We start from the raw sequence: 50,701 nt of genomic DNA on the forward strand, positions 1-50,701 counted from the left end.
CCCTCACCCCAACCCTCTCCCAGGGGGAGAGGGGGAGAATGGCGCTCCCCCAGCTTTCTTCCAGGGGAGAAGGTGGCACTTTATTTCTCCCTCTCCCTTTGGGAGAGGGACGGGGTGAGGGGCGAAAGATGAGGGTTCAGCCCCCCAATCAGACATTAAAGCGGAAGTGCATCACATCACCGTCCTTGACGATGTACTCTTTTCCTTCCACCCGGAGGCGCCCGGCCTCCTTGGCACCCTGCTCACCGTTGTACTGGACAAAGTCATCGTAACTGGTGACTTCTGCACGGATAAAGCCCCGCTCAAAGTCCGTATGAATCACTCCAGCCGCCTGGGGAGCAGTGGCCCCCACTTTCACCGTCCAGGCCCGCACTTCCTTGACCCCGGCGGTAAAATACGTTTGCAGCCCCAGCAATTCATAGCCCGCACGAATAACCCGGTCCAGACCCGGCTCCTCCATACCCAGATCCTGAAGAAACTCATCGCGCTCTTCATCGTCCAGCTCGGCAATCTCGGATTCCAGCTTATTGCAGACGGGCACCACCACCGCCCCCTCACTGGCGGCGATTTCACGCACCTTGTCCAGGTACTCATTCCCCTCAAAACCGTCTTCATCGACATTGGCTATGTACAGGGTGGGCTTGGTGGTGAGCAAGTGAAACATTTTAGCCAGCTTCTGCTCGTCGTCACTCATCTCCAGTGAACGAATGGGCTTGCCTGCCTCCAGGTGGGGGACAATTTTTTCCAGCAGCGCCTTCTGGGCCACCGCTTCCTTGTCTCCTCCCTTGGCGGTACGGGCTACCCTTTGCAGCTGCTTCTCGCAACTCTCCAGGTCCGCGAGCACCAGCTCCATATTGATGATTTCAATATCCGCCTGGGGATCGATCTTGTTGGCCACATGAATGACGTTTTCATTCACAAAGCAGCGAACCACATGAGCAATGGCATCGGTTTCCCGGATATTGGCCAGAAACTTGTTGCCCAGACCTTCCCCTTTGGAAGCCCCTTCCACCAGACCCGCGATATCCACAAACTCCATGGTGGTGGGCAATACCCGCTGCGGATTGACAATAGCAGCCAGTTTGTCCAGCCGGGGGTCAGGCATGGCCACGATACCGGCATTGGGCTCAATGGTGCAGAAGGGGAAGTTTTCCGCATCAATGCCTGCCTTGGTCAAGGCATTAAAGAGAGTGGATTTGCCCACATTGGGCAGGCCGACAATGCCGCATTTGAAACCCATAGTGTTTCTGATTGCTCCTGAAAGAAGTTCATCTGACAAACATCAGATAAAAAGAATGATTGGGGCGGAATTATAAAGACTGGGGGATTTTTTTTCAGGTTTTTTGCATCTGGAGGGGAGCCGGGTGGAACGTCCACCCGGAAAATACTTAATTAACCAAACTTGGGCAACACACCCAGAAGATCAAGGGCAGACAGCAGCATCACGGCAATACCAAAGCCAAACACCAGAATCATCCGGGGCGCACCGCCTGCCACCCGGTAGCCGGTACCATCACCCTTCCTGCGTCCCACCCAGGCCATGACCACCGGCGTCAGAATACAGAACACCACCATCACCATACCGGCAAAACCAATCGCCGTAATAAATCCATCCGGCAGCAACACCCCCAGCAGCGTCGGCGGAATAAAAGTCACTGCCGCGGTTTTCGCCCGCCCCAAAAAGTCATTCCCGAAACCAAACAGGTCGGCAATATAGTCGTAAAGACACAGCGCCACTCCCAGGAAGGAACTGGCTACGGCCATGTTGGAAAACAGCTGCAGAAGGGATGAAGCGTTCACATTCAACCCGTTACCGGAAAGGGCTGCCATGACATTGCCAATATTCCCCCCTGAGGCAATGATGGCTGGAAACTGATCCCGGGACAGGTTGCCAAAAATGCTCAGCTGCCAGAGCACATAAAAAGAGAGAGCCAGAACAGAACCCGCAAACACGGCCATTCTCACCCGCCGCTCATCTTTCCCCAGATAGCGGGTAATACTGGGCACAGAAGTCTGCATACCAAAGCTGACAGCCAGAAAGCCAAGGGCACCCAGCGAGAAGGGAAGCGTCTGTGAAGACTGAAGTGGTGGAAACAGATTGTCGGTGGAAATATTGCCCAGCAATCCGTTGATACTGCCCAGGAAGGTAATCACCATCCCACCGATCAGAACCGTTGTCACCCGGTCCACTGCCCGGGTACCTGCCACTACAACGGTAGCCAGCACCAGAGCAAACACCAGGCTGGCCATGGGCTGTGACAGCGAAACGCCACCCACTGCCGCCAATGAGTAGGAGATGATAGAACTGCCACCGGAAATATAGGCATAGGTCAGGATATAACAGAGAAAAGCCACCGAGGCGCCGTTCACAATGCGACCCAGGCTGCCTATGGTTCCCTGGGCAATGGAGTCAAAACTGGCACCCAGAGGAAAGCGAAGGTTGGCCTCAAGCAGATACAGCGATGCACTGTACATACAAAAACAGGCAAAGAGCATCAACAACAGGGAATAGCCAAACCACATTCCGCTGGTGGCCACCGGCAGGGAAAACATCCCGGCTCCAATTGCGGTTCCGGCGACAATCACCGTCCCCCCTAATACACTTCCTGGTCTGGCCTCTGCTTGAAGGGTTCCAGTACTGGATCCAGAGGCAATTACTGCTTCAGACATTGATTTCCTGTGGGATTTTTTCTATCGGGTCATCAGGCTCTGCTAACAGAACCCGTCACACGGCTCTTCATCGGCACGCGGCACTCCATCACCGGTAAACGGCATCCTGTTCAATCAGGGCCTTATCCGCTTCCGAGAGCCTTTTGAGATAATTGGAACAACGGGTCACTTTGGCGATGCTGACCTCCACCCGGGCGGCTATCTCCCTCTGGGACTCCTCCCCGGCAATCAGCGCCCTCATAATGGCAAGCCTCGATCCTATGGATTCCCGCTCTTCAGGGGTCAGCAAAACATTCATAACGTCCCGAAGAGCGCCCTGATCTTCCTGCTGCTCAAGCAGGGTCAACACCTGTGTCCAGAATTCAGATTCCATGCGTCACGCACAACTTCTCAAACCATGTACTGTCGTAACGGTACAACAGTACATAACAAAGCGGCACCGTGGAAAATACGACCTTTATAAAAATGCAAACGGCGTGACCTGAAAAAAGCAACTACCTTTATTCGAATTCATATTTACCTAGGGGCTGTTGATGTTTTAGCGTTAGCTGGCGCAGCGCGTAGTTATTCTACGTCAAGCCAGTTCAACACAGCCGGAAGGCCGCTTTACGAACCACCCGAAGGGCCAAAGCCAGCGATTCCGAGCCATCGTTGCAGCAGCTTGAAAGACGAGAGTATTCCTGCGCTACTGCGCCTTGGCACGAAACCGCTGGCTTTGGCTGAGCACACGACAAAACATCAACAGCCCCTAGCCATCAGCACTGACTCAGACAAAAGAGGGGATTCCCATGCCTGACAGAAACAGCACCATCGGTATTGTCTGCGGAGGACCGTCCCCGGAAGCCAACGTCTCCCGGCTTTCTGCCGGACGCATTACACCGCCTCTGGAAAAAAACTACCGGAAAGTGGTCATTCTGGAGCTGGACAGAAACCTGCCCGATAACCTGGATCGCCATCAGGTGGACGTCGTCTTTCCAGTGGCTCACGGCCCAATGGGAGAAGACGGAAGCCTCCAGGGCATGCTGGACATTCTGGGCATCCCCTATGTGGGCTCCGGCGTCCTTGGCAGTGCCTGCGCTCTGGACAAAGTGGCCACCAAGCGCATTTTGCAAGCGTCTGGCCTCCCCCTTGCCAGAGACAAAGTGGCCCTCCGCCAGGACCCCATTGAAAAAACAGTGGCTGACTGCATCAGTACGCTGGGCGAGAAAACCATCATAAAACCCGTAGCCCAGGGCTCAGGGATCGGTGTTCAGTTTGCTGAAGGAAAGCAGGAGCTCAAACAGCGCCTGCAGGCAGGTTTTGAAAAAGACGAGCGATTACTGATTGAGGAATTTATTACCGGAAAAGAAATCACCGCCGGTGTTCTGGATCTGGACACCACTGAAGTACTGCCTGTCATTGAAATCACCACACCAGACAATGCCTGGTACGATTATATCCACCGCTATACACCGGGGCTCAGTGAACATACCATTCCAGCCAGAATACCCTCACAACAATACCTGCGGGTACAACAGATTGCCCTGGCCGCCCACCAGCTACTGGGCTGTCGGGATATCAGCCGCTCTGACTTTATTGTTCCGGAACAGGGGGAGCCCGTCTTTTCAGAACTGAACAATCTGCCCGGCATGACCCCCACCAGCCTGTTTCCCGATGGCGCCCGGCACGCAGGTATCGAATTTGAGGAATTAATGTGTCGATTGGTGGACCACGCCCTGAAACGGGGGGAAGCCCTTAAGGAGAAAAAAGCCTACTGGCCGATTCCGGAACTGAACCTGTCGCCAGGTGAAGTATCAGAACCTCCTCTCATGAGCGGAATAGCAGGAGGTTCTGCGGTGTTAGAGTGACAGCGGCCAAGACAGTTTTTTGTTGCGCCAATTTAATTAGGGGCTGTTGATGTTTTAGCGTGAACTCAGTGGTTCGTAAAGCGGCCTAACGCAAGGCGAACTGGCGCAGCGCGTAGTTATTCTACGTCAAGCCAGTTCAACACAGCCGGAAGGCCGCTTTACGAACCACCCGAAGGGCCAAAGCCAGCGATTCCGTGCCATCGTTGCAGCAGCTTGAAAGACGAGAGTATTCCTGCGCTACTGCGCCTTGGCGCGAAAACGCTGGCTTTGGCTGAGCAAACGACAAAACATCAACAGCCCCTAGGTTGCTGCTGAACAAAGTGAAGCGCAACTGGATACAGACGCCGCCCCACACTAGGCAGAAAACGTATGCAGCTCCTGAACCGCTTTTGACCTTGAACCGTTCAGAGCCTCGGGGGTGATACGAATGGCCTCGTCAATAACAGCATCGATCTTCTGACGGTCCGCAACAGAGGGCCGGGTCAACACATAATTAACCACCTCCCTGCTGTTGCCAGGATGACCAATACCCAGCCTCAGGCGGAGAAAGTCCCGCGTATTCCCCAGAGAAGCAATGATATCCCTGAGACCGTTATGACCACCATGACCGCCCCCCTGCTTTAACCGCCCCACTCCGGCAGGCAGGTCAAGTTCATCATGAACCACCAGAATCGACTGGGGTGGGATTTTAAAAAAGGTGGCTATAGCCCCTACAGCCTGCCCACTTCGGTTCATAAAAGTGGCTGGATTCAGCAGGCGAACATCCTCTCCGTTCACACTGATGCGAGCAGTGTGGCCAAAGAACTTTTTTTCCGGCTGCAGAGTTGCCCCATATTGCCTGGCCAGCTGTTCCACAAACCAGAACCCGGCATTATGGCGGGTATCTTCGTACTGGGCACCCGGGTTACCCAGACCCACAACCAGCCGAATTGAGGGTTCTGAAGATTTCGCCATGCTCTGTCACCTTATCATCATTAACGAGGTCAATTGACCAGGACATTTTTTATAAAAATTGATAAAAATGCCTTTTATCAAGACCAATATCCATACACACCTATGACCATAGGCAACTGTTGCGCTTCGCCGGACTCATAAGGCATTCGAGAGGAACACTGCAAGCCTTCAAACTGCGCTACTTTAGCGTAGGTTGCTGCTGAACGAAGTAAAGCGCAACACAAAAGAAAATTACCACCCATTAAAACACAAACACAGCTTTCATCAGAAGACAAAAGCTGTGTTTGTTATAAGGGCCTGCTACCCGAAAACCGGGTAGCGAAGGTGAAGACTTATTCTTCGCCTGCGGCTTCTTCAGAGGACTCGGCAGACTCCTCGTCATCCTGACCACCACGGGTAGTCTGGACGCTGGCAACGTCCTGCTCCTGGTCGAGAGCAACCAGTTCAACACCGGCAGGTACAGCCAGATCGCTCAGGTGAACGTGACCGCCCAGCTCAACGTCTGCCATGTCCACTTCGATGAACTCGGGCAGATCGCCTGGCAGACACTTGACTTCAACTTCAACACGGTTGTGTACGATAGCACCACCGGCTTTTACACCAGCACAGGCGTCTTCGTTGATGAAGTGCAGAGGAACGTGAGTGGTGATGGCGTGAGCCGCGTCAACACGCAGGAAGTCCATATGCATGGCGTACTCTTTGGCAGGGTGACGCTGAAGGTCTTTCAGGATCGCCTGCTGGTCAGCACCGTCAACGGAAATGGTCAGTACCTGGGAGTAGAAAGCTTCTGTTTCCAGAGCCTTACGGATGGCCTTGCCTTCCAGGGTGATCTGAACAGGCTCAGCTTCACCACCGTATACAATGGCAGGCACCAGGTCAGCACGACGCAGGCGGCGGCTCGCACCCTTCCCGATATCCTTACGTGCTTGCGCATTTAAAACAATTGCTTCAGACATGTTTATCTCCAGTCTCTCCATCGCCACCTTGCGACCAGGCACGATGGATCTTTCAAAGGCGCCATATCATACCGATATACCCGCAAAAAGCAAAACCTGTTTACCTTTCTCTGTGTTTCCTTTTCTCCCTCCAGCGCACCACCTTCCCATCCTCTGAAACAGGGCAAAAAGATGCATACCGTTGGTATGGCTAACCAGGCGGTTATCCGGGGGAATTAAAAACAAGTGTTGAAGTCCACTGTATTATTTCCCGGTTACCGGACAAGGAATATGCATTTTATTACCCTCACAGCCGCTCTATCCATCCTGCTAATGACCAGCCTGGCCTCATGGGGCGATCACTGGGATATAGCGGTCATCGGTGATGGCCCTTCCGGGTATTCTGCGGCCATCTATGGAGCAGCCACCACTGAGCGGAGTGTTATTCATTTCACCGGGATGGGGAGTGGTGGCCAGATCAGCTCCACCCCCTACCTGGATAACTGGCCAGGGGAGCCCGACTCCATCAAAGGAGAAGAACTGATCCATCGCATGAGGATTCAGGCCGGCAACCTCAGCAACCTCTTAACAGCACCTCACTGGGTTGAGGCCATAGAAGAGGGGGAAAACGGCTTCACCATCAAAACCAGACACCAATGGTTCACCGCCTCAACGGTCATCCTGGCCCCGGGCGCCAGCCCCCTTATTCCAGAACAACTCAAGGAAGCCTTTCACAACCCCAATAACAGCAATATTCACACATGCACCACCTGCGATGGCTCCCGTTACCGGGGTAAAGAAGTGGCTATATATGGAGGTGGTGACACAGCAGCAGAGCAGGCTCTGAGCATGTCACGCATAGCCAGCAAAGTGCATCTTATTTATCGAAAACCGGTCATGAGAGCGCAGAAAAGCAACCAGAATGCCCTGCTTGAAGCTGACAACATCTTTATTTACCCGGACACAGTCATCAAACACGCAGGCAACCCCCTTTTTTCATTTGACTTTAACAAGGGGATACTTGAACTCAAACTAAGCACAACGGGCCATTTTCAGGAGCATTTTCGGGACAACCTCAGAGTCAACGCTTTGTTCATCGCAACAGGACAAATACCCGGTACAGACTTTCTCCCACCTCACTTCACCAGCAGCAATGGTTACCTGAAAAGAAAGATCACCGAAGGAGAAAGGCCCTACAATTCTCCAGGCCACCCCATCAGGATCCAGAAAATAAACGACACAGCATTTAGTGCAGCCCAGGCAGCTGAGGGAGTCAAAAGTGCTGCAGCGCTGAGAGACAGTTTTTCCCAGACAAAAGCCTCTCCGTCAGTGACAATTATCGGTCACTCTGCAGGCGCTTACACTGCCGCACTTTATGCCGCACGAGATGGCTTCCAGGTCACTTTAATTAACTCTGGCAACCCTGAGTGTGACCAGACCTTCTGGCCCGAACAGTTGTGGGTTCAAAGCAGTAGAATCGAGGAAAAAATGGTTGAGCAGGTCATCAACAACAAGGTCACCATCATCAACACCCGCTCCCACCCTGATTATCGAAAAGAAGACTCCCTCTGGGAGGTTTATCTTGAGGACAGGACCCTTTCAAGCCATGGACTGATTGCGGAAGACGAACAATTATCACCCCATCCAACGGACGAGACCCATTCCAATACAGAAGGCATCTTCATTGCCGGAGATGCGGTTGAGGGGGCCACCCGGCAGGCCATTACCGCCGCAGCTTCAGGAATACTTGCCAGCAAAGCCGCTATTCATTGGCTTGAAAACCACCCTGAGCAATAAAGAGTGCGTTATACAGGGTCATTACGGGCAAAAATACGGGCATCCAGCAATCCAAAACCGTCAAAACAGACTCGAAGGCTGAGCAGCACATTCAACACGGCCGAAACACTCATGCTGGAGACAATACCCAGCATAATCATGATCTGGTAGGCCACAGCTTCCATAGGCTCGGCGCCTCCAAGAATCTGGCCGGTCATCATACCGGGCAGGGAGACAATCCCCAGGGTAGCCAGTGTTGCCACCATTGGCCCCAGGGCAGCCCGGAGCGCTTCCTGTAAAAATGGACTGGCTGCTTCATACAAGCTGGCCCCCAGCAGCAAATCCCCCATAAACTGCTCATGTCGTTCTTCAAGGGAGCTGTAGAAGCGCTCCAGAGCCAGGATATTGCCCGTCAGACAATTCCCCAGCAGCATGCCTGCCAGCGGCACCAGATAGCGCGATCCATACCAGGGCTCCGGCTGTACCAGCAATAACATCGCCGCCAGTGTCAATCCTACCGCCACCAGAAGGCTGAGCTGCCCCACCCACAGCAGCCGCGACACCGACAGCCCTGCTTTTTTCAGCACATGGATATTGGCAACCGTCACCATTACCAGCAGCCAGGCAAGGTTTAACCAGAGACTGTTCTGCTTGAACAGAAACTCAAGATAGAAACCAATCAACCCCAGCTGGAGCGTCATTCTCAACACCCCCACCAGAAGCTCCCTGATGACTCCCTGCAGCTTCAGCTGCCAAAGCAGAATCAAAGGCACCGACAGCACTGCGTAAAAAAGCAACAGCTGCCCCACTGAAAGCATTCCAGAATGATTCATAGAACATTCTCCCTGCCGGCTATGACCCGGACATCCATCTCCCCACCCTGATAGGCAGAGTCACCAATAAGATGATCTTTTTTCACGACTCCCCCCTGAAGACAGATCCCCCTGTGGCAATGACGGATCCATCGTGGGTCATGGGAAGCGGAAATCACCGTAAAATCGCCATTCAGCAGATAGCGAACCACTTTCTGACAGGCAGCATCATCCAGGGCGGAGGTCGGCTCATCGGCCACCAGCACTTTTCTCTCACTCATCAAGGCCCGGACAATGGCCACCCGCTGCCTCTGCCCACCGGAAAGCCGGGCGCAGGGCATAGACAGCACCTTCTCCTCAAGCCCAAACCGGTCAAGCCAGAGACAGGCTTCGCCCTGGTTAAATTGCCCCTGATAACCACCCCAGCCAAAAGGTCTGCGCAGAGATTCCAGGACGGTATCCCGCCCCAGCTCGGGCTGCTGAGGAATGTATGCCATGGTGCTACGAACAGCCTGAATAGTACGCTCATCCACTGACTTTCCCTGCAAAGCATAAGTGCCTTCCAACCAGCGATACCCTCCCAGCAGCAGTTTCAGCAGCGTGCTTTTTCCTCCTCCGGAAGGGCCATAAAACACCACAGCCTCCCCTTCCCGTATCCTCAGGGAAACCTGTGATAGCCACCGATCGGCAACCCCTCCCACCGAAACACCTTCAAGCTGACAGAAAACCTCTGGACGATTCATGGAATACCCACTAACATCGCTTTTAGATATCTATTAACGATATTTCATTTTGCCATGAAAGAAAAGCTCGAAAGAACCCCATGAAAGAGAGAATTCTACGCAAGCTGTTTTTAGGTTTTATTCAGATCCATATTCTCAGACACGCCAGCCAGGAGCCTTTTTTCGGAGCCTGGCTGATTGAACATCTGGGGCAGCATGGCTATAAAGTCAGCCCTGGCATGCTGTACCCTTTGCTACATCGCATGGAGGAAGACGGGTTAATTCTGAAAGAGACCAGGGTGATTGATGGCCGTCAGCGTAAATATTATGGAATCACAGGCCTTGGAAGAGAGGTACTGGCCGAAGCCAATGGAAAAATCACCGAGCTGGCAATGAAAATCAACGACTGAAACCCGCTTTCGCGGCAATGGGAAGGAAGTCAGAACAGACTCCCAAAAAGAAAAAAGCGCCTGCTCCAGGTAAGAAAAGCAGGCGCTGATCAGTAGCTCTTACTGGAACATCGCACTGATGGACTCAGCATTGCTGATCCGGCGAACAGACTCCGCCAGCAGCGGTGACATATCCAGCTGACGAATCTTGCCAAGAGCCTGGGCAGCCGGGCTCAGAGGAATGGTATTGGTCACCACCAGCTCATCCAGCTCAGAGTTGGCAACATTTTCCAAGGCGCGCCCGGAGAGAATCGGGTGTGTGCAATAAGCATAAACTGCCTTGGCACCCTTGCTCTTCAGGGCAGAGGCTGCATGGCACAGGGTACCGGCGGTATCCACCATATCATCCACCAGGATACAGGTGCGTCCAGCCACATCCCCGATAATGTTCATGACCTCACTCTTGTTGGCCTCTGGACGACGCTTGTCGATAATGGCCAGATCAGAGTTCAGTCGCTTGGCAACCGCGCGGGCACGAACAACACCACCGTGATCCGGTGATACCACCATGACGTCGTCATAATCACGACGCTCAATATCGTCAAGCAGAATCGGGGAGCCGTAAACGTTATCCACAGGGATATCAAAGAACCCCTGAATCTGATCCGCATGGAGATCCACCGTCAGCACGCGATCAATACCAACGCTGGCAATCATATCAGCAACGACCTTGGCGCTGATCGCCACACGGCTCGAACGGGGACGACGATCCTGACGGGCATAACCAAAATAGGGAAGAACGGCAGTCACCCGAACCGCGGATGAACGACGCATGGCGTCCGCCATCACCAGCAGTTCCATCAGGTTGTCGTTGGTGGGCGCGCAGGTAGACTGAATGATGAACACATCCCGCCCCCGGACGTTTTCCTGAATTTCTACAGCGCACTCACCGTCACTGAAGCGGCCGACATAAGCCTTGCCAAGTGGGATATGCAGGTGATTGACAACTTTATGAACCAGATCCGGATTAGAGTTGCCGGCAAACACCATCATTTTCGACACGGGAAATTACCTTGCTTGGGAATTGGGCGTAGGTGGATAGATATACTGCTGAGAAGAGGGGATCGAGGCCTGGAATACACAGAGCCAAAAACAACAGGCGTAACAGAAAGCCAGGATTCGGATCGTCCAGAGGCATAAGCCTTAAGCTGGCTGGGGTGGCAGGATTCGAACCTGCGCATGACGGGATCAAAACCCGTTGCCTTACCGCTTGGCGACACCCCAGTAAATTCGTCGTTCAATTCGTGCACAATCCGGGCCGACTTATGATTTTACCATGCAAACTCAGTCTCAAGGGGCCTTTACCTGTCTCAGCCCAGGCCGGGGAACACTGCCCTCCTGACCTTTATAGAACTGTGTTCATGGTTTCTTCCATCAAACCAATCCCACAGACTGTCGCTTGACTGCCACTCAGCACCTGGCTGCCTATGCAGGTAATGGGCATCCAGCGTCCTGTAATGCAGTCATCAGTGGCGAACAATTAACACCCCGTACCACAAAGCTTCTCAGCTTAGGAGACTGCTCTGAGCCACAGAAAGACGTTATCGAAGCTTCTGCTTCCAGCGCCTGTTCATGACTGGCAAACGGAGCAAAAACCGAAGCACCCGAACCACTCATCATGGCCCGACCACTGCTCAAACTGGCGAGATTATCCAACAGAGCAAGGCTTTTATCAACCTCAGGGTACAGTCTGCGAACCAGCGGCTCAAAGTCGTTACCTTGCACCGACAGTATCTGTTGTTGCTGTGCGCGCTCCTGTTGAGGACTGTCCCCCTGCTCAAGAGCGGCGCAAACTTTAATGGGAGGAGAGTTCCTTGTCAAATCCTTGTGCCCATACATGGCCGCTGTATCCACATGGACATCAGGCAGCAGAACCAGGTACCAGCGCTCCTGTGGAGAGACCGGAGTCAGGATCTCCCCAACCCCCTGGGCAAAAGCACTTCGCCCCCGGACAAAAACCGGCACATCAGCCCCCAACTGCAGCCCCAATTCTGCCAGCCTGTCTTCGGAAAACCCCAACCCCCAGAGCGCATTGAGACCCAGCAGAGTGGTCGCAGCATTGGAGCTACCCCCACCCAGCCCGCCCCCCATGGGCAGGCGTTTTTCCAGGCGTATCCTTACCCCCATCCCGGTTCCGGAAGCCTCCTGCAACAGCCGGGCAGCTTTGACAATCAGATTATCCTCATGGGGCACCCCGGGCAGGGTTGAGATCAGGTCGACTCCATTGTGCCCAGTGTCCAGGGAGAACGCCAATTCATCCCCAAAATCCAGAAACTGGAACAGCGTCTGCAGGCTGTGATAACCATCTGCCCGGCGACCAATGATGTGCAGAAAGAGGTTCAGTTTCGCCGGGGCGGGCAGCACCAGTTCAGACAGCATCGGGAGTACTCCTTAACGAGGTTCGGGTTCTGGTTTATTTCAAATACAGGAATGTCAGGGGGTCTGCCAATGGCTGACAATCAGGCTCAGGCGCACCTCTCCGCTGGAGGCGGTCATTCTTGAAGGCAATTGAAACGCTCCGGCAGGCTGGTATTGCTGGTAGGAAACCTCCCACCCGTACTGACGAATGGACTTCGGATACCCCAGATTATTCAGATCCACAGCCGAGCGACTGTCCGGTGCAGGCAACCCTCTCACCCAGTATTTCAGATAGCTGACCGGAAAGTCCCAGCCGGTGAGCTGCCTGACCAGAGCTTCGGGCGTTGCCCCCATATGCTGCTCATCAGACACCAGCACCTGCACTCCATCCGGGCTGCCCGTGATACGAGCCACCGACACCCCGAAAGGGCCATCCAGAAAAATACGGTAACTTTGTCCCTGCTGCTCCCAGTCAATGGACATGGAGCCGGAGCGCTGCGGCACCTTCAACCCCAGACGCCCTTTCATTTCCCAGCTCTTCAACGCCAGCAGCCGGGGCTGATGTTTCTGCCAGAGCGCCTCCCGCTGCCCAATGGGAAGGTCAGGTTCCCCTTCAGGGACGGTGGCGCAACCGGCAAGAGCAAGCAAGACTCCAATCAGCACCAAACGGGTTAACCGAACCATAACACCTCTCACCATTAACCCTCTGAACCCCGTGTTACTTCACCTGACTGACGGCTTCGGGCGGAACACCTGATGTGGGCTTCAAACCCTGCTTTTCAAGCCGGTCCATCGTGTCTTTCAAAATCCGGCTGTCCGGACTCTTCTTCAGGGCCTGCCCCCACAAACTCCTTGCTTCTTCACGGTTGCCCATGACCCAGATCACCTCTCCGAGATGAGCTGCAATTTCCGCATCAGGAAACTTGTCATAGGCCATGCGGAGGTATTTGACCGCTGACTCATAGTTGCCGAGACGATACTGCACCCAACCCATGCTGTCCAGAATGGCCGGGTCTTCCTGATTCAGGCTGTAGGCTTTGAGAATCAGCTTTTCCGCCTCCCGGTACCGGTCTGTCCGGTCGGCCAGGGTATAACCGAGAGCATTCAGTGCAGCGGCATTTTCCGGTTCGATTTCCAGTATCTTGCGCAAGTCCTTCTCAAGGGCCGGCAAGTTGTCCAGCTTTTCCTGGAGCATCGCACGGGAATACAACAGGTTCACAGATTTCGGGCTGGACTTGATGGCCTTATCAAACAGCTCCAGGGCTTTTTTCAACTGCCCATCATTGACCAGCAACTCACCCTCAAGAAGGTAGAGTGATTCAACCCTCGCCGGATTCCGGGTTCTCGCTTCATCAATCAGCACCAGGGCTTCACTCAGCTTCCCCTGACGGACCAGCATCTGGGCAAGGGCCACCTGGGCCGCCATAAACTCCTTTCCCTGACCCACCGCCTGATAATAATCCCGGGCCGCTCCATATTGTTGCTGCTTCTCCTTCAACCGCCCCAGATAATAATTGGCCGTATTCTTTCTCTGCCCAAGGGACAGCAGCTGCCGGAAGTATTGCTCCGCCTCCGGCTCCATTCCGTTTTCCATGGTAATCAGCGCCAGTGACAGGACAATTTCACTGTCATGGGGTGACTGCTCAAGCAAAACCTCAAACTGCTTTCGAGCCTCATCCAGCTTGTTGGCATGCACCAAAACCCGGGCATAGAGCAACCGCAAACGTCCTCTCTCCGGGTGACGGGCCACCGCATCGGAAAGCATCTTCTCAGCTTCCTCCCCCCGCCCCAGCTTGTTCAGGACCCGCCCTTTGACGATCATGGCCTTGACGTCATCACGGTCTTTTCTCAACAGCCGGTTGCTGATATCCAGGGCCTGCTGATCGTCACCGGACAGCCGGTAAAGTATTGCCTTACCCAGAAGCAGCTCACGGTTATCCGGATAGTCTTTCAGAATTTCGTCAAACACACCGATCAACTCTTTCCGGGCTCCGTCTTCCATTTCGCTGGCTCCAGAGGCCAGAAGATCAAAACTGGCCTCCCCCCCCAGCTCAAGCTGCCTGCGCATCTGCGCTGCCGCCCGGGTCAGCTGCCCGCTGTATACCAGCTCCAGAGCCGAAGCCTGAAGAGCAAAAACATTCTCCGGCTCCAGCTCAACCCAGAGCAGGGCCGCATCCAGGGCGGCCTGCCTTGCCCCCACAAACATCCCTATCTGGTAAGCCCTCTGGGCCACCCCGGCATCCCGGGTTTTGTGAGCCTGTTTCAGATAATTTCCCAGGGCCAGATCATACCTCTGACGCTGCCCCCCGATTTCGGCCACCATGAGATCATAAAGGGTATCCGGTTCAAATGAGGCAAATACCTCTTCTTCCCCCGCAGCCTCTGAGGCCGTTTCAACAGCCCCCTCACTGGATATCCTGGGCTGCTGCCCGGCACAGCCATAGAGCAGTACGATGGATACCAGGGCCAGTCGTTTCAGCACAGTGCCCGCAGAGTCAACCCTCAAGCCAGACCGGATAAGGTCTGTCAAGGCAGTAATTCTGGTCATGGATGGTTTGCCTTTCCCCTGAAAAATGAATGTATGCACTCGCCTTCTACTCGTTGATTCAGGTACATCGTGTAAATCACCCGATACTCTTGATCTGTGAGCGATCAGTGCGTGATCACTGAAACTGACTGAAACTATTCGCTCAGCCATCGCTTGAAACTCATCAAAATGTCATTATCCGAGTTTGCAGTTGCAAGCGTTCCATTGCAGAATTGATCGGCCGAAAAGCCCGTCGATCCAGCTTAATGCCAAAAGAACATTCCCTGGAGAGTACTCCCGGAACAACCGGGGAATCACTCTCTCTTAGTACAGATAGTACAGAGGGCAGTACAGATCACAGCTCAGATCGATGGTTTTGAATGATGAATAGTAGCACCATGACAGCAGCAGGGGCCTGATGGGGTATATTACCGCCGGTATCAATCACAGAACAGCACCAATCACCCTGAGGGAACAGGTGGCTTTTTCTGCGGAGCAGTTGCCTGACGCCCTGCAGGATGCCCGGCGCTTTCTGGGTTCCGAAGAGGTGGCCATACTCTCTACCTGCAACCGGACCGAACTGTATTGCAGCAACCACGGAATGAAGATCCGCCCGCCACGGATCATTGACTGGCTGACCCACTATCATCATGCGGACCACCACTTGCTCAGTGAGCACTCCTACATCCATCAGGACAGGGATGCCGTCCAGCACATCATGCGGGTCGCCTGCGGACTGGACTCCCTGGTTCTGGGAGAGCCCCAGATTCTCGGGCAGCTCAAATCAGCCTATGCCATCGCCCAGGAAGCGGGCACCACCGGCTCGGGCCTAAGCCGGCTGTTTCAACACAGCTTTACCACCGCCAAGCAGATCCGGACCGACACCGCCATCAACCAGCAGCCTGTTTCCGTGGCTTATGCTGCCACCCGGCTGGCCCAGCAGATTTTTTCCGATCTCAGGGAAAACACCGCCCTGCTGATCGGCGCCGGTGAAACCATCGAGCTGGTTGCCCGCCACCTCCGCCAGCAGGGGTTGGGCAATATCATTGTGGCCAACCGCACCCTGGAAAGAGCCCGACGCCTGACCGATGCCTTTGGGGGACAGCCGGTGCTTCTGTCAGACTTGAGCCAGGTTCTGCATCAGTGCGATATCGTCATCAGCTCAACCGCAAGTCCGGTTCCGGTTCTCGGTAAAGGAGCCATTGAGCGCGCCCTCAAACAGCGTCGGCACAGCCCAATGTTTATGGTGGATATCGCTGTTCCAAGGGATATTGAGCCCGAGGTCAGCGAGTTGGCCGATGTATTTCTGTATACCGTGGATGACCTGCAGGATGTCATTGAAGACAACCTGCAACAGCGCAAGGAAGCGGCCCGCCAGGCGGAGGAAATGATCCGGTCTGATGCCTTCGAGTTCATGACCCGGCTGCGGGCGCTGGACGCTGTGGACCTGCTGCGCTCCTATCGTAAAAACACCGAACAGATACGCGACCAGGAGCTGGAAAGAGCGCTGCAGCTCCTTGCCCGGGGGGCCGACCCCAGACAGGTTCTCCAGCAGTTTGCGCGATCACTGACCAACAAACTGATGCATGAGCCCAGTGTGCAGATGAAAGCCGCTGCCGCCAGGGGCGAACTGGAACAGCTGGACTGGGCTGAAAAATTACTCGGCCTCAAGCAAATCAACGAATCAACACCCAATTAATCATCATGAAAGAATCCATTCTTGCCAAACTGGACAACCTCTGCGAACGCTTTGAAGAACTGTCTGCCCTGCTCAGTGACGCAGAGGTCATCAGCCACCAGGACCAGTTCAGAAAGCTCTCCCAGGAATACGCCGAACTGGAACCCGTGGTCAAGGCGTTCCAGGAGTATGACCAGCTCAGACAGGACCAGGCGGAAGCCCAGTCAATGATGGCCGAGGGTGATCCAGACATGGCGGAACTGGCCAGGGAAGAGCTTCTGGCCTGCGAAGAGCAGTTGCCGGAAATGGAAAAAAACCTGGAAGTCCTGCTCCTTCCCAGGGACCCCAGAGATGGACTGAATACATTCCTGGAGATTCGCGCGGGCACCGGTGGCGATGAAGCCGCCATTTTCGCTGGCGACCTTTTCCGGATGTACTCCCGGTATGCGGAAAAACGCGGCTGGCGCATTGAGGTGATCAGCGCCAACGACGGTGAGCACGGGGGCTACAAGGAAATCATCACCCGGGTCATCGGCAATGACGTCTACGGCCGGATGAAATTCGAGTCTGGAGCCCACCGGGTTCAACGGGTACCTGAAACTGAATCCCAGGGACGCATCCATACCTCCGCCTGCACCGTAGCCGTGATGCCTGAACCCGACGAGCAGCAGGCCATTGAAATCCGCAAGGAGGACCTGCGGATCGACACTTATCGTTCCTCCGGTGCCGGTGGACAGCACGTCAACACCACCGACTCCGCCATCCGGATCACCCACCTGCCTACCGGTATTGTGGTTGAATGCCAGGATGAGCGCTCACAACACAAGAACAAGGCCAAGGCCATGACCTGGCTGGCCGCCAAACTCCAGGACGCCCAGGATGCGGCAGCCGCCAAGGAAATCAGCGACACCCGCAAGAGCCTGGTGGGCAGCGGTGACCGTTCGGAGCGGATCCGCACCTACAATTACCCCCAGGGCCGGGTAACCGATCACCGCATCAACCTGACCCTCTACAAGCTACCTGAGATTGTAGAAGGTGAACTCGACCCCGTGATTGATCCTCTGTTGCAGGAACACCAGGCTGAACAACTGGCCGGGCTGGCGGGGGAATAACCCATGAATCCGGCAAGCATTGGCCATCAGCTGACAGAAGCGACCCAAAAGCTGGCAACCAGCCCCACAGCACGACTGGATGCAGAGCTTCTGCTGTGCCACATCCTGGACAAGCCCCGCAGCTTTCTTTTCACCTGGCCGGAAAAAGAGCTCAGCCACCAGCAACAGAGTGACTTTCAGTCCCTGGTCACCCAGCGGAATGAAGGCCTTCCTGTCGCCTATCTCACCGGACACCGTGAGTTCTGGAACCTGAATTTAAAGGTCAACCCGTCCACGCTGATCCCCCGGCCGGATACAGAACTACTGGTGGAACTGACCCTTGGCCTTGCTGCAGCTGAACAGGCCATCAGCGTGGTTGACCTGGGAACCGGATCAGGTGCCATCGCCCTGGCCATCGCCAGTGAACGCCCCCTGTGGCAGGTAACCGCCATTGACAAAAGTCCGGAGGCTCTCAACACAGCCCGTCTCAACGCCAACAATCACCAAATAGACAACGTTACCTTCCTTGAGGGAGACTGGTGTCAACCTCTTGGAGAATCCAGGATGGACATCATCACCAGCAACCCCCCCTATATTCGCAGCAATGATCCCCACCTGCAGTCCGGAGACGTGCGCCATGAGCCATTAACCGCCCTGGCCTCCGGCCATGACGGACTGGATGACATCCGGACCATTGCCCGCCAGGGTTTTTCCTGCCTGAATAAAGGCGGATGGTTGCTGCTTGAACATGGATATGACCAGGGGACTGCGGTACAGGCCATTCTCAAAGCAACAGGGTTTGCGGATATACGAACTGAAACCGACCTGGCCGGACTTGAACGGGTTACCCTGGCCCGAAAACCGGATTAATATAGAAAGCGTTCGCATTCGAACCCATTCAACGGGCGGCATTTTCACGGTGGAAAATACCCGGCTACCATGATTAAGTAGTAACCCCGTATGTATTAAGCGAAGCAGTATGTATAAACTGAGCGCCTTTTTATGCTCGATTTTATCCTGATTACCCTGTAATCAGGAGATGCCGCCCTCTTAAAAAAGCAAAATCATTGCTAGCTATGGGCCATTGGAGAAACCATGTTTGCTAGACGGTTACACCGCTTCTTTCAGCAGGACTACGCCATTGGCATCCTGCTTTTTATCGCCTCCGCACTGGCGATGATTGCTGCAAATACGGTCCTTGCTGACTATTACGACTTGCTGCTGTCGACCCCTATCCGGCTTACCGTTGGCGCCCTGGACATTCATAAACCGCTCCTGCTGTGGATCAATGATGGATTAATGGCTCTGTTTTTCCTGTTGATCGGCCTTGAGGTCAAACAGGAAATCATGGAAGGCGAGCTGAGCACTCCCGCCCAGGTGGTTCTTCCCGGCATTGGCGCCCTGGGCGGCATGCTGGTACCCGCCCTGTTTTATGTAGCCTTTAACTACACCGACCCCACCGCCATCAAAGGGTGGGCTATCCCGGCTGCCACAGATATCGCTTTTGCCGTGGGCATACTGGCATTGCTGGGCAAACGGGTACCCGCTTCCCTGATGACGTTCCTACTGGCACTGGCCATTATTGACGACCTGGGAGCCATCGTCATTATCGCCATCTTTTACACCGAAGACCTGTCGATGACCTCCATCGGGATAGGTGCTGTACTGCTGGCAGTCCTGGCGTTCTTCAATTACCGGGGCATCACCAGAACCGGACCTTACCTCTTTGTGGGCGCACTGCTCTGGATTTGCGTTCTGAAATCCGGCGTTCATGCGACACTGGCAGGCGTTCTTCTGGCTTTCACAATCCCGCTGAAAGTTACCGACCGTCGGGGACGCTCCCCCCTGAAAGCCCTTCAACACCAGCTTCATAGCAAGGTTCATTACCTGATCCTGCCCATTTTTGCCTTTGCCAACGCCGGCCTGGAGCTCAACGCCGAGCAAATCAAAAGCCTGTTCACCCCCATCCCCATGGGCATTGTGACCGGCCTGTTCCTGGGCAAGCAGATTGGTGTATTCAGTTTCTGCTGGCTGGCGGTAAAGTCCGGCATTGCCAAACTGCCCACCGGGGCGGGATGGACACAAATGTATGGCTTGTCCATCCTGTGCGGTATTGGATTTACCATGAGCCTCTTTATTGGCTCCCTGGCCTTCGAAGGGGTCAGCTCTGACTACCTGATCTCTGACCGAATCGGCGTTCTGGCCGGTTCGATCCTGTCAGCGGTTGTTGGCTTCGCCGTATTGTTCTGGGCAGGAAGAAAACAGGCCTGACCACACAGAGCCTTAACCCCCTGGTTAAGGCTCCATCCCAACACCCCACAAGTCACCACTCCGGTTGACAACCCACTGAAACGCTCGATAATAAGCCCAATTCTCACTGGCCGCACTGAATATACTGCTGACAACTGGGCTTATCAGGACACTCATTCCTGCCACTGACGCCCACTGTATAAAGCATTTTCTACAAAAAGCGGATAAAACACAGGGCTTGTCGGTCTATGGAAAACAGAGGCGTTCTGCTGGTTAATCTCGGGTCTCCTGAAAGCCCTTCCATTAAGGATGTACGCCAATACCTCAACGAGTTCCTGATGGATCGCCACGTCATTGACCTGCCCTGGCTGATCCGCAGGATGATTGTCAGCCTGTTTGTCCTCCCCAGGCGCCCTGCCCGCTCATCGGAAGCTTACCAGTCAATCTGGACCGACCAGGGCTCACCGCTGATTACCAACAGCCAGAAATGCGCCCAGCTGGTACAAAGCCGGACAGAGATGCCGGTTGAACTGGCCATGCGTTATGGCAGACCGGATATGGCCCAGGCCATTGCGCGACTGGGCAGCCACCCCGACCTCAAGGAGATATTGCTGTTCCCCCTTTATCCCCACTACGCCATGTCTTCCGTAAAAACGGTTATTGAGCAGGCACAAAGCATTGTCAGGGAGCTGGGACTGCAGATCCCCCTGAAGGTCCACCCGGTGTTTTATGACCACGATCTTTATATTGATGCTCTGGTTGAAAGCGCCAGCCCATGGCTGGAAAAAGAGTATGACCACCTGATTTTCAGTTACCACGGCGTTCCTGAACGACACATTCTGAAGGATGACCCAACCGGACAGCACTGCCTGAAAGACAAAAGCTGCTGCCAGAGAACCTCGGTCGCCCATAAAACCTGCTATCGCCACCAGGTGTATCGAACCACCGAGTGTTTTGTGGAAAAGGCGGACATTCCCGTGGACAAATACACTGTCGCTTTTCAATCAAGGCTGGGGAGGGCCAAGTGGCTGGAGCCCAATACGCTGGATATCGTGAAACAACTGGCCAGCCAGGGAGCCAGAAAGGTTCTGGTGATCTGTCCGTCGTTTGTCTCTGACTGCCTGGAGACCCTGGAAGAAATCGGAATAGGTGCCAGAGAGGCGTTTATCGAAGCCGGAGGAGAGTCCCTGGAGCTGATCCCCTGCCTGAATGACCATCCAGCCTGGATCAACGCCCTGCACTGCTGGCTAAAACAACCCCTGACTCACTGAGTCAGGGACTGCTTCACAGCTTAGCGTAAAACTTCAGACTAAAATCGTCGTAAGCTACAGGCTGCTCAGGAACTGGGCAAGCTCCTGATCATCAAACGCCCTGGACAGCGCATCACTCAACACCTGATTGATCAGCTCTTCATTTTTTTCGTCTGAGGGAAGGGTCATCTGCTTCTGGGTGTAGTCACTGCTGTATCGCCCATTAAACCGACGGGCCCCATTTTTAACCACCACTCTGACAACGGCTTTCAGGTCGACCTGATTCACATACCCCCCCTCTGGAACCTGATAAGAGAGCGTATCCACATAAACCTGAAACTGCGGCGCTTCAGTAGCGTCGGTAATCACCATCCCGGCCTGCCTGAGCGCCAACTCAACCGCCGAACGAACAGAAAGAGGAAAATTATCGGTTGTGGAAATACGGTTAGTGTCACTATAAACACCACCACGACTCCCAAGAGTCCGGCTGGTGCGATCATCATAAACCGTCACATTGACGCGACCCGACAACTTCTCCTGCTGTGCGCCCAGGGCCACTCTCGGATTAACCTCAACCAACTGGGGGCTCATGGCACAGCCCCCTAACAGCAACACCGCCATCACGAGCCCCGGGGCAAACTTTTTCATTCTCATATCCTGGGTAATGGGATTCTCAACAATCATGGCCGCTAGCGATCCAGATGAAAAACAGACGTCAACAGCGAAAAAACACCTGCATTGTAAACCGCTACCGGAGAAATAAAACCACTTTACCTTCCCTGCACACTCTGCTTTCACAGCAATGCAATATAAAGTTACCCCCTCTCTTGTGCCCGCCATATTCTGCCTATATAGTACAACTACCTAGCCCAAAAACCTGTGTACATGCTTTGATGAAGAGCGCCATGAACAAGGAAAGAACAACAATAGATCAACCGGTCTCCAGAGCGGACAGCCGGATGCAAAGCCTTAAAGCCTTCTTCACTCCTTCACGCCTGCTACTTCTACTGCCTTAGGGCATATTATTTTCTTCTCCCCGGACCCCGGCCTCCCGGCCTGAAAAAAAAACGATTAACATCCGAATACCCAGCTCAATGCCCCTGCAATGCCCAGGGCGAAGGAAAAAGCCATGAACCATGTCCACAACAACGACCAGGTTGTGATTTTCGACACCACCTTACGAGACGGTGAACAGAGCCCGGGAGCCGCCATGACCCGGGATGAAAAACTGCGGATTGCCATTGCCCTGGAAAAGCTCCGGGTCGACGTCATTGAGGCCGGTTTCGCCATGGCCAGCCCCGGAGATTTTGAAGCGGTAAAAGCCATTGCCTCCACCATCAAAGAGAGCACCGTCTGCAGCCTCTCCCGGGCACTTGAGGGTGATATTGACCGGGCAGCGGATGCTCTGAAGCCTGCCCGGCGAGGCAGAATACACACCTTTATCGCCACCTCTCCCATCCATATGAAACACAAACTCTGCATGGACCCGGAAGAGGTGATCAAACAGGCTGTTTTTGCGGTAAAGCGCGCCCGAAATCGCATTGATGACGTTGAATTTTCCTGCGAAGATGCCGGCCGTTCAGAAGTGGACTTCCTCTGCCGGATCATTGAGGCCGCCATTGAGGCAGGTGCCACCACCATCAACATTCCCGACACCGTTGGCTATGCCCTGCCCCACCAGTTTGGAGAAACCATAAAAACATTAATTGAACGCATCCCCAACGCCGACAAAGCCATTTTTTCGGTCCACTGCCACAACGATCTGGGTCTGGCAGTAGCCAACTCTCTGTCGGCTGTGGTGAATGGAGCCCGCCAGGTAGAGTGCACAATTAACGGCCTTGGAGAGCGAGCAGGCAACGCCTCCCTGGAAGAAATTGTCATGGCGCTGAAAACCCGCAAAGATGATCTTGGAGTGACCACAGGGATCAACACCCAGCACATTGTCCCTTCCTCACGCCTGGTGTCATCCATTACCGGCTTTCCGGTGCAACCCAATAAGGCCGTTGTTGGCGCCAATGCTTTTGCCCATGAGTCTGGCATCCATCAGGATGGCGTCCTGAAGCACCGCGAAACCTACGAGATCATGCGCGCGGAAGATGTGGGCTGGAATACCAACCGCCTGACCCTGGGAAAACTTTCTGGCCGCAACGCGTTCACCACTCGAATGGAAGAACTGGGCATCACCTTCGCCGACAAAGAAGAAATGAACGACGCCTTCCAGCGATTCAAGCGTCTGGCGGATAAGAAGCCGGAGATCTATGATGAAGATCTTCAGGCACTGGTCAGCGAATTGAGACACTCTGAGGAGGTAGCAGAGAAATACCGCCTGGTTAACCTGAACGCCGCCTCCAGCATGGGACTGGCTCCTGAGGCCACCCTTACCATTGAAGTAAACGGTGAAATGAAAGAGATGGTCAGCGGTGGCGACGGCCCAGTGGATGCGGTATTCAAGGCCATTGAAAAAGCCGTGAATTCCCAGGCCAGCCTGTCCCTGTATAATGTCAGCGCCATTTCCGGCGGAACCGACTCCCAGGGGAAAGCCAGCGTCCGCCTTGAGAAAAACGGACGCATCGTCAACGGCTCCGGTGCTGACACAGATATTGTCATTGCCTCCGCCAAGGCCTACATTAACGCTCTTAACCTGCTGGAAGCCGACTTGACCAAAGCCAACCCCCAGACAGGGACGGTATAAACAACGCTGGCAACAGACCACCCGATGATCTCTGCCAGCTTCCAGCACAGGACCCACTATGCAGGGCAGTGACAACAAGACCCCTTCCCGCCAGGCTGATGCAGCCCTCCTCCCGCAGGAGGCACAACAGGAAAAGCGGCGACAGGCCTATCTTGAAGCAATGGGGATACAAACCTGGTATCCCCGCTGCCAGCTGCCCAATGCCGCCCCTCCAAGACCTTTCGACTGGATACCAGAAGATGCCAGCGAGTTTATCCGGCAACAGTCAGAGACTGACCTGAGCACCCACCTCACTGACAACCAGGCCACCCTGAAAACAACTGACCAGACAGAGTACACCCCGACTCGGGCAGCTGACATCCTGGGGCAATTTGTTTCAGCTTCACAGCCCACGGAAGCCAAACCTGAGCCGGCAACCAAAGAGCCTGAAGCCAAAGCCACCAAAACCAGACAGCACAGTCAACCCGCCCCCCCCTTCCGGCTCATTATTGAACCTGCCGGGGATGACTGCCTGGTGATAGCGGAAATGCCCCATTCAGGCCTGAACCAGTTCAGCCGTTTTCATCAACGACTGCTCAACGACATCCTGCGAGCCTTGAAACTCCCCTCATCAACATCGCCGGAACCCCGGGAGTTTGTCTGGCCCATCAGCCAGAACCGCGGCTTGCTCAGCCAACTCAGCCAGGATGATCAGGCCGCAGCAGATGCTGTGAGGGCTTTTCTCAACAATCAATACGGCCTGTCACGACAGAAAATCATTCTCCTGCTGGGCCAGGCGGCAGCCCGCTTCATCATTGACCCGGAACAAAGCTTTGACAGCCTTCGCGGCATCAGGCAAGGCCCCACCGGACAACAGTGGTTTGCCGTCAGCCATGGCCTGAACGAGCTTATGAAACAACCTTCCCTGAAAGCCGAAGCCTGGCAGGATCTGGCTCCCCTGCACACCACAATTTCAGCGGCAACCCTCTAATCCCCCTTTGCAACGGTAAAAAGCAGAAGCTGTAGAAAGGAAACCCAGCATGCCCGAACTTAACTTCAGAGCCATGACCGTCTCGGACCTGGAGCAGATTCACCGGATAGAGCAGTCCTCCGCTGAACACCCATGGAAAAAGTCCCACTTTGCTGACAGCATCCAATCCGGATATTTCTGCTGCATTGCGGAACGCCACGGAAAACCCGTCGGTCACAGTGTCGTCATGACCGTTGCCAACGAGGCCAGCCTGCTAATCCTTACCGTTGACAAACAGCACCAGCGCCAGGGCATTGGCAGGCAATTGCTTCAACACCTGATTTCGATGGCTCAGTCAAAAGGGTGTGATACTTTTTTACTGGAAGTACGACAGTCAAACACCAGGGCGTTTCAACTGTATCTGGAAGAGGGGTTTTGCGAAATCGGAGTCCGAAAAAACTACTACCCCATGGGCAACACCCGGGAAGATGCCATCGTAATGGCAATGGATCTTGACAGCCACCACCACTGACGAGCCCTTAAAAACACGACAAAAACCACCTATTACAACGTATTATTTCGGCGGTTCACCAGACTGCACACAGGCCCGCCCAAACACCCCGATGCAACCGCGTAAAAAAACCTGAAAATACGAGCTTTTCCCTCCTGCACAAGCAGAAATTCACAGGTATAATCCGCCGCCTGTTTCCGTTAGAAGCTTTCTTTACAGCAAGGTCTTACAGCGTTGATTATCTTCACCGTCACCAATAAAACCACCTCTCAAGTCTATGTAGGCTCCACCCGCAATGACCTGATAGACCAATGGGAAAAAATGGTGGCTGCCGCTGAGCAGAATCTTGATTACCCTCTGTATCAGGAAATCAGGGTACACGGCAAAGAAGGCTTTGTTGTTGAAGAGTGGGACTATGTTGACGACCGCAACGAACTGAACGCCCTGGAGCAGGAAGCCCTCGAAACCCTGAACGCCAAAAGCCTGAGGGGCTATAAAACCAGCACGGTTAAAATTCAGCCAAAAAAGAAGACCCGCGCCCGCAAGTCCAGCATCGAAAAAGAGCTGGCCAGCATTTTTGCAGAGGTTAACGCTGAAAACGACAGTGTTGATATGGGGATTGCCAGCCCGACACCGGAAACCAAAAATGAAGCAACACCTTCCGACCCCGGCGCCCGCAGCGAAACAAATGCCCATAGCGAGAAAAAAGTCGGCCTGAACCAACCCAGCGCCTCTCAAGCAACACCGGCACCACTAAAACAGCCCGGGCCAGCACTTGTAAAAGAGCCCGAAGAAGACCAGAAGGTAGCGGCACCCCTGCCGGAAAACTGCTCCCAGGCCAACGCCGTGGTCCAAATGAACCACATCAGCCTGAGCGACGACATATCCGCTCAACTGGAAGCCATTCAAGCGGCAGCCAATGCAGTGCTTGCTGGAGACAGCACTGCAGCCGAGGAGCTTGGCAACTTTCAAGCCCAGACAGAAGCCCAGGCAGAACACCAGGAAAAAGAAAGAGAAGATACAAACACCGCAGAAAACGAGAGCACTGAATCCCCCTCTCTCTCCGCAGCTCACTCAGAAATCATTATTGAGCTGAATCCAAGGGAACAGAGAATCCGTGACGCCATTGACCGTCATCGCCGCGCCCGGTCCCAGAAGTCATCAGACTGCCAGGCATCCGAGCGGGAGCAGATTGCCAGGCTACTGGCCGAACTTGACTCCAGGGCAATGAATGCCAGCCAGCACAGCAGCCCTGCCGTCGCATAAAAAAAGCCAACAACCTGAAAAACAACCGCAGGGCCTCCTCCCTGCGGAGCCTGACAGGCACCTTGAAAAAGCCGGGTATAACATTTCTATACTTGGCTTATGAAATACCAGAACGACTCACCCAGCAGCCACTCGCACCCATCAAGCCGCTTGAACAAGCTGGCAAAAGCCAGCCATGCCTTGGAGCAAATGGAACAAACCCTCTTCCTCACCGCACATCTCAGCCGTAAAATCAGTCAGTCCATGAAGAAAATACAGCAACAACTGACCCGGCTCCCAAGCTCTCAGCTTAAGGGTGACGGTAGCTCACAAGATAGAATGCCTCCTCATCAATAAACCGCTCCAGCATGACAGCCGTCCCTCTCGCAACTTGCTGCGCCTCCTCCTTACTTCCCGGCAGAAGATAAGGCACCGTGAGAGGATCTGCTTCGTGAAGCCCCGCCTGAAACTTCCGCCCCATTGGATGACTGATATTCAACACAGCCCCAGGCGCCATCAGCTGACACAAATGCCTGAAAACAGCAGACGGATCATAAAAATTGCCAAAACAGGCATTGCACCAGATGCAATCAAATGACTCCGAATCCTGATAATCCATCACATCCCCCTGCACACAAATCACCTCAGGAAAACGCGCCGACAAAACATCCAGCATTTCTCCAGACAGATCTACCGCAACCAACCTGCAGTGCGGATCCTGTTTTATACAAAATTCCGTCAGAGAGCCACAACCCGCCCCCACATCCAGCACCCTGGCACCCTCAAACCCATTCATCCCCAACTGAGCCATCCGCTCAAGGCGCCCCCTGACACCCTCCGTCAAAGCCCCGCCAGAAGCAAAAAAAACACTGGCATGATCGAATACCGCCGCCTGTCTCCGATTAAAGTCTTCCCGACTCCTGATAAGACCACCTGAACGCCGATCCCGACTCAAGGCGGGCTCATGAACCGCACGGATAATTTTATCTTGAGGAGTATTTCTCATATTCCGCCTATTCATCAGAAAAGCCCATCCACTGAAGCAGACTCACTATAGCAACCCAGTTAACCACAGAATCTGTGGATAACCCTCTGGATTCAACAGGAATAAAAGACCTGCCTCCAGACAGAATCGGCTTCACCACCCACTGATCATTACTTAACCACCCGCCAGATATATCTACCTATTATATATACAGTATTTTTTATGTAGAATTCAGTGTTTTGTTGCACCCCGGTACAGGCAAAATGTTAGAACAGCTCTTCAAGCTAAAAGAACACAACACTGATGTTAAAACCGAGGTTCTGGCGGGTATTACCACCTTCCTGACCATGGCTTACATTATCTTCGTCAACCCCAGCATGCTGGCTACTACGGGTATGGATCAGGGGGCTGTTTTTGTAGCTACCTGCCTGGCTGCCGCAGTGGGCTGTCTGATCATGGGATTGTATGCGAACTATCCGATTGCCCTGGCTCCGGGAATGGGGCTGAACGCCTTCTTCAGTTTCACAGTGGTTGGCCAGATGGGTTACACCTGGGAGGTGGCACTGGGAGCGGTGTTCATTTCCGGTATTTGCTTCTTTCTGCTCAGCGTTTTCAAAATCCGTGAATGGATCATCAACAGCATCCCTAATTCCCTGCGTGGCGGTATCGCCGCAGGCATAGGCCTGTTCCTGGGGTTCATTGCCCTGCAGAATGCCGGAATCATCGTGGACAACCCTGCAACACTGGTCACTCTGGGTGACATGGCTTCCTGGAGCGCGATCATGACCGCCATTGGCTTTGTGGTGATCGTGGCACTTTATTACCGTCAAGTCACCGGCTCTGTGATGATCGGTATTCTGGCTATCACCCTGGTCAGCATCATTGCCGGTAAAGTGGAAATGGCTGGCATTATTTCCACTCCCCCCAGCATCGCCCCTACTCTTATGAAACTGGATATCGCCGGTGCCCTGGAAGTCGGTCTGATCAGCATCATTTTCTCCTTCCTGTTTGTAGACCTGTTTGACACCTCCGGGACGCTGGTTGCCGTTGCCCAGAAGGGGAATCTGCTGGACAAGGACGGCAACTTCCCCCGCCTGGGCCGGGCCCTGATGGCCGACAGTGTCGCTTCCATGACCGGCGCCGCCATGGGTACCTCCACCACCACCAGTTATGTTGAAAGTGCTGCCGGTATCACCGTAGGTGGCAGGACTGGTCTGACGGCGGTAGTGGTGGCCTGCCTGTTCCTTGCCTGTCTGTTCTTTTCTCCCCTGGCTGGAATGGTTCCTCCTTACGCCACGGCTCCCGCTCTTATTTTTGTGGCCGTTCTGATGACCCACAGCCTGGTGAAAATCAACTGGGATGACATTACTGAAGCCGCACCCGTGGTTATCGCTGCGGTTTCCATGCCCCTGAGCTATTCAATCACTACTGGTATAGCGTTTGGCTTCATTTCCTATACCGGCATTAAACTGCTGAGTGGACGCTATAAAGAGCTGAACTCCGCTTTATGCATCCTCTCTGTTTTATTCGCTGTTAAGCTGGCTATTTTCTAAGCCCCTTTCTGAGTGAATTCTTTCACTCAGGGTAAACAGCGCCTGGCAGAGAATAAACACCACTTCACCTGCTCCCATAAACGGCCCATAATACGGGCCGTTTTTCACTTCGATCCAACCATCATGTCGCTAGCCGTAGTCAAACCAGAGCTTTACGAACAACAACTTGCCGCTAAGGCGGAGATTATCCGGACGGATTTTGCGGACTTTGAAATACCGGAACTGGAACTCTTCCGCTCAAAGCCCGAGCACTATCGCATGCGGGCGGAGTTTCGCGTATGGCATGAGAAGGATCGCAGTTATTACCGCATGTTCGATCCAGACACCAAACAGCCTTTTGAAGTCACAAGCTTTCCCAGCGGATCAGAAACCATCAACCGCTTGATGGGCCCCCTTCTGGAAAGCATTTCAAAATGTGAACCGCTTCGAAAACGACTGTTTCAGATGGAGTTTCTGACCACCCAGACCGGTGAAGCCCTGGTGACCCTGATCTATCACCGCCAGCTGGATGATCAATGGAAAACTGCCGCACTGAACCTCCAGAATCATTACGGTATCGGCATTATCGGCCGGGCACGCAAACAGAAGTGGGTGCTGAACCGTGACTACGTCACCGAAACCCTCTCCGTTAAGAACAGAACGTTCAAATACACCCAGGTTGAAAACAGTTTTACCCAACCCAATGCCGGTGTGAATGAGTCCATGCTGACCTGGGCCAGCAATGCCTGTGAAGGGATCCGTACCAGCCAGGGAGGGGACTTGCTGGAACTCTATTGCGGCAATGGTAACTTTACCTGTGTGCTGGCCGGCCATTTTGAAAAAGTACTGGCCACGGAGATCTCCAAAACCTCTGTCCATTCAGCCCGGGAGAATTTTGCCCTCAATGGCGTGAACAATGTTGAAATCGCCCGACTGTCCAGTGAGGAGTTGACCCAGGCCCTGAATAAAGAGCGCCTGTTCCGACGCCTCAGTGAAATCGACCTGGACAGCTACCACTTTTCGACGGTACTGGTGGATCCCCCCAGGGCAGGCCTAGATGAAGGCACGGAAAAACTGGTCGGCCAGTTTGACCATATTCTGTATATTTCATGCAACCCGACCACCCTGAAAAACAACCTGTCAAATATCTGCCGGACTCACCGCATTGAGCGCATCGCTCTGTTTGACCAGTTTCCCTACACTCATCACGCCGAAATGGGAGTTCATCTGGTCCGGAAGTAACTCACATTTACAACCCCTGGAACCCGACCTAGGTTCAAAGTTAATAGGATGTTCACAGGGGTTGTACGTGAAAAGTAACAAATTGAGGTTGTTGGCTGTCTCAACCGCATTCACTCTCTTTCTAACGGCCTTTATGCCCACTTCTCAAAGCAGCCAGCGGGTTCCCATTAAAACTGCCGTTTTATTCCTGGCCTATGACCAGGGTGAAAGCAATGCCTTCCTGCGTATCCAGCAAAAGCTCAGGCAACAGGGTATCCCATACCGGGTCCTGGCCATGGGACGTGCCGCAGAAGTGTTTAATGAAGACCCAGCCCTGATAGCCATTGATGCCCTGACCCATAACGAGAAACTGAGAAGCAACCGAAACCTGCCCCTTAATCAGTCTCTGGTTTATGATATCGCTGACCAAGTGACAACTCGGGTTGTCTATACCGGCATGGCCAGCAGGGCCCAGGCCCAGCTGGCCAATGTCATGAGCCGGAAGGGTGCCAGGGTATTTGCCTTTTACGATAATTTTGAGCCCGTTCACAGCCAGAGCTTTGTGCGCCCCTTTATGGATGAACTGAAGTCTTCTGCCGAATATCACGTGCCCAGCAGGGAAACCGCAAGGAGCTTCACGGCCCTGGTCAAAAGAGAGCATTCATCCATCAAGGTGACCGGGCAACCGGCTCTTGAGGCATGGGACGAGATTTATGAGCAGACGGATACGGCCAAACTCAGAAAAACACTGAACATTCATCCGAAGCAGACAGTGGTTCTGTTTGCCGGTGACTACAGTAAGCACTACCCAAAGGCGTTTCGTACCTTTATCAGGGCCACCCGCCTGATGCCCGATGTCCTTTTTCTCGTTACCCACCATCCGAAGCAAAGCGGAGCATTTGAGCAGCGCATTATCCATTCTGAAGCCCGCCGCAACGTCAATTTCCTGCATCATGGAACCTACTCTACTGCTGTCTTGAGCACCATCGCCTCAGCCGTTGTGGTTCATCAGTCATCCGTCGCACAACAGGCGCTGTATAAAGGTAAGCCGGTGATCTATGTGAATGACGCCCATTACCAGAACCTTATCCTTGCCAAAGGGCTGGCAGAACGCGCATCGTCACCCAATAAACTGGCACACACTATGGATTCCGTGCTCAGACGGCAACTTCCGCCACTCACTCTGTCTGCCCTTGGTATTCCTTCCAGGCCCAGCCTGTTAATCAGCCATCAGATTCAAGATGAAATTAACAGGAAAACCTCTCATAATCGCAGGTAGACTTGGCTCCTACTGCTTTATACCAGCCCTGCGATATGCTCTACTCAGGAAATGAACAATCTGTTACACAAAGGTCACTGATGGGGATACGTCTGACCCATTTATCCACGCTGGCCAGACTGGGAGTGGCGGTGCTGGTTGTATTTGCAGCCATAGTGGTTGCCTGTAACTATCTGGTCATAAGAGAAACCCGTAACGCCCTCTATTCTGACATCAACTCCGTGCCCTACAACTCCGTCGGAGTTCTGCTGGGCACCAGCAAATATTCCCGCCTTGGAGGCGATAACGACCACTACCGACTCCGACTCGACGCTGCCTTCCGGTTGTTTAAAGCAGGAAAGATAGATTACATTCTGATCAGCGGAGATAACAGTACCCGGTATTACGATGAGCCGAGCACCATACGGAGAGACCTGCTGAAGCTGGGTGTCCCTCAGGATCGAATATATCGTGACTATGCGGGCTTCAGAACCCTGGACTCAGTGCTTCGCGCCCGATATGTGTTCAACCTGCAGCACTTCACCATCATCTCTCAGGCTTCCCATAATCGCCGAGCCCTTTATATTGCCCTTAACCGGAACATCGATGCCATTGCCTTTAATGCCGGAGACGGAAAGGATTCGGACTTTAACAATAAAGCGCGGGAAGTTATGGCAAGAGTATTGGCTGTTATGGAAACCCATTTGCTCAACACCGGTCCGAGGTTCCTTGGACCTGTCATCGAGATTGGAAGCACTCCCCCAACCTGAACCTGCTCAAGGATATTGCTATTTTTGGCTGCTTAGAGGTCAATGTTAAAAAAAGAGGAGCGCCGGACATAACGGCGAACTTTTTCCATGGCGTGGGGAAACCACTTGTCAAGCCTGTGAGTTTCACGGCATATTTCATCAGCAAGCCGGGGATTTCGATAGTCATTAAATACCACGCCAATCAGTGACACCTCATTCTGAGTCAACCGGTCAATAGCTTTCTGAAACTCAGTCTGCCGAGTAATCCCGGCCATCACCATGAGAACGGTGCCATCAACCATGGCACAAATGGACTCCGCAGGAATATTATGACGGTTTCTTGCGTTGACCGGAGAGGTATCGAATACGACAGCATCGTATTTTTCCAACCAATGCTCCATTAACTTATTCAGGTTTGCAATATTTCTGAACATTATTGCATCGGTATCGCAAGGAGCCGGAAGGATGTCAATTTCCGACTCCTCATCATGCATAATGCAGGAATCCGCTGAACCCGGATTAGGAAGCCAGTCGGTATGTCGGTGACCTGAAATCTCACCAAACTCGGGATGCAGCATATTTACTTCCACCAGAAGGGTATGTTTTCCATCCGCCTCACTTCTTTTACTCAGTGTATACGCCAGTGTCGAACACCCTTCTGCCGGATTAGCAGATGTGATCGCCAGAGAGCGCATACCTCGCCCAATGGTATTGCTGTATATCTCCTCGATCTCAAGATAGTTGATCGGTAGCTTAATCACTGTATACACCTAAAGTTTTTAAAAGCTGAACCATTGTCAGAATATTCACTACATCTTTCACTGTATCCATGAATATTCCCCAGCCGGACTGAGCAAAATCAGGTACATAAACAGTGTCTCCAGCCCGTAAAACCGGAAGTTGTGAAGCAACCGGATTTTTCATAAAACCCATCAAATTAAAGGTATAGGCCTGATTCTTACAACAGGAATTATTAACGATAATGATTTTTTCAACATGAGCTGTTTTTGTGGGACCTCCAGCCTCTGCCAACAGATCCAGTATCGTCATGTTATTATCAAAATCATAGCGTCCACTGGTGTTCACTGCCCCAAGAACCCTGACAGTGTCCTCTCTCTTTTTCTCGAGCCATTTCCTGTTCCGGGAAGGGACAAAAATACTGTCACCCGGCTTAACAACCGGTAAAAGACTATCATCCCCCGTCTCAAAATAATTGACTAAATTCAGCTTGCTGACTTTCGGGGAGCTGGCACTGCGATGAATAATTCTCAGCTGGCTGAGATCAGCATCCTGAGCAGGCCCATCTGCTGCAGCAAGGATATCCAGAAATCCCATTTCCGTAGTGAATGCATAACGTCCCGGAGTGATAACAGAACCCATTACATAAATGGCTTTTTCTTTTGAAACATTCAACCAGCTAGACTTTGGGTTAGCTAGCATATTGGGCAACTCGGGAATAATAATTGACGCTCCACCAACCAGCTGAGGTATACTTGACCAGCTCCCGCCATTCTCAATAAATTCCTGAAGATTAAACTGCTGGCTAACAGCCCCCCCCTTGTCATCGGGGAAAATCACCTTAATTTGTGCAATATCGGCATTGTCAGTAGGACCACCTGCATTTGCCAGATAGTCCATAAAATCAACCGATTTAGACCACTTATAACGTCCAGGTTTCTGAATAGCCCCCACTATTTTGATTGAATCCATTGTCGATGTCTTTAGCCAATTATCCCCGGTTCCCGGGGCCTTTTCTGGGAAAAAAATGGCATCACCTTGCTTAATCTCAGGAAGTTCTTTTATTTTGCCATCTGCAAATTCCTCAAGATTGAAGGCAATAACGCTACCATCCTTACGCATGATTCTGACTGACCGTATATCCGCATAACGGTTTGGGCCGCCGGAGTTAGCCACAACATCAAGAAAGCTTGCTCCTTTCGCAGTCTCAAATGCTCCAGGCTTATTGACTTGCCCCATCACATAAACCATTCGGATTCCGCTTTTTATAGATTCTTCCTGCTTGGGAATATAGACAGTAGCCCCCTCCTTAAGCACAGGAAGATTTTCTTCAACACCCGTATCAAGAAAAGCTTTTAGATCAAATAAGAGAGGTTTGCTACCAGAGAGAACTCGTACCTGTTCCACGTTGGCATATCGGGTAACCCCACCTGCCCGCAAAATAGCATCAACCACATTAACACCACTTTTAAATGGAAAACTGACAGGCCTTAACACCTCACCAAATACTTTAATCTCTGTGCGGTCTGATACAGAGTCAATCCCATCAGCTTGAGATACCTTGCCATCCCCATGAACACTGCTTAGATCGGGGGAGGCAGGGACAAATATTTCATCCAAAGATTGAATAGCAGGAATAAAAGAAGCATCACCCGTATTCAGGTACTTTTTGAAGTCAAAAAATAATACTTCACCATTTCTTCTCAATTGCAATTTATCAAGCAGGGCACCTTCAGTAAAACCTCCAGCCTTATTGATTGCCATCTGAACATTACCCGTATTTGGTAATTCCACTTCACCAGGTGAGTTAACATAACCAAGAACGGTAATCAACAATCGCTTTTCCTTCAATCGGACTGATAATTTATCAAGCCCAAGAAAAGCTTCAGAAAGGGAGTAAAAAATGCGTTTTTCTGCCTGTTTAAGTGTCAGGCCACTTATTTTTAAAGATCCTATTTCCGGAAGTTGTATCGCACCATCACGGCCTACCAAAAAGTTTTTATTAAACCCCTCCTCACCGGGCAAACCAATCACAAGAAGATCTCCTGACTGAAGCAAGTAACTCCCTAGATAATCACTTTCAACTTCAGCGTCTTCCTTTTCGTCGCTCCCAGGTTCCTCAACTAAAACCGGAACCTTAGGTTCAACACTATTAGCTTTAACGTCAGCTATATGATCAAGAGGTGGTTTCTCTATAATTGCTTTATTGTCAGACGCATCCAGCTTATCAATACTTATTTCCTGTTTTTTTTCATCCACCTCTTTTTCTATATCTACTTTTTCCTTTCTGACCAGAGACAAAAGCACGACATCTGACTGATTCATTGATTGAGTAGAGTAGTCTTTTTCACTGAGCCTTATTCTATTTCCGGACCGAATAACGGTTATTGAGGAGCCGAACTCTATTTCAGAATAAAAAGAACCGTACAAATTAAAATATTCAAAGCTATACGATTTTGGAAAAAAATAATTACCTGGCTTCTTGATATCTCCAAGAACCGTTAATCTGACCAGTTCATTTTTACTAAAGTACTTTATCTCTTTAATCTTATGTTTTTTAGAAAGGATATTTTTAATCTCAGCCTTAGCAGCCTCAACTTTATTATCTGAAAACTTCACCCAACCAGCACTAGGAACCTTTACCTGAAATGCATCATTAACAGTAAAAATAGGAATGCCTGGCTGACCACCTGAAAAACCAACAAAAAAACCACCACCTTTTTCTACAACCTCATCAGATAAGCCCACCCCTGAAAATAAAGACAGAATAACAAATAAAAAGAGAGCATTATTTTTCTTATATGAAAAACAATGCTCTCTTTTAGCATGGGAAAAACAATCCCATATATAGTGAAATAAAAGAATCATTACCATGCACTCCGCTGCATAAATTCTTTTATTTCATGCGGTCTATGCCAGTCTTTAAGACCAAGAATTGAATCACTGTAATAGAAGGTGGTTTCCTGCTCCTTTACCCCACCAAGTGCATAATCAATAACACACCCACCTTCCTCAGCCATTTCCTCCATAAGGAACCGTGCCTTATCCAACACAGAAAAGGACCTGGAAATGTTTATGACTGCATCGAAATATAGACCTCCATCAATTTCATGCTTGGCCAATCGATGCAAATCTTTTATTGCCCCCATCTGTCCTGGAAGACAGTATTCTCCACCTGCATGCTTTAACTCAACATAGCGGTCTTCACTAACAATCAACAGTTTAACTACATCATTTCGATCAATTGATCGCGATTTCAAGCTACGTTCACTGGATACACTAAAGCTTCTATTAGCTTCTCCAGGCCAGCCAGCACAGGAAACAAGTGAAAGAGTAAAAAAAACGACGCAAATTTTTTTGATTCGATAGAAGGGTTGCTTATACCACAACTCTTCTATCCCACCTTCATTTATTCCCGACAAAATCCTCAATATTTTCATATTGCTTGATAGTTTGATTTATCCTGAGCATTGTCAGTAGTTCGTCGGGTTTCCCATTAACACCAAGCAGGCCAAGATTCCTTCTTTCAGTCTTAAGCCTCTTATAAAGAAAAACCAGGGCTCCGATTCCAGATGAATCAAGATCATTGACTGAGCTCATATCAACAAGAACATCACCAGAACAGTCTTTAATCAAATAGTCAAAAGAGCTCCTGATATCGTTTACCGAACCTGCATTTAAATCACTATGCAACTCAATAACATCACAGCTACTTGCTCGATAAGTTTCATATTCCATTTCTTACAACTCCCTTTATAAGAACACCCCATCTCAAAAGATGAAGAAGCTTTATCAATCCATAACTACACCCTATAAAGACTAGACAACATTGAAAAACCCCATTACTAAAAAACAAGAAAACAATTACGCCTAAGAAAAAACCCATACCCTGACGAGAAAACACAAGAATCAACAATATAAAAGCCAAAAAAATGTCACCCTTAAGAGATAACCAGACGTAGATTCCCTCTCAATTAAAGATAATACTATTCGTAATTTAAAATAAGTCAGCCATTCCTTTTTTATCTAACCACACCAACAACTCCCCCCCTATAGTTAATCCATAAAGCCGTTTTCTAACATTCAGTAAAACAAATGCCTGTAAGCATTCAGAAATGCAGTATCCGTAAACTCTGAATCAATGGCCATGATAAAAAGTCATTTTATGGATACGCGCAAAGGCATGCACCCAACATCGCACCTCTCCATAAAGCTGTTAAAGGCAGTCTTGCTAGCGGCCTGCACTCTTGGCATATTTCTCAGTTTGATCCAAATCATATTTGATGCTCATCAGTCAAGTAGCGCCATCGACCAAAAAGCAAATGATATGATTTCGATAATCTACGAACCTGTATTTCAATCTGCAGTTAGACTTGACCAAAAAATGGGACAAAAGATACTTAATGGCTTATTTGAAATGCAGGCTGTGCAGGTAGCGGCTATTAAGCTCGATGGTGAACCCAGCCTGGCTATGGTTGAAAGAAAGCTGTCTGCATCCCGCTATCGTCTGGTCTCAGACTACATATTCAAACCCCTTCGAATTTACCGAACCCCGCTTTATGCTGACAAACTAGAAAAAGACTATATTGGAGAGCTACTTCTCTCCATTGACACAGCATACTATGGAAAAGAATTTATTCAAAGATCCGCCCTGGTTCTGTTTTCAGGCATTATCAGAGCCATTGCAATGGCTCTGCTTTTATATTTAATTTACTCTTCTCTACTGACACGTCCTTTAAACCGCTTAATCCATCATCTTTCCAGCATTGACCCTGAACAACCAGGTCAACAGAAGCTCCCCTTGCCAAGGGGGAATGAAAAAAATGAGCTTGGACTTTGGGTTAAAACTGCCAATAACCTTTTGGAAAGCATAGAAAAACACTTCAATTTGAGGCAAAAGGCCGAAGCCCAGATCATGCGGTTGTCCCAATATGATTATTTAACTCGATTACCCAATCGTCGTACTCTACAAAAACATTTAAGCCGACTGATCGACCGCCCTATTACTAGAAATGAAAACATAGCGGTTCTCTGCCTCGGCCTGGATGATTTCAAGTCTTTAAATGCACAAGTCAACTTCAATGCTGCTGAACATATACTCCTCAAACTGGTCGACCGCATACGAAATCATTTGAATAACAAGGCTTACATTGGAAGGCTGGGTGAGGATCAATTTGCAATCATTCTATCTAATATCAAGCAACCTTATGAGGCTGCTGAATTAGCACAAAGCCTCCTTAAACAGCTGGAAAAACCCTTTGAAATCAATGAAGAACATTTATCCATCAGCGCTACAGTTGGTATCACATTATTTCCAGATGATGGTGACAATGTTGACAAACTTCTTCAACAAGCGGAGTTTGCCATGATTATGGCCAAGTCCAGAAGCCATAACCGCTATCAGTTTTATATAGCCACTATTGATTCTGAAATCAGACAACGCAAAAAGCTTGAAATGGATCTTCACCAGGCCCTGGAACATCATGAACTCAGCCTGGTGTATCAACCACAAGTCAATTATCAAACGGGAAAAGTTGCTGGTGTTGAAGCCCTGCTTCGCTGGAAACACCCTGAAAAAGGCTCCATTTCCCCAGACATGTTCATTCCCATGGCTGAAAGCAGCCTGGATATCATCCCCATAGGGGACTGGGTGCTTGAGGCCGCCTGCCAACAGCTACGTGAATGGCATCAGTCCGGATACCCCTCTCTGCGGATGGCGATAAACCTCTCGGCCATTCAACTGCAAGACAAACATATCTCCGACAGGGTTGCTCATCTTTTGCAGAAATATCAAATTCCTCCGAATACAATGGAGTTAGAAGTCACAGAAACCTGCATACTTGAAGATGTGGAAACCTCACAAAAACAACTGGAAAGTATAAAAAGCATTGGCGTGATTTTAACACTCGATGATTTCGGAACCGGTTATTCCTCACTCAGCTATCTGAAAAAATTTCCTTTTGACAAAATCAAAATCGACAAATCCTTTGTTGAAGGTCTTCCAGTGCATAAGGAGAACAGCGTTATTGTTGAAGCCATTATCCAACTAGGCCGTAGCTTTGATCTTGACGTTCTTGCAGAAGGCATAGAAACCCATGATCAGGAAGGCTACCTGGTCGGCATAGGCTGTCTTGAAGGTCAAGGTTATTACTACGGAAAGCCGATGCCAGAAAATGAGTTTCTCGAATTCATGGCCAAACCTAACGCTTTATTCGGAAGAAACAATGGCCGGAAACAGTAAAGGAACATGAGTCATGAATAGTCAGCCTATCATCCTTTTTCTGGATTCCCGAGATTTTGGCGGAATAGAAACACATGTTCTCCAGCTGGCAAAAGCCCTGTCCAATGCAGGATGGCCGGTGGAAATCTGGTTTTTCCGTTGTTATGACCATCCACACCCAATTGAGTCAAAACTTTTCGAAGAAAACCTTCGCTTTCGCTATCTTAACGGTCATTTGTGCGATTTACACTCAAAGTTAAAACTGTACAAACCTTTACTTATACATACCCATGGCTATAAGGCAGGAATCACTGGCCGCCTGACTTCCCTATTTTCAGGCACGCCAGTGGTGTCAACCTTCCATAATGGTGATCCAGGTGAAGGACATGTTCGCCTGTATACGATGCTTGATCGCATGACAAGCCTGCTCTCCACCAACATTGCCGTCAGTGATGAAATCGCCAGACAGCTCCTCTTTCCATCAAGGCAAATCAATAACTTCGTAGCACTCCCCACCCAGCCAACACCTTCAGGTCAAAGCATTGCTTTTGTTGGCAGGCTCTCCCATGAAAAAGGCCCAGATCTGTTTCTCCAGCTGGCTAAACATCAGCACCTGCTTGAGTTCAGGCTCTACGGCTCAGGTCCAATGGAAACAATTTTGCACCAACAGGCTACTCAGAATGTCCAATTTATGGGGCAGGTACCCTGTATGGCAGAGCACTGGCAGGATGTAGGCCTTCTATGCATCACCTCTCGCTATGAGGGGCTTCCCATGACAGCCCTTGAAGCCATGTCTCATGGAGTCCCGGTAGTGAGCTTTAATGTTGGAGGCTTAGCCAGCCTGGTACAGCAAGGGGTTAATGGATGGATTGCACCCGCAGGTAACATTCAACAGATGAGCAATCTGCTGCAATTCTGGCAATCGTTATCGCCTGATATCAAGCAGCAACTCAAAACCTCCTGTGTGGCGACAATCATCAATGGTTATTCTCATGAGGCCATTCTTCCCCAGATTTTTGAAACTTATCAGGATGCCGTCAAAAAGCAGGGACAGTTATGGCCTGCTTAAAACCAGAAACAACAGTTAACAGGTCATCGAAGATCAACCACCATTTGCATCAAAGCTATGGGATAGCATAAATGGAATTGGGTTATAGAGTCATTAAAGGGCTAAAAACAGGTGCCATATTAAGACTGGCAGCCCAAATTTTCACCTGGGTCAATACCTTGATCCTTATCCGTCTCCTTACGCCAGATGATTATGGGCTGATGGCCATGACCATGGCTTTTATCGGTGTTTTTGCTCTGATGGGCGACTTTGGTGTTGGAAAAGCCATCATTCAAGCTGAAGAGCTCAACCCTTCATTAGTTCGTCAGGCATTCACTGTTAACCTCATATCCTGCCTGATATTTTTCATCTTTTTTTATTCTATTTCCAACCTGATTTCCAATTTTTTTTCAGAACCTAGAGTCACTATTCTGATCAAGGCTGTGGCCTGCCAGCACCTCATAATGATTTTCCATACCCTTCCTTATTCGATGGCCAGCCGAAGAATGTTGTTCAAGCAACGGGAAAAAGTACAGTTTTACACAACACTGATCACCAGCCTTTTAACCCTGGCCATGGCAGCAGCAGGCCTCGGAGTGTGGGCACTCATATATGGCCACCTTTGTATGCGCCTGATAGCCACCATTGGATACAACCTGATCGCACCTTGCTGGGTATGGCCAGCACTCAACTTCAGGGGATTCTCGAAGATGGCTGGGTTTAGTGGCCTTGCCACCGTCAATGACGTCCTTCGTTATCTGTTTAACGTTTTTGGCAACATCAGCATAGGCCGGTTACTCACTAAGGCTGATTTAGGTGTTTTCTCCGTTGCCCGAAACCTTGCTAATTTACCCAGTGACAAGATTGGTGAATTGCTCAATCATCTCAGTCTCTCCTCTTTTGCCAAACTTCAGCAGGAAAAGGATGTTGCCGGGCAGTATTTACTGAAATCAACCCGCCTGGCCAGCCTGATCATTTTTCCAATGTACTTGGGAATGGGTGCAATTTCTCCGGAGCTAATCACCCTGGTCTTATCCAGTAAATGGCAGGCAGCCATTGTTCCTTTTCAAATCCTTTGTTTATCCAGCCCCTTCAGAATGCTGTCAGAAATGCTGGCAACCAGTATTACTGCAGTGGGGGAGCCTATAAAAAACACTCGTACCTTACTATGGTCAATTCTTGGGCTTCCCCTCTTTTTCCTGGGGATCCAATACGGTGTCGAAGGTGCCTGCTGGGCATGGCTGGCTCTGAACCTGGCCAGCTTCGCACTTCATGTTAAAGCCATGCTGCCAACTTTTCATGTCAAAACCATGGCATTTATCAAAAGTATGCTGCCCAGCCTCGTTAGCTCATTAGTAATGCTTACAGGCCTTATGCTGATGCGTTCTCAACTATCACAGCATATGCACAGCGAGCTGTTACTGGCCTTAATGATTCTGGCCGGAGCATTCCTGTTTTTATTCACAATGTTATTGGCTTTTCGTCAACATTTATTGACCACTCTTTCATATTTAAGGCATTAGTCAGGAAGCAATGACCCATGAAAGCGCATCTTCCAACAGCAGAGCGCATTTTCAACAACCAGTACCAGACTATTACGGTTACGGCATACTGCATTCTGGCTATGCTACCCAGCCTTATCTTTCCCCACCCAATCGCTCTCCTGCCACTGGCAGTGATTCCTCTTGGCTTGCTGTTTATCCTGAAAAAACCTTTCGTCGTCGTCCTCATATTTATCATGTTTTCTTTTTTTCGCCTTCATGAGGTATTCCCACAGCTCGACCCTATTAAAATTCCATTGCTCACCGCCCTCGCCTCTTACTTTGTACTAGGCTGGCACATAATTCTGACCCGTAAAGTGCAGGTTTACTGGCGCTATGAACACACCATCTTTGCCCGTTTTTTTGGCTGGGTTGTCATTGGAATCGCCTTTTCCAGCTATCCTCCAACAGCGTTCAGTAGCTTCACCAGTGTCTATATGAAAATCGGTATAATGGTGCTGGCCATTTCCTGGTTGATGACCGAACACTGGCATTTTAAACTGGCGCATTTCTTGATTATCTGCTCTGGGCTGGCCGTAGGCTACGTCACCCTAAACAACAATGCCAATGGCATTGGAATGGTAGAAGAAACCCGTGTGACCATTCCTAACACCAGCCTGGGAGATCCTAACGACCTTTCCCTTGTTCTCAGCTTTCCTATGAGCTATGCCGTTGCCTTTGCAGTCACCAGAGGCACTGGCAAATTAAGAACGTTATTGGGGCTAATTGGGGTTATCGTATTTGTATCTTCCATAATTGCCACCCAGAGCCGGGGGGGCTTGCTGGCTACGGTTGCCGTTTTTGGCATATTCGGACTCAGAATCATCAAGTCAAAATTGCTACTGATCAGTATTGGTAGTTTTGGTCTTATGATTCTTGTTGCAGCCGCCGGGATCAGTGATAGAAAGTCGGGCGGCTCCGGGGAAGAAGGGGTTGATGAGTCCGCAATGGGCCGGATTCACGCATGGGAAGCTGCATTCAACATGGCTATTCGCAACCCCATGACTGGAGTTGGACTATCGCTGTTCCTGGATAATTACTGGGATTATGCAACTCATAGTCGCGCTGAAGGCCAGGCTCATGTGACCCATAGCACCTGGTTTCAGGTTATGTCAGAGTCCGGCTTCATCGGCTTTGGCCTGTTTGCCTTTATGATTTTCACGATTTTCATGTCTGTCCGCAAATCACTGCACAGGCTTGACAGAAATAAAGGATCACCAGACTACGACCCACATATGACCGCAATAGCCGTAGGCACCTATGCGGGCCTGGTGGGTTTCTGCGTCTCAGGCACCTTTCTCAGCCAGGGCTTCCTATGGCCTGTTTATATAATCACTTCCATCAGCATTGCAATCGCCAACTACATGGACCTTCACTATGGAGAGCCTCCTGCAGACATTCAAAAACCGGCTATACTCAAAAAGTCTAGGAAGATGATAAACGGCAAAGGTCTGCCAGATGCTCAACGACCTCAAAAGTTGGCTAAAAAACAGTGACTCTTCTGGGGTCAGGGCTGCGTTTCATTTACTTAAGTCATTTCGAAGCATAGAAATTCCTCTGATAAGGCCGCTTCACTCTCTCATCTACCACTTCCATATTTCAATCACTGGGTTACTGGCAGGTATAACACGAGTTTTCTACTGGACGCCTTTGTTCAAATCCAGGCTGGCCAATCACCCAAAAAACCTTTATCTGTATTCAGGAATGCCATTATTGCTCGGACCTTTGACCATCACAATGGGCAATAATTGCAGGCTATCAGGCCATACCACCCTCAGCGGCAGGGCATCCAGAAACCTTAAGCCCACGCTGATTATTGGCGATAATGTCGGGATCAGTTGGCAAAACGAGATTTTCGTAGGTGACCGAATTCAAATTGGTAACAATGTCAGGCTGGCTGTAAAAGTCCGCCTTGTTGGCTACTCTGGACACCCTCTTGATCCTGAAGACAGGGCTGATGGCCTGCCAGATAAGGATGAGCAGGTAGGAAATATCATCATTGAAGATGATGTCTGGCTTACGGCTGGTGTCACTGTTATGGGTGGAGTGACAATTGGTGCTGGCACCATTGTAGCCACTGGCAGTGTAGTGACTAAAGATCTCCCACCCGGTGTCCTTGCAGGAGGCATACCAGCAAAAGTTATTCGCCCTCTCAGCCACCAGGAGGACATAAAGGATGGCTGACCTGATCGTGTTTGGAGAAGACTGGGGAGGATTGCCATCCAGCACCCAGCATCTGATCCGTCACCTGATGGAAAACCACCGGGTTATCTGGGTAAACTCAATTGGTATGAGATCCCCTCGCATAAATACCCGGGATTTTTATCGATTAACTCAAAAAGCAATAAGCATGTTAAAGCCCTGTAGCAAACAGGAGATCACCACTACCACAAGCCATAACCCCACCATTATTAACCCCAAAGTAATCCCTTTTCATGGCATAAAATGTGTCCGTCGAGTCAATAAATACCTTCTGTGCCGTGAAATCCGAAAGATAATGCATAGGGAAAAATTCGAGGATATTGTTCTTTGGACCTCACTCCCCACTGCAGTCGACGTGGTTGGAAGTCTTGGTGAAAACATTTCCATATACTATTGCGGTGATGACTTTGAAGCCCTGGATGGGGTTGACCACCAGATCATCGCCCCCTTGGAACAAGAGCTTGCTGCACGCGTTGACCTTGTGCTGGTAGTAAGTAAAAATCTGGCCGACAAATTTCCAGGCCCAAACACGGTTATGTTGCCACACGGAGTCGATTTTGAGCTGTTCTCACAATCAGCTCCCCGGCCCTATGACCTGCCAACAAATGGCCCTATTGCCGGTTTTTATGGCAGCATTTCAAAATGGCTGGATGTTGAAATGCTTGCACAATCAGCAACCGCTTTGTCCAATTGGCAATTCGTCTTTATTGGAGATATCAAAACGGATGTTACTTCACTACAGGAGCTGCCAAATACTCATTTTCTTGGAACCAAGTCACACAGAGAGCTACCAGGCTATATACAGAATTGGGACGTTGCCCTTTTACCCTTCCTTGACAATCGTCAAATAAGAGCCTGTAACCCATTGAAATTAAGAGAGTATCTTGCTTCAGGAACTCCAGTAGCCTCCACCTCCTTCCCTGCTGTCCAGCCTTATAAAGACCTGATTTCAGTGCAAAACAATAAAGAGCCTTTTTCCAGAGTCATTAAACGAGCTTACGAACAAACTGAGCAAATGCATCTTAGGCAGAACAGAGTATCTACTGAATCATGGAAATACAGAAGTCTTCAGCTAGAGGAACTGATCGAACACCTTATCAATAGGAGTACTTCAGAACCATGAATATTATTGCCTCACTCAATACTCTACATATTTAGAGCATGTTCATCATAATTAAAACCATCATCGCACAATCTTGAAAAACACACTCTCACTTAGGACTACACTTACCTTATCAACAGGGTTAACTTATTGAAAATATTAGCTTTAAATGACAATAAGTCATCACTTAACTCATCAGAAAACCACTAGGTCTTTACAACTGACAAAAACATGGCACCTTTAGCCTGGCAGCTTAGCTTTAATGACCAGGCGTTTTTAAAAAGGAAAAAAGTCAATGGCAACAAAAAACAACCAGACCATCATTATATTGATTTCCCTGTCATTACCATGGCTGGCTGGTTGTTCGTCCCTCATGGACTTTAGAGAAAATTCAACAGCCGATAAAATGCCATCCGATACAAGGCTGCAAAATTCCATAAAAAGATTAAACACATCTGAAGAAGCCCTCCCTATATCAAAAGACATGTATCGCCGTCAGTTGTCCATCACCTTTAAAAAAGAAACAACAACCCTCACTGAGCACCACGAGAAACTGATTCGTTTATTTTTCCAATCGCTACCGAACAGCAAAAACATAAACATTATTATTTCTGTTGCACCCTCATCAGAACAAGATACCTTTAAGTCAATAAGCAGCTCATGGAAAAGATTAAGAAGCGTTAGAAATCAACTGATCGAATACAGCAAGGATATCGAACTTATTTATCAGCCAGATTTAGAATCAGACTCAGCTAGCATCCAGGTAGTAGGAGGCAGCGGTGTCTAATGAAATACTGAGAAACCTGTTTCGTTTATTAAATAATGCCTGGCGTCGACGTTATACCATTTGTGTACCCATGGTTATAATGCCTGTAGTCGGTTTTATGGTTAGTTTTATGGCACCCAAATATTACGAAGCTCACACAACGATCCTGCTTCAGGACACAACCCTATTAAATCCAATACTGGAGGACTTTTCAGTTCCAACCAATCTTGAAGAAAGGCAGGCAGCACTTAAAATTCTTCTGAAAAGCCGTAAAGTTCTTGGAGCGGTTGCCAGAGATGTTAATCTTGTTAGTGAAAACTCTTCTCAAAATGAGATTGATGAGCAAATTGAAGAGCTATCTAAATCCTTATCTGTCGTTTTTGGGGGTGAATTAGTCAAGATTTACTATCGGAGCAAAAACAAAACTGACAGTGAGCTTTTACTTAAAACGGTCACTACCCATTTTTTAACCATCGTTCTGGCACCCCATAAATCATGGCAAAAAACCTCTGCTCAATTTCTGCGGGACCAAGTTGACCGCCATAGAAAAGCACTCTCCATATCAGAAAAAAAACTATCTGAATATAAATCCTCGTATGCACTGGAACTTCCTGAACTGCACAGGGCAAATGTTACCCGGCTAACCGAACTTCGCCAACTCTTAATGGAAAAAAAGACCGAGCTAGCCGGGGCTAAAGCTGCCATGCAAGAATTCAATGGCAACCTTGCCCAGACCAACCCTGTTATAGGTAAGCTTGAAGAGAGAATCATCAATACACGAACTAATTTAAGTATGCTGCGTTCCCGCTATACAGAAAAGCACAGTAAGATTCAGGCATCCGTCCGAGAACTCGAAAGGCTCAAATCCGAACGGCAAAGGATGATAGCAGAAAGCAGCAAACTTAAGACTGAAGATATCCAGAGGCTCTGGAATCTGGCTGCCTCAACCCCCAGTGTCTCCACAGAAAACGCCCAGGGACAGACTACAATCCTGGCATCCCAACTTCAAGCCGTACAAGAAGCTAAGGCCAAAGTCTCCAGCCTGGAATACGAAGTACAAAGCATCAATGCCCAGGCTGAAAGCCTCCGGACAAAGGTACAGGACTTTGCTGAAGTTGAGAGAACCCTGGTTGAACTGGAGCGAGACCTGGATATTAAGAAAAAGCTGTATGATGACTTTCACAGTCGCTATGTGATGGCTCAAGTATCAGGTGACCTGAGCTCTTATGAAGAATCAGAAAGGGTTCAGATCATCGATAAACCTTACACCCCAAGCAAGCCTAACCAACTGCCAACCTCTCTTTTTATTGTCGCGGGCTTTTTTGCAGGGCTGGGAATAGGAACCGGTTTGTCGGCTATCGCTGAAATATCAGATACCAGCCTTAGGCTTCAGGATACCATTGAAAAAATGGCAGGTATCCCAGTACTTGCCCGACTGCCAGCCATGCCTCAATCACCAACGTTGATTTACGATGCATCCAGGGACAGTTTTACTGAAGAGGAGATGGAGTCATGAATCAACCTCCTGTGATTGCTCAGCTTGTACAACATCTGGCTCCTGGTGGAATCGAGACAATGGCCATTGATTTTCAAAAGATGGCTCCCAACCCCGAGCAGGTTCATATCATAAGCCTTGAAGGCAATTTTCGCGAAGCCTCAAAACAGTGGCCAAGAATAATCAAATTACCAAGACTTCACTTTCTTGAAAAACCACCCGGCCTCAGTATTCAAGTCATCAAAGACCTATGCCTTTTGCTGAAACAGCTGAACGCCAGTGTAATTCACACTCACCATGCTGGACCATTACTCTATGGGGGACTGGCGGCCAATATAACAGGCTGCCACCATATTCACACTGAGCATGATGCCTGGCATCTATCCAGTCTTAAAAGGCGGATTCTGGTGGGAGCCTGTTTCCATATTCTGAGACCCAATGTGATCGCAGATGCCCATTTAGTGGCAGAAAACATCAAGAACCATATTCCTTTTTCTTCCCCGGAGATTATCCCAAATGGGATAGATTGCCAGCGATTTACACCTGGCAATCAGCTGAAAGCCAGACATCAGCTGGGGCTCCCTGAAGATAACCTTATCATCGGGTGTGCGGCCAGGTTTACAGCCGTTAAATCCCACAATCTGTTATTGCAAGCATTTTCAGCCTTACCAGAATCCACTCATCTTGCCCTGGCTGGAAATGGTGAGCTGAAAGGAGAACTGAAGACTCTTGCACACAAACTCAATATTGATCAGAGAGTTCATTTTCTTGATGTAATTGATGATATGCCTGCATTTTACCGCGCCATTGATCTATTCAGTATGGCGTCCACCAAAGAAGGTTTACCATTATCCCCTCTTGAAGCACAGGCCTGTGGAAAGACTGTAGTAATTACCGATGTAGGAGGCTGCCGTGAAGCTGTTGACCCCAAATCCGGACAATTAGTGACAGCAGGCAGTGAGAACCAGCTTAAAGCGACACTTGCTCAACAACTGGAAGTCGCCCGTAATCCCACCCTGAGAGAGTCTGCCAGACAATTTGTACTTGATGGCTTTGATATAAAAAATGTTATCAACCAATACAACTCAATTTATCTGGGAGGGGCTTTAAATTGAATACATTTGCCATTTTTATAATAATAATTTGTAGCATGCTGGTTATTTACCATCATTTGATTTACCCTCTTATTCTCTCGATGATTAATATTAGTCGCTATTCTCTACCGCACTATTCACACAGGCATTACAAAGAGTCTAAAAGTGACTCTCATCTTCCCAGCGTTCATATCATCATACCTGCCTTTAATGAAGCAAGCTATATACGAGAAAAGGTAATCAACCTTTCATATATTGACTACCCAAAAGACAAACTCAAAATATCTATAATTTGTGATGGTTCAACTGACAATACCAGCGAAAAAGCAAAAAACACATTAAAAGAAGATGAGTGCAAACATCTAAATGCAGAAGTTATCAGATTAAACCAAAATCGTGGAAAAGTTTATATTATCAACACATTTATTCCAAGAAGCAATTCTGACATAGTCGTTCTGACAGATGTTTCAGCTTTGATTTCAAGCAATGCTCTTTTGGTTACAGCAGCCTATTTCACACAAAAAAGTAGAGTTGGTGCGGTTTGTGGAAGCTACCAATTCACCCCGGTAGAGCATTCAGGCGAACAAGTCTACTGGAACTATCAAAGAAGAATAAAAATCCAGGAAAGCATTCTGGAATCAACCATAGGCTTACACGGTGCATTTTATGCGTTTAGAAGAGAGCTCTTCAAAAAGCTACCACCAGATACCATCAATGATGACTTTACCCTACCCGTTAATATTATTATGCAAGGGTATCAGTGTCTGTATGACCCAAGAGTCGTAGCATTGGAATTGGAAAACTCTTGTAACAACATGGATTTTGAGCGCCGTAAGCGTATTGCGGCTGGAAATGCTCAACAATCAATCAGACACCTTGCCCTGCTTCACCCCAAATTTGGAAAGATTGCCTTTAACTATTTTTCTGGAAAGTTTCTTCGCTCTTTAATGCCATTAATTATGATTCTGTTTTTCCTGGCATCTATTCAGTTATCGAGAGACTTCTTCATTTTTCAAGGTATGGTTGCAATACAGATACTGGTGTACAGCATCACCATATTTCTTATCAAATCCAGAAAACAGCCATCATCAAAGGTATTGAACATTATTTTTTATATCATTTCCGGCCATATGGCAATGGCAATAGGTTTTTTAAAATACTTGTCCCGACAAGCCAATGGGCAATGGGAGCGAGTGAATTAAATCATCAAAGGAAAAAAGCTGAAGTAGCAAAGGAGTATTGCGATGCAAGAGACAACCTATGTTCACCCAGTAACTGTCTGGGGTAAAAGGGCAATGGATATTGTTGTGGCATTAACAGGTATCCTTCTCACCCTTCCTCTATACCCACTGATAGCTGTAGCTATACGCATTGATAGCCGAGGTCCGATCCTTTACCAGCAGATGCGAATTGGTTATCAGCAAGAAGACTTTATCCGCCTTTTCATGATCCAAAAGTTCAGAACCATGCGCTCTGATGCTGAATCGGGAACCGGACCCGTCTGGGCCCAGAAAAATGATCCCAGAATCACGAAGGTCGGTCATTTTTTAAGGAAAACCAGGCTCGATGAACTTCCCCAATTATGGAATGTTTTGATGGGCGATATGTCCATTGTTGGGCCAAGGCCTGAAAGACCGGGGATGTGCTACAAACTCGAAGGGAACATCCCCTTCTATACGGAAAGAACCTATGACGTAGTTCCTGGAATTACTGGGTTGGCACAAGTCAACCTTGGTTATGACGAAACACTCAATGATGTTCGAAACAAGCTGGCATATGACCATGCATACGCTCTGGCTCTCAGCAACCCCTGGGAATGGCTGAAAATGGACATCTCGGTGATTCTCAAAACCATGATGATAATGGTCACTGGCAAGGGGCAATGAACTCATTGAGGTGCCCCTAAGCTGCATTAGTTCAGATCTGATCTGACAATTCCCTCTTCAAAAAAGGGAAGGGTTACCGATTTAGATAGAGGGTGAAATCACTGAAATCTAAATCGTAAAAAGGTAACCCTTATGATTCATACTAATC

Annotated in this window: 44 protein-coding genes and 1 tRNA gene; 27 read left to right on the plus strand and 18 right to left on the minus strand. The window is 50.1% G+C overall.

Going from position 1 to position 50,701, the window contains the following annotated elements:
• Window positions 1–148: 148 nt before the first annotated feature.
• The 3 genes from ychF to trpR all read right to left on the minus strand — a co-directional run bounded on the left by ychF (window position 149) and on the right by trpR (window position 3,043).
• Complete coding sequence (ychF, locus tag ACNRUY_RS11555; protein ID WP_488110671.1) at window positions 149–1,240, minus strand: redox-regulated ATPase YchF; 1,092 nt, start codon at window positions 1,238–1,240, stop codon at window positions 149–151.
• 152 nt (window positions 1,241–1,392) lie between these two features.
• Window positions 1,393–2,670 carry an aromatic amino acid transport family protein gene (locus ACNRUY_RS11560; protein WP_488110672.1) on the minus strand — a complete coding sequence of 426 codons (1,278 nt, stop codon included), beginning with the start codon at window positions 2,668–2,670 and terminating at the stop codon, window positions 1,393–1,395.
• Between the two features lie 88 nt (window positions 2,671–2,758).
• Window positions 2,759–3,043 carry a trp operon repressor gene (gene trpR / locus ACNRUY_RS11565; protein WP_488110673.1) on the minus strand — a complete coding sequence of 95 codons (285 nt, stop codon included), beginning with the start codon at window positions 3,041–3,043 and terminating at the stop codon, window positions 2,759–2,761.
• A gap of 415 nt (window positions 3,044–3,458) precedes the next feature.
• Between trpR and ACNRUY_RS11570 the strand changes: the two genes are divergently transcribed.
• On the plus strand, window positions 3,459–4,517 hold the full coding sequence (locus ACNRUY_RS11570; protein WP_488111792.1) for a D-alanine--D-alanine ligase family protein: 1,059 nt from the start codon (window positions 3,459–3,461) through the stop codon (window positions 4,515–4,517).
• A 354-nt stretch (window positions 4,518–4,871) separates the two neighbouring features.
• Here ACNRUY_RS11570 and pth read toward each other — a convergent pair whose 3' ends face one another.
• Window positions 4,872–5,471: an aminoacyl-tRNA hydrolase gene (gene pth / locus ACNRUY_RS11575; protein ID WP_488111793.1), complete on the minus strand. Its 600-nt coding sequence runs from the start codon at window positions 5,469–5,471 to the stop codon at window positions 4,872–4,874.
• Between the two features lie 332 nt (window positions 5,472–5,803).
• The gene (locus tag ACNRUY_RS11580) at window positions 5,804–6,427 is read right to left on the minus strand and encodes a 50S ribosomal protein L25/general stress protein Ctc (protein ID WP_488111794.1); all 624 of its coding nucleotides are present in this window, start codon (window positions 6,425–6,427) and stop codon (window positions 5,804–5,806) included.
• A gap of 270 nt (window positions 6,428–6,697) precedes the next feature.
• On the opposite strand from ACNRUY_RS11580, the gene ACNRUY_RS11585 reads away from it, so the two are divergent.
• A complete protein-coding gene (locus ACNRUY_RS11585) occupies window positions 6,698–8,203 on the plus strand; it encodes an FAD-dependent oxidoreductase (RefSeq protein WP_488111795.1) in 1,506 nt (501 codons plus the stop codon).
• An 8-nt stretch (window positions 8,204–8,211) separates the two neighbouring features.
• On the opposite strand, the gene ACNRUY_RS11590 is transcribed toward ACNRUY_RS11585, so the two are convergent.
• Both ACNRUY_RS11590 and ACNRUY_RS11595 read right to left on the minus strand, forming a co-directional pair.
• Window positions 8,212–9,015 (minus strand): ABC transporter permease, encoded by an 804-nt coding sequence (locus ACNRUY_RS11590; RefSeq protein WP_488111796.1) that lies wholly within the window; start codon window positions 9,013–9,015, stop codon window positions 8,212–8,214.
• The gene (locus ACNRUY_RS11595) at window positions 9,012–9,737 is read right to left on the minus strand and encodes an ABC transporter ATP-binding protein (RefSeq protein WP_488111797.1); all 726 of its coding nucleotides are present in this window, start codon (window positions 9,735–9,737) and stop codon (window positions 9,012–9,014) included. Before ACNRUY_RS11595 ends, ACNRUY_RS11590 begins: the two co-directional genes overlap by 4 nt.
• Before the next feature lie 80 nt (window positions 9,738–9,817).
• Between ACNRUY_RS11595 and ACNRUY_RS11600 the strand changes: the two genes are divergently transcribed.
• Window positions 9,818–10,126, plus strand: coding sequence for a PadR family transcriptional regulator (locus ACNRUY_RS11600; protein WP_488111798.1), 309 nt, complete (start codon window positions 9,818–9,820; stop codon window positions 10,124–10,126).
• Between the two features lie 99 nt (window positions 10,127–10,225).
• Here the strand turns inward: ACNRUY_RS11600 and ACNRUY_RS11605 are convergent, their stop codons facing one another.
• The 5 genes from ACNRUY_RS11605 to ACNRUY_RS11625 form a co-directional block, all read right to left on the minus strand.
• Window positions 10,226–11,167 (minus strand): ribose-phosphate pyrophosphokinase, encoded by a 942-nt coding sequence (locus ACNRUY_RS11605; protein WP_488111799.1) that lies wholly within the window; start codon window positions 11,165–11,167, stop codon window positions 10,226–10,228.
• A gap of 147 nt (window positions 11,168–11,314) precedes the next feature.
• Window positions 11,315–11,389 (minus strand) — tRNA-Gln (locus tag ACNRUY_RS11610).
• Window positions 11,390–11,590: 201 nt separating this feature from the next.
• Window positions 11,591–12,544 (minus strand): 4-(cytidine 5'-diphospho)-2-C-methyl-D-erythritol kinase, encoded by a 954-nt coding sequence (ispE, locus tag ACNRUY_RS11615; RefSeq protein ID WP_488111800.1) that lies wholly within the window; start codon window positions 12,542–12,544, stop codon window positions 11,591–11,593.
• 54 nt (window positions 12,545–12,598) lie between these two features.
• Window positions 12,599–13,207, minus strand: coding sequence for a lipoprotein insertase outer membrane protein LolB (gene lolB / locus ACNRUY_RS11620; protein WP_488111801.1), 609 nt, complete (start codon window positions 13,205–13,207; stop codon window positions 12,599–12,601).
• Between the two features lie 34 nt (window positions 13,208–13,241).
• Entirely contained in the window at window positions 13,242–15,071 is a 1,830-nt protein-coding gene (locus ACNRUY_RS11625) for a tetratricopeptide repeat protein (RefSeq protein WP_488111802.1), read from the minus strand.
• Window positions 15,072–15,468: 397 nt separating this feature from the next.
• Here ACNRUY_RS11625 and hemA point away from each other — a divergent pair, with 397 nt between their 5' ends.
• The 5 genes from hemA to hemH all read left to right on the plus strand — a co-directional run bounded on the left by hemA (window position 15,469) and on the right by hemH (window position 21,340).
• A complete protein-coding gene (hemA, locus tag ACNRUY_RS11630) occupies window positions 15,469–16,749 on the plus strand; it encodes a glutamyl-tRNA reductase (RefSeq protein WP_488111803.1) in 1,281 nt (426 codons plus the stop codon).
• A gap of 5 nt (window positions 16,750–16,754) precedes the next feature.
• Window positions 16,755–17,840 (plus strand): peptide chain release factor 1, encoded by a 1,086-nt coding sequence (prfA, locus tag ACNRUY_RS11635; protein ID WP_488111804.1) that lies wholly within the window; start codon window positions 16,755–16,757, stop codon window positions 17,838–17,840.
• Between the two features lie 3 nt (window positions 17,841–17,843).
• Window positions 17,844–18,689, plus strand: a complete 846-nt coding sequence (gene prmC, locus ACNRUY_RS11640; RefSeq protein ID WP_488111805.1) for a peptide chain release factor N(5)-glutamine methyltransferase — start codon at window positions 17,844–17,846, stop codon at window positions 18,687–18,689.
• 225 nt (window positions 18,690–18,914) lie between these two features.
• Entirely contained in the window at window positions 18,915–20,090 is a 1,176-nt protein-coding gene (gene nhaA / locus ACNRUY_RS11645) for a Na+/H+ antiporter NhaA (protein WP_488111806.1), read from the plus strand.
• Window positions 20,091–20,317: 227 nt separating this feature from the next.
• Window positions 20,318–21,340: a ferrochelatase gene (gene hemH, locus ACNRUY_RS11650; protein ID WP_488111807.1), complete on the plus strand. Its 1,023-nt coding sequence runs from the start codon at window positions 20,318–20,320 to the stop codon at window positions 21,338–21,340.
• A gap of 54 nt (window positions 21,341–21,394) precedes the next feature.
• Here the strand turns inward: hemH and ACNRUY_RS11655 are convergent, their stop codons facing one another.
• On the minus strand, window positions 21,395–21,967 hold the full coding sequence (locus ACNRUY_RS11655; RefSeq protein ID WP_488111808.1) for a YajG family lipoprotein: 573 nt from the start codon (window positions 21,965–21,967) through the stop codon (window positions 21,395–21,397).
• Between the two features lie 481 nt (window positions 21,968–22,448).
• Here ACNRUY_RS11655 and ACNRUY_RS11660 point away from each other — a divergent pair, with 481 nt between their 5' ends.
• From ACNRUY_RS11660 to ACNRUY_RS11675, 4 genes are all read left to right on the plus strand, one after another.
• Window positions 22,449–24,011, plus strand: coding sequence for a 2-isopropylmalate synthase (locus ACNRUY_RS11660; protein ID WP_488111809.1), 1,563 nt, complete (start codon window positions 22,449–22,451; stop codon window positions 24,009–24,011).
• Window positions 24,012–24,069: 58 nt separating this feature from the next.
• A complete protein-coding gene (locus tag ACNRUY_RS11665) occupies window positions 24,070–24,981 on the plus strand; it encodes a uracil-DNA glycosylase family protein (protein WP_488111810.1) in 912 nt (303 codons plus the stop codon).
• A gap of 49 nt (window positions 24,982–25,030) precedes the next feature.
• On the plus strand, window positions 25,031–25,492 hold the full coding sequence (gene rimI, locus ACNRUY_RS11670) for a ribosomal protein S18-alanine N-acetyltransferase (RefSeq protein WP_488111811.1): 462 nt from the start codon (window positions 25,031–25,033) through the stop codon (window positions 25,490–25,492).
• A gap of 213 nt (window positions 25,493–25,705) precedes the next feature.
• Window positions 25,706–26,737 (plus strand): GIY-YIG nuclease family protein, encoded by a 1,032-nt coding sequence (locus ACNRUY_RS11675; protein ID WP_488111812.1) that lies wholly within the window; start codon window positions 25,706–25,708, stop codon window positions 26,735–26,737.
• Window positions 26,738–27,026: 289 nt separating this feature from the next.
• On the opposite strand, the gene ACNRUY_RS11680 is transcribed toward ACNRUY_RS11675, so the two are convergent.
• On the minus strand, window positions 27,027–27,737 hold the full coding sequence (locus ACNRUY_RS11680; RefSeq protein WP_488111813.1) for a class I SAM-dependent methyltransferase: 711 nt from the start codon (window positions 27,735–27,737) through the stop codon (window positions 27,027–27,029).
• A gap of 227 nt (window positions 27,738–27,964) precedes the next feature.
• On the opposite strand from ACNRUY_RS11680, the gene ACNRUY_RS11685 reads away from it, so the two are divergent.
• The 4 genes from ACNRUY_RS11685 (at window position 27,965) to ACNRUY_RS11700 (ending at window position 32,482) form a co-directional block, all read left to right on the plus strand.
• Entirely contained in the window at window positions 27,965–29,254 is a 1,290-nt protein-coding gene (locus tag ACNRUY_RS11685; protein WP_488111814.1) for an NCS2 family permease, read from the plus strand.
• A gap of 123 nt (window positions 29,255–29,377) precedes the next feature.
• Complete coding sequence (gene trmA / locus ACNRUY_RS11690) at window positions 29,378–30,475, plus strand: tRNA (uridine(54)-C5)-methyltransferase TrmA (RefSeq protein WP_488111815.1); 1,098 nt, start codon at window positions 29,378–29,380, stop codon at window positions 30,473–30,475.
• A gap of 67 nt (window positions 30,476–30,542) precedes the next feature.
• The gene (locus ACNRUY_RS11695; protein WP_488111816.1) at window positions 30,543–31,733 is read left to right on the plus strand and encodes a hypothetical protein; all 1,191 of its coding nucleotides are present in this window, start codon (window positions 30,543–30,545) and stop codon (window positions 31,731–31,733) included.
• Between the two features lie 80 nt (window positions 31,734–31,813).
• Window positions 31,814–32,482 carry a SanA/YdcF family protein gene (locus ACNRUY_RS11700; protein ID WP_488111817.1) on the plus strand — a complete coding sequence of 223 codons (669 nt, stop codon included), beginning with the start codon at window positions 31,814–31,816 and terminating at the stop codon, window positions 32,480–32,482.
• Window positions 32,483–32,514: 32 nt separating this feature from the next.
• On the opposite strand, the gene ACNRUY_RS11705 is transcribed toward ACNRUY_RS11700, so the two are convergent.
• Genes ACNRUY_RS11705 through ACNRUY_RS11720 form a run of 4 tightly spaced genes read right to left on the minus strand, consistent with a single transcriptional unit; the run spans window position 32,515 to window position 36,937 of the window.
• Complete coding sequence (locus ACNRUY_RS11705) at window positions 32,515–33,222, minus strand: CpsD/CapB family tyrosine-protein kinase (RefSeq protein WP_488111818.1); 708 nt, start codon at window positions 33,220–33,222, stop codon at window positions 32,515–32,517.
• Window positions 33,215–36,067, minus strand: coding sequence for an SLBB domain-containing protein (locus tag ACNRUY_RS11710; protein ID WP_488111819.1), 2,853 nt, complete (start codon window positions 36,065–36,067; stop codon window positions 33,215–33,217). The genes ACNRUY_RS11705 and ACNRUY_RS11710 overlap by 8 nt, the downstream gene beginning before the upstream one ends.
• Complete coding sequence (locus ACNRUY_RS11715) at window positions 36,067–36,621, minus strand: hypothetical protein (protein ID WP_488111820.1); 555 nt, start codon at window positions 36,619–36,621, stop codon at window positions 36,067–36,069. Before ACNRUY_RS11715 ends, ACNRUY_RS11710 begins: the two co-directional genes overlap by 1 nt.
• Window positions 36,605–36,937: an STAS domain-containing protein gene (locus ACNRUY_RS11720; protein WP_488111821.1), complete on the minus strand. Its 333-nt coding sequence runs from the start codon at window positions 36,935–36,937 to the stop codon at window positions 36,605–36,607. Before ACNRUY_RS11720 ends, ACNRUY_RS11715 begins: the two co-directional genes overlap by 17 nt.
• Window positions 36,938–37,364: 427 nt before the next feature.
• On the opposite strand from ACNRUY_RS11720, the gene ACNRUY_RS11725 reads away from it, so the two are divergent.
• The 11 genes from ACNRUY_RS11725 to ACNRUY_RS11775 all read left to right on the plus strand — a co-directional run bounded on the left by ACNRUY_RS11725 (window position 37,365) and on the right by ACNRUY_RS11775 (window position 50,553).
• On the plus strand, window positions 37,365–39,440 hold the full coding sequence (locus ACNRUY_RS11725) for a putative bifunctional diguanylate cyclase/phosphodiesterase (RefSeq protein ID WP_488111822.1): 2,076 nt from the start codon (window positions 37,365–37,367) through the stop codon (window positions 39,438–39,440).
• A gap of 13 nt (window positions 39,441–39,453) precedes the next feature.
• Window positions 39,454–40,488 carry a glycosyltransferase family 4 protein gene (locus ACNRUY_RS11730; protein WP_488111823.1) on the plus strand — a complete coding sequence of 345 codons (1,035 nt, stop codon included), beginning with the start codon at window positions 39,454–39,456 and terminating at the stop codon, window positions 40,486–40,488.
• Window positions 40,489–40,559: 71 nt separating this feature from the next.
• Window positions 40,560–41,990 carry a lipopolysaccharide biosynthesis protein gene (locus tag ACNRUY_RS11735; RefSeq protein WP_488111824.1) on the plus strand — a complete coding sequence of 477 codons (1,431 nt, stop codon included), beginning with the start codon at window positions 40,560–40,562 and terminating at the stop codon, window positions 41,988–41,990.
• Between the two features lie 17 nt (window positions 41,991–42,007).
• Window positions 42,008–43,504: an O-antigen ligase family protein gene (locus ACNRUY_RS11740; protein ID WP_488111825.1), complete on the plus strand. Its 1,497-nt coding sequence runs from the start codon at window positions 42,008–42,010 to the stop codon at window positions 43,502–43,504.
• Between the two features lie 217 nt (window positions 43,505–43,721).
• A complete protein-coding gene (locus tag ACNRUY_RS11745) occupies window positions 43,722–44,192 on the plus strand; it encodes an acyltransferase (protein WP_488111826.1) in 471 nt (156 codons plus the stop codon).
• Window positions 44,185–45,333, plus strand: coding sequence for a glycosyltransferase (locus tag ACNRUY_RS11750; RefSeq protein ID WP_488111827.1), 1,149 nt, complete (start codon window positions 44,185–44,187; stop codon window positions 45,331–45,333). Before ACNRUY_RS11745 ends, ACNRUY_RS11750 begins: the two co-directional genes overlap by 8 nt.
• A 274-nt stretch (window positions 45,334–45,607) precedes the next feature.
• Complete coding sequence (locus tag ACNRUY_RS11755) at window positions 45,608–46,099, plus strand: hypothetical protein (RefSeq protein WP_488111828.1); 492 nt, start codon at window positions 45,608–45,610, stop codon at window positions 46,097–46,099.
• Window positions 46,092–47,594, plus strand: a complete 1,503-nt coding sequence (locus ACNRUY_RS11760) for a GumC family protein (RefSeq protein WP_488111829.1) — start codon at window positions 46,092–46,094, stop codon at window positions 47,592–47,594. Before ACNRUY_RS11755 ends, ACNRUY_RS11760 begins: the two co-directional genes overlap by 8 nt.
• Window positions 47,591–48,688, plus strand: coding sequence for a glycosyltransferase (locus tag ACNRUY_RS11765; RefSeq protein ID WP_488111830.1), 1,098 nt, complete (start codon window positions 47,591–47,593; stop codon window positions 48,686–48,688). Before ACNRUY_RS11760 ends, ACNRUY_RS11765 begins: the two co-directional genes overlap by 4 nt.
• Entirely contained in the window at window positions 48,685–49,869 is a 1,185-nt protein-coding gene (locus ACNRUY_RS11770) for a glycosyltransferase family 2 protein (RefSeq protein WP_488111831.1), read from the plus strand. The genes ACNRUY_RS11765 and ACNRUY_RS11770 overlap by 4 nt, the downstream gene beginning before the upstream one ends.
• A gap of 42 nt (window positions 49,870–49,911) precedes the next feature.
• Window positions 49,912–50,553 (plus strand): sugar transferase, encoded by a 642-nt coding sequence (locus ACNRUY_RS11775; protein ID WP_488111832.1) that lies wholly within the window; start codon window positions 49,912–49,914, stop codon window positions 50,551–50,553.
• Window positions 50,554–50,701 lie beyond the last annotated feature (148 nt).

It is taken from the genome of Endozoicomonas sp. Z74 (genome assembly GCF_057680865.1).

Bases quoted from the DNA above. Each gene is read 5' to 3' on its own strand.
- ychF (WP_488110671.1), bottom strand. From the start codon at position 1,240: ATGGGTTTCAAATGCGGCATTGTCGGCCTGCCCAATGTGGGCAAATCC.
- ACNRUY_RS11560 (WP_488110672.1), bottom strand. From the start codon at position 2,670: ATGTCTGAAGCAGTAATTGCCTCTGGATCCAGTACTGGAACCCTTCAA.
- trpR (WP_488110673.1), bottom strand. From the start codon at position 3,043: ATGGAATCTGAATTCTGGACACAGGTGTTGACCCTGCTTGAGCAGCAG.
- ACNRUY_RS11570 (WP_488111792.1), top strand. From the start codon at position 3,459: ATGCCTGACAGAAACAGCACCATCGGTATTGTCTGCGGAGGACCGTCC.
- pth (WP_488111793.1), bottom strand. From the start codon at position 5,471: ATGGCGAAATCTTCAGAACCCTCAATTCGGCTGGTTGTGGGTCTGGGT.
- ACNRUY_RS11580 (WP_488111794.1), bottom strand. From the start codon at position 6,427: ATGTCTGAAGCAATTGTTTTAAATGCGCAAGCACGTAAGGATATCGGG.
- ACNRUY_RS11585 (WP_488111795.1), top strand. From the start codon at position 6,698: ATGCATTTTATTACCCTCACAGCCGCTCTATCCATCCTGCTAATGACC.
- ACNRUY_RS11590 (WP_488111796.1), bottom strand. From the start codon at position 9,015: ATGAATCATTCTGGAATGCTTTCAGTGGGGCAGCTGTTGCTTTTTTAC.
- ACNRUY_RS11595 (WP_488111797.1), bottom strand. From the start codon at position 9,737: ATGAATCGTCCAGAGGTTTTCTGTCAGCTTGAAGGTGTTTCGGTGGGA.
- ACNRUY_RS11600 (WP_488111798.1), top strand. From the start codon at position 9,818: ATGAAAGAGAGAATTCTACGCAAGCTGTTTTTAGGTTTTATTCAGATC.
- ispE (WP_488111800.1), bottom strand. From the start codon at position 12,544: ATGCTGTCTGAACTGGTGCTGCCCGCCCCGGCGAAACTGAACCTCTTT.
- lolB (WP_488111801.1), bottom strand. From the start codon at position 13,207: ATGGTTCGGTTAACCCGTTTGGTGCTGATTGGAGTCTTGCTTGCTCTT.
- ACNRUY_RS11625 (WP_488111802.1), bottom strand. From the start codon at position 15,071: ATGACCAGAATTACTGCCTTGACAGACCTTATCCGGTCTGGCTTGAGG.
- hemA (WP_488111803.1), top strand. From the start codon at position 15,469: ATGGGGTATATTACCGCCGGTATCAATCACAGAACAGCACCAATCACC.
- prfA (WP_488111804.1), top strand. From the start codon at position 16,755: ATGAAAGAATCCATTCTTGCCAAACTGGACAACCTCTGCGAACGCTTT.
- prmC (WP_488111805.1), top strand. From the start codon at position 17,844: ATGAATCCGGCAAGCATTGGCCATCAGCTGACAGAAGCGACCCAAAAG.
- nhaA (WP_488111806.1), top strand. From the start codon at position 18,915: ATGTTTGCTAGACGGTTACACCGCTTCTTTCAGCAGGACTACGCCATT.
- hemH (WP_488111807.1), top strand. From the start codon at position 20,318: ATGGAAAACAGAGGCGTTCTGCTGGTTAATCTCGGGTCTCCTGAAAGC.
- ACNRUY_RS11655 (WP_488111808.1), bottom strand. From the start codon at position 21,967: ATGAAAAAGTTTGCCCCGGGGCTCGTGATGGCGGTGTTGCTGTTAGGG.
- ACNRUY_RS11660 (WP_488111809.1), top strand. From the start codon at position 22,449: ATGAACCATGTCCACAACAACGACCAGGTTGTGATTTTCGACACCACC.
- ACNRUY_RS11665 (WP_488111810.1), top strand. From the start codon at position 24,070: ATGCAGGGCAGTGACAACAAGACCCCTTCCCGCCAGGCTGATGCAGCC.
- rimI (WP_488111811.1), top strand. From the start codon at position 25,031: ATGCCCGAACTTAACTTCAGAGCCATGACCGTCTCGGACCTGGAGCAG.
- ACNRUY_RS11680 (WP_488111813.1), bottom strand. From the start codon at position 27,737: ATGAATAGGCGGAATATGAGAAATACTCCTCAAGATAAAATTATCCGT.
- ACNRUY_RS11685 (WP_488111814.1), top strand. From the start codon at position 27,965: ATGTTAGAACAGCTCTTCAAGCTAAAAGAACACAACACTGATGTTAAA.
- trmA (WP_488111815.1), top strand. From the start codon at position 29,378: ATGTCGCTAGCCGTAGTCAAACCAGAGCTTTACGAACAACAACTTGCC.
- ACNRUY_RS11700 (WP_488111817.1), top strand. From the start codon at position 31,814: ATGGGGATACGTCTGACCCATTTATCCACGCTGGCCAGACTGGGAGTG.
- ACNRUY_RS11710 (WP_488111819.1), bottom strand. From the start codon at position 36,067: ATGATTCTTTTATTTCACTATATATGGGATTGTTTTTCCCATGCTAAA.
- ACNRUY_RS11720 (WP_488111821.1), bottom strand. From the start codon at position 36,937: ATGGAATATGAAACTTATCGAGCAAGTAGCTGTGATGTTATTGAGTTG.
- ACNRUY_RS11725 (WP_488111822.1), top strand. From the start codon at position 37,365: ATGGATACGCGCAAAGGCATGCACCCAACATCGCACCTCTCCATAAAG.
- ACNRUY_RS11730 (WP_488111823.1), top strand. From the start codon at position 39,454: ATGAATAGTCAGCCTATCATCCTTTTTCTGGATTCCCGAGATTTTGGC.
- ACNRUY_RS11735 (WP_488111824.1), top strand. From the start codon at position 40,560: ATGGAATTGGGTTATAGAGTCATTAAAGGGCTAAAAACAGGTGCCATA.
- ACNRUY_RS11740 (WP_488111825.1), top strand. From the start codon at position 42,008: ATGAAAGCGCATCTTCCAACAGCAGAGCGCATTTTCAACAACCAGTAC.
- ACNRUY_RS11750 (WP_488111827.1), top strand. From the start codon at position 44,185: ATGGCTGACCTGATCGTGTTTGGAGAAGACTGGGGAGGATTGCCATCC.
- ACNRUY_RS11755 (WP_488111828.1), top strand. From the start codon at position 45,608: ATGGCAACAAAAAACAACCAGACCATCATTATATTGATTTCCCTGTCA.
- ACNRUY_RS11765 (WP_488111830.1), top strand. From the start codon at position 47,591: ATGAATCAACCTCCTGTGATTGCTCAGCTTGTACAACATCTGGCTCCT.
- ACNRUY_RS11775 (WP_488111832.1), top strand. From the start codon at position 49,912: ATGCAAGAGACAACCTATGTTCACCCAGTAACTGTCTGGGGTAAAAGG.